Annotated in this window: 49 protein-coding genes (2 of these 49 running past the window's edge); 19 read left to right on the plus strand and 30 right to left on the minus strand. The window is 64.4% G+C overall.

Annotated elements, in window-relative coordinates; genetic code table 11:
- Together AC1Y2B_RS00865 and gltX are read right to left on the minus strand one after the other, a co-directional pair.
- A protein-coding gene (locus AC1Y2B_RS00865) for a citrate synthase (protein WP_482251145.1) crosses the window boundary here: on the minus strand, positions 1-1,240 show its 5' portion. 50 nt of this gene lie to the left of the window's left edge; only the first 1,240 of its 1,290 coding nucleotides appear in the window; it begins with the start codon at positions 1,238-1,240; its stop codon lies beyond the left edge, outside the window.
- A gap of 114 nt (positions 1,241-1,354) precedes the next feature.
- Entirely contained in the window at positions 1,355-2,758 is a 1,404-nt protein-coding gene (gene gltX / locus AC1Y2B_RS00870; protein WP_482251146.1) for a glutamate--tRNA ligase, read from the minus strand.
- A gap of 77 nt (positions 2,759-2,835) precedes the next feature.
- Here gltX and AC1Y2B_RS00875 point away from each other — a divergent pair, with 77 nt between their 5' ends.
- Positions 2,836-4,956, plus strand: coding sequence for a ComEC/Rec2 family competence protein (locus AC1Y2B_RS00875; RefSeq protein WP_482251147.1), 2,121 nt, complete (start codon positions 2,836-2,838; stop codon positions 4,954-4,956).
- Here AC1Y2B_RS00875 and lexA read toward each other — a convergent pair.
- The 7 genes from lexA to AC1Y2B_RS00910 form a co-directional block, all read right to left on the minus strand.
- The gene (gene lexA / locus AC1Y2B_RS00880) at positions 4,950-5,648 is read right to left on the minus strand and encodes a transcriptional repressor LexA (RefSeq protein ID WP_482251148.1); all 699 of its coding nucleotides are present in this window, start codon (positions 5,646-5,648) and stop codon (positions 4,950-4,952) included. The genes AC1Y2B_RS00875 and lexA overlap by 7 nt on opposite strands.
- A 128-nt stretch (positions 5,649-5,776) precedes the next feature.
- A complete protein-coding gene (locus tag AC1Y2B_RS00885) occupies positions 5,777-6,943 on the minus strand; it encodes a molybdopterin molybdotransferase MoeA (protein ID WP_482251149.1) in 1,167 nt (388 codons plus the stop codon).
- An 18-nt stretch (positions 6,944-6,961) separates the two neighbouring features.
- The gene (gene moaC, locus AC1Y2B_RS00890) at positions 6,962-7,441 is read right to left on the minus strand and encodes a cyclic pyranopterin monophosphate synthase MoaC (protein ID WP_482251150.1); all 480 of its coding nucleotides are present in this window, start codon (positions 7,439-7,441) and stop codon (positions 6,962-6,964) included.
- Positions 7,438-8,253, minus strand: coding sequence for an indole-3-glycerol phosphate synthase TrpC (gene trpC / locus AC1Y2B_RS00895; RefSeq protein WP_482251151.1), 816 nt, complete (start codon positions 8,251-8,253; stop codon positions 7,438-7,440). Before trpC ends, moaC begins: the two co-directional genes overlap by 4 nt.
- 37 nt (positions 8,254-8,290) lie before the next feature.
- On the minus strand, positions 8,291-9,850 hold the full coding sequence (locus AC1Y2B_RS00900; RefSeq protein ID WP_482251273.1) for an ABC transporter permease: 1,560 nt from the start codon (positions 9,848-9,850) through the stop codon (positions 8,291-8,293).
- A gap of 58 nt (positions 9,851-9,908) precedes the next feature.
- Complete coding sequence (locus AC1Y2B_RS00905) at positions 9,909-11,111, minus strand: ABC transporter substrate-binding protein (RefSeq protein ID WP_482251152.1); 1,203 nt, start codon at positions 11,109-11,111, stop codon at positions 9,909-9,911.
- Positions 11,112-11,214: 103 nt separating this feature from the next.
- On the minus strand, positions 11,215-11,739 hold the full coding sequence (locus AC1Y2B_RS00910; protein ID WP_482251153.1) for a CAP domain-containing protein: 525 nt from the start codon (positions 11,737-11,739) through the stop codon (positions 11,215-11,217).
- A gap of 89 nt (positions 11,740-11,828) precedes the next feature.
- Between AC1Y2B_RS00910 and AC1Y2B_RS00915 the strand changes: the two genes are divergently transcribed.
- From AC1Y2B_RS00915 to clpX, 3 genes are all read left to right on the plus strand, one after another.
- Positions 11,829-12,437: a CDP-alcohol phosphatidyltransferase family protein gene (locus AC1Y2B_RS00915; RefSeq protein WP_482251154.1), complete on the plus strand. Its 609-nt coding sequence runs from the start codon at positions 11,829-11,831 to the stop codon at positions 12,435-12,437.
- A gap of 203 nt (positions 12,438-12,640) precedes the next feature.
- Complete coding sequence (locus AC1Y2B_RS00920) at positions 12,641-13,273, plus strand: ATP-dependent Clp protease proteolytic subunit (protein WP_482251155.1); 633 nt, start codon at positions 12,641-12,643, stop codon at positions 13,271-13,273.
- 137 nt (positions 13,274-13,410) lie between these two features.
- Positions 13,411-14,676 carry an ATP-dependent Clp protease ATP-binding subunit ClpX gene (gene clpX, locus AC1Y2B_RS00925; RefSeq protein ID WP_482251156.1) on the plus strand — a complete coding sequence of 422 codons (1,266 nt, stop codon included), beginning with the start codon at positions 13,411-13,413 and terminating at the stop codon, positions 14,674-14,676.
- Positions 14,677-14,856: 180 nt separating this feature from the next.
- Here clpX and AC1Y2B_RS00930 read toward each other — a convergent pair whose 3' ends face one another.
- Both AC1Y2B_RS00930 and mazG read right to left on the minus strand, forming a co-directional pair.
- Positions 14,857-15,804, minus strand: a complete 948-nt coding sequence (locus AC1Y2B_RS00930) for a nucleoside hydrolase (protein WP_482251157.1) — start codon at positions 15,802-15,804, stop codon at positions 14,857-14,859.
- 235 nt (positions 15,805-16,039) lie between these two features.
- The gene (gene mazG / locus AC1Y2B_RS00935; protein WP_482251158.1) at positions 16,040-16,885 is read right to left on the minus strand and encodes a nucleoside triphosphate pyrophosphohydrolase; all 846 of its coding nucleotides are present in this window, start codon (positions 16,883-16,885) and stop codon (positions 16,040-16,042) included.
- A 53-nt stretch (positions 16,886-16,938) separates the two neighbouring features.
- Here mazG and AC1Y2B_RS00940 point away from each other — a divergent pair, with 53 nt between their 5' ends.
- Together AC1Y2B_RS00940 and AC1Y2B_RS00945 are read left to right on the plus strand one after the other, a co-directional pair.
- Positions 16,939-18,102: a M20 aminoacylase family protein gene (locus tag AC1Y2B_RS00940; protein ID WP_482251159.1), complete on the plus strand. Its 1,164-nt coding sequence runs from the start codon at positions 16,939-16,941 to the stop codon at positions 18,100-18,102.
- Positions 18,103-18,151: 49 nt separating this feature from the next.
- Positions 18,152-18,976, plus strand: a complete 825-nt coding sequence (locus tag AC1Y2B_RS00945) for a DUF6636 domain-containing protein (protein WP_482251160.1) — start codon at positions 18,152-18,154, stop codon at positions 18,974-18,976.
- Here the strand turns inward: AC1Y2B_RS00945 and AC1Y2B_RS00950 are convergent.
- The 6 genes from AC1Y2B_RS00950 to kynU all read right to left on the minus strand — a co-directional run bounded on the left by AC1Y2B_RS00950 (position 18,973) and on the right by kynU (position 25,386).
- Positions 18,973-20,481 (minus strand): calcium-binding protein, encoded by a 1,509-nt coding sequence (locus AC1Y2B_RS00950; RefSeq protein WP_482251161.1) that lies wholly within the window; start codon positions 20,479-20,481, stop codon positions 18,973-18,975. The genes AC1Y2B_RS00945 and AC1Y2B_RS00950 overlap by 4 nt on opposite strands.
- Before the next feature lie 160 nt (positions 20,482-20,641).
- Entirely contained in the window at positions 20,642-21,409 is a 768-nt protein-coding gene (locus AC1Y2B_RS00955; protein WP_482251162.1) for a L,D-transpeptidase, read from the minus strand.
- A gap of 110 nt (positions 21,410-21,519) precedes the next feature.
- Positions 21,520-22,353, minus strand: a complete 834-nt coding sequence (gene kynA, locus AC1Y2B_RS00960; RefSeq protein WP_482251163.1) for a tryptophan 2,3-dioxygenase — start codon at positions 22,351-22,353, stop codon at positions 21,520-21,522.
- Between the two features lie 125 nt (positions 22,354-22,478).
- Positions 22,479-23,714 carry a glycoside hydrolase family 5 protein gene (locus tag AC1Y2B_RS00965; RefSeq protein WP_482251164.1) on the minus strand — a complete coding sequence of 412 codons (1,236 nt, stop codon included), beginning with the start codon at positions 23,712-23,714 and terminating at the stop codon, positions 22,479-22,481.
- A 2-nt stretch (positions 23,715-23,716) separates the two neighbouring features.
- Entirely contained in the window at positions 23,717-24,193 is a 477-nt protein-coding gene (locus AC1Y2B_RS00970) for a GNAT family N-acetyltransferase (RefSeq protein WP_482251165.1), read from the minus strand.
- Positions 24,190-25,386 carry a kynureninase gene (kynU, locus tag AC1Y2B_RS00975; protein ID WP_482251166.1) on the minus strand — a complete coding sequence of 399 codons (1,197 nt, stop codon included), beginning with the start codon at positions 25,384-25,386 and terminating at the stop codon, positions 24,190-24,192. The genes AC1Y2B_RS00970 and kynU overlap by 4 nt, the downstream gene beginning before the upstream one ends.
- A gap of 245 nt (positions 25,387-25,631) precedes the next feature.
- On the opposite strand from kynU, the gene AC1Y2B_RS00980 reads away from it, so the two are divergent.
- From AC1Y2B_RS00980 to AC1Y2B_RS00990, 3 genes are all read left to right on the plus strand, one after another.
- On the plus strand, positions 25,632-27,206 hold the full coding sequence (locus AC1Y2B_RS00980; protein ID WP_482251167.1) for a Re/Si-specific NAD(P)(+) transhydrogenase subunit alpha: 1,575 nt from the start codon (positions 25,632-25,634) through the stop codon (positions 27,204-27,206).
- 12 nt (positions 27,207-27,218) lie between these two features.
- The gene (locus tag AC1Y2B_RS00985; protein ID WP_482251168.1) at positions 27,219-28,655 is read left to right on the plus strand and encodes an NAD(P)(+) transhydrogenase (Re/Si-specific) subunit beta; all 1,437 of its coding nucleotides are present in this window, start codon (positions 27,219-27,221) and stop codon (positions 28,653-28,655) included.
- Positions 28,656-29,193: 538 nt separating this feature from the next.
- A complete protein-coding gene (locus tag AC1Y2B_RS00990) occupies positions 29,194-30,477 on the plus strand; it encodes a DUF3422 family protein (protein ID WP_482251169.1) in 1,284 nt (427 codons plus the stop codon).
- A gap of 76 nt (positions 30,478-30,553) precedes the next feature.
- On the opposite strand, the gene AC1Y2B_RS00995 is transcribed toward AC1Y2B_RS00990, so the two are convergent.
- The 5 genes from AC1Y2B_RS00995 to AC1Y2B_RS01015 form a co-directional block, all read right to left on the minus strand.
- Positions 30,554-31,495, minus strand: a complete 942-nt coding sequence (locus AC1Y2B_RS00995) for an ABC transporter permease (protein WP_482251170.1) — start codon at positions 31,493-31,495, stop codon at positions 30,554-30,556.
- Complete coding sequence (locus tag AC1Y2B_RS01000; RefSeq protein WP_482251274.1) at positions 31,488-32,495, minus strand: ABC transporter permease; 1,008 nt, start codon at positions 32,493-32,495, stop codon at positions 31,488-31,490. The genes AC1Y2B_RS00995 and AC1Y2B_RS01000 overlap by 8 nt, the downstream gene beginning before the upstream one ends.
- Positions 32,496-32,586: 91 nt before the next feature.
- Positions 32,587-34,287 (minus strand): peptide ABC transporter substrate-binding protein, encoded by a 1,701-nt coding sequence (locus AC1Y2B_RS01005; RefSeq protein ID WP_482251171.1) that lies wholly within the window; start codon positions 34,285-34,287, stop codon positions 32,587-32,589.
- A gap of 4 nt (positions 34,288-34,291) precedes the next feature.
- A complete protein-coding gene (locus tag AC1Y2B_RS01010; protein WP_482251172.1) occupies positions 34,292-35,356 on the minus strand; it encodes an ABC transporter ATP-binding protein in 1,065 nt (354 codons plus the stop codon).
- A gap of 92 nt (positions 35,357-35,448) precedes the next feature.
- Complete coding sequence (locus tag AC1Y2B_RS01015; protein ID WP_482251173.1) at positions 35,449-36,453, minus strand: ABC transporter ATP-binding protein; 1,005 nt, start codon at positions 36,451-36,453, stop codon at positions 35,449-35,451.
- Between the two features lie 292 nt (positions 36,454-36,745).
- Between AC1Y2B_RS01015 and argE the strand changes: the two genes are divergently transcribed.
- The 4 genes from argE to AC1Y2B_RS01035 all read left to right on the plus strand — a co-directional run bounded on the left by argE (position 36,746) and on the right by AC1Y2B_RS01035 (position 41,464).
- Positions 36,746-37,906, plus strand: coding sequence for an acetylornithine deacetylase (gene argE, locus AC1Y2B_RS01020; RefSeq protein ID WP_482251174.1), 1,161 nt, complete (start codon positions 36,746-36,748; stop codon positions 37,904-37,906).
- Positions 37,903-39,246, plus strand: coding sequence for an NAD(P)/FAD-dependent oxidoreductase (locus AC1Y2B_RS01025; RefSeq protein WP_482251175.1), 1,344 nt, complete (start codon positions 37,903-37,905; stop codon positions 39,244-39,246). Before argE ends, AC1Y2B_RS01025 begins: the two co-directional genes overlap by 4 nt.
- A 176-nt stretch (positions 39,247-39,422) precedes the next feature.
- Positions 39,423-40,586 (plus strand): M20 aminoacylase family protein, encoded by a 1,164-nt coding sequence (locus tag AC1Y2B_RS01030; RefSeq protein WP_482251176.1) that lies wholly within the window; start codon positions 39,423-39,425, stop codon positions 40,584-40,586.
- A 302-nt stretch (positions 40,587-40,888) separates the two neighbouring features.
- Positions 40,889-41,464 (plus strand): hypothetical protein, encoded by a 576-nt coding sequence (locus AC1Y2B_RS01035; protein ID WP_482251177.1) that lies wholly within the window; start codon positions 40,889-40,891, stop codon positions 41,462-41,464.
- Between the two features lie 102 nt (positions 41,465-41,566).
- Here the strand turns inward: AC1Y2B_RS01035 and moaA are convergent, their stop codons facing one another.
- Together moaA and rocF are read right to left on the minus strand one after the other, a co-directional pair.
- Positions 41,567-42,568 (minus strand): GTP 3',8-cyclase MoaA, encoded by a 1,002-nt coding sequence (gene moaA / locus AC1Y2B_RS01040; RefSeq protein ID WP_482251178.1) that lies wholly within the window; start codon positions 42,566-42,568, stop codon positions 41,567-41,569.
- Positions 42,569-42,767: 199 nt separating this feature from the next.
- Positions 42,768-43,691: an arginase gene (gene rocF / locus AC1Y2B_RS01045; protein ID WP_482251179.1), complete on the minus strand. Its 924-nt coding sequence runs from the start codon at positions 43,689-43,691 to the stop codon at positions 42,768-42,770.
- 221 nt (positions 43,692-43,912) lie between these two features.
- Between rocF and AC1Y2B_RS01050 the strand changes: the two genes are divergently transcribed.
- Both AC1Y2B_RS01050 and AC1Y2B_RS01055 read left to right on the plus strand, forming a co-directional pair.
- Positions 43,913-45,883, plus strand: a complete 1,971-nt coding sequence (locus tag AC1Y2B_RS01050; RefSeq protein ID WP_482251180.1) for a heme lyase CcmF/NrfE family subunit — start codon at positions 43,913-43,915, stop codon at positions 45,881-45,883.
- Complete coding sequence (locus AC1Y2B_RS01055) at positions 45,880-46,332, plus strand: cytochrome c-type biogenesis protein (protein ID WP_482251181.1); 453 nt, start codon at positions 45,880-45,882, stop codon at positions 46,330-46,332. The genes AC1Y2B_RS01050 and AC1Y2B_RS01055 overlap by 4 nt, the downstream gene beginning before the upstream one ends.
- Positions 46,333-46,460: 128 nt before the next feature.
- Here AC1Y2B_RS01055 and ilvN read toward each other — a convergent pair whose 3' ends face one another.
- Positions 46,461-47,021 carry an acetolactate synthase small subunit gene (gene ilvN / locus AC1Y2B_RS01060; protein ID WP_482251182.1) on the minus strand — a complete coding sequence of 187 codons (561 nt, stop codon included), beginning with the start codon at positions 47,019-47,021 and terminating at the stop codon, positions 46,461-46,463.
- A 72-nt stretch (positions 47,022-47,093) separates the two neighbouring features.
- Positions 47,094-48,845, minus strand: coding sequence for an acetolactate synthase 3 large subunit (locus tag AC1Y2B_RS01065; RefSeq protein ID WP_482251183.1), 1,752 nt, complete (start codon positions 48,843-48,845; stop codon positions 47,094-47,096).
- A 491-nt stretch (positions 48,846-49,336) separates the two neighbouring features.
- Here AC1Y2B_RS01065 and AC1Y2B_RS01070 point away from each other — a divergent pair, with 491 nt between their 5' ends.
- From AC1Y2B_RS01070 to AC1Y2B_RS01085, 4 genes are all read left to right on the plus strand, one after another.
- On the plus strand, positions 49,337-49,798 hold the full coding sequence (locus AC1Y2B_RS01070; protein ID WP_482251275.1) for a DUF2852 domain-containing protein: 462 nt from the start codon (positions 49,337-49,339) through the stop codon (positions 49,796-49,798).
- Between the two features lie 72 nt (positions 49,799-49,870).
- Entirely contained in the window at positions 49,871-50,320 is a 450-nt protein-coding gene (locus AC1Y2B_RS01075; protein WP_482251184.1) for an RDD family protein, read from the plus strand.
- Positions 50,321-50,390: 70 nt separating this feature from the next.
- Complete coding sequence (locus tag AC1Y2B_RS01080) at positions 50,391-51,221, plus strand: arginyltransferase (RefSeq protein ID WP_482251185.1); 831 nt, start codon at positions 50,391-50,393, stop codon at positions 51,219-51,221.
- Positions 51,218-51,598 carry a VOC family protein gene (locus AC1Y2B_RS01085; protein ID WP_482251186.1) on the plus strand — a complete coding sequence of 127 codons (381 nt, stop codon included), beginning with the start codon at positions 51,218-51,220 and terminating at the stop codon, positions 51,596-51,598. Before AC1Y2B_RS01080 ends, AC1Y2B_RS01085 begins: the two co-directional genes overlap by 4 nt.
- Before the next feature lie 69 nt (positions 51,599-51,667).
- On the opposite strand, the gene pdxA is transcribed toward AC1Y2B_RS01085, so the two are convergent.
- The 4 genes in view from pdxA to lptG are tightly spaced (at most 16 nt apart) and all read right to left on the minus strand, a layout consistent with a single transcriptional unit that may run on beyond the window.
- On the minus strand, positions 51,668-52,645 hold the full coding sequence (pdxA, locus tag AC1Y2B_RS01090; RefSeq protein WP_482251187.1) for a 4-hydroxythreonine-4-phosphate dehydrogenase PdxA: 978 nt from the start codon (positions 52,643-52,645) through the stop codon (positions 51,668-51,670).
- Positions 52,642-53,856 carry a peptidylprolyl isomerase gene (locus AC1Y2B_RS01095; RefSeq protein WP_482251188.1) on the minus strand — a complete coding sequence of 405 codons (1,215 nt, stop codon included), beginning with the start codon at positions 53,854-53,856 and terminating at the stop codon, positions 52,642-52,644. The genes pdxA and AC1Y2B_RS01095 overlap by 4 nt, the downstream gene beginning before the upstream one ends.
- Before the next feature lie 16 nt (positions 53,857-53,872).
- Positions 53,873-56,005 (minus strand): LPS-assembly protein LptD, encoded by a 2,133-nt coding sequence (locus tag AC1Y2B_RS01100; RefSeq protein WP_482251189.1) that lies wholly within the window; start codon positions 56,003-56,005, stop codon positions 53,873-53,875.
- Positions 56,005-56,912, minus strand: the 3' portion of a protein-coding gene (lptG, locus tag AC1Y2B_RS01105; protein ID WP_482251190.1) for an LPS export ABC transporter permease LptG. 187 nt of this gene lie beyond the right edge of the window; only the last 908 of its 1,095 coding nucleotides appear in the window; the start codon falls outside the window, past its right edge; its stop codon occupies positions 56,005-56,007. Before lptG ends, AC1Y2B_RS01100 begins: the two co-directional genes overlap by 1 nt.

Here is a 56,912-nt window from a genome sequence, read left to right on the forward strand (position 1 = left end):
GCTGACGCGGGCGGCCGATCTTGCCGTTTTCGGCGATCATTTCCTTCCACTGGCTGATCCAGCCCACGGTGCGCGAGATCGCGAAGATCGGCGTGAACATCGAGGTGGGGAAGCCCATCGCCTCAAGGATGATGCCCGAATAGAAGTCGACATTCGGGTACAGCTTCTTGGAGATGAAGTAGTCGTCCGACAAGGCGATCCGTTCAAGTTCCTTGGCAACTTGCAGGATCGGGTTGTTGTGGATGCCCAGAAGGTCCAGCACCTCGTCCGCCGATTCCTTCATCACCGTCGCGCGCGGGTCGAAGTTCTTATAGACGCGGTGGCCAAAGCCCATCAGGCGGAAGCCGGAATTCTTGTCCTTGGCGCGGGCGATGTATTCCGGGATGCGGTCGACGGTGCCGATCTCGCGCAGCATTTCAAGGCAGGCCTGATTGGCGCCACCATGCGCCGGGCCCCAAAGGCAGGCGATGCCGGCCGCGATGCAGGCAAAGGGGTTGGCGCCCGAAGACCCCGCCAGACGCACGGTCGAGGTCGAAGCGTTCTGCTCATGGTCGGCGTGCAGCATCATGATCCGGTCCAGCGCCTTTTCCAGCACCGGGTTCACCACATACTCCTCTGCCGGAACGGCAAAGCACATGTTGAGGAAGTTGCCGGCATAGGACAGACTGTTCTTGGGGTACACGAAGGGCTGGCCGACCGAGTATTTGTAGGCCATCGCGGCGATCGTCGGCAGCTTGGCGATCATCCGGATCGCCGCAACCTCGCGCTGCCAGGGGTCGTTGATGTCCAAGCTGTCGTGGTAGAAGGCCGACATGGCGCCGACCACGCCCACCATCGTCGCCATCGGGTGGCTGTCACGGCGGAAGCCCCGGAAGAAGTAGTGCATCTGTTCATGCACCATCGTGTGCCGCGTCACCCGGCTTTTGAAGTCGGCCAGCTGGTCCGCAGTCGGCAGTTCGCCGTACAAAAGCAGGAAGCACACTTCCAGATGCGAGCTTTCCTTGGCCAGCTGATCAATCGGATAGCCGCGGTAGAGCAGCTCTCCCTTGTCGCCGTCGATATAGGTGATCGCGCTTTTGCAGGCGGCGGTGGAGGTGAAGCCGGGGTCGTAGGTGAAGACATCTGCCTCGTCATAAAGCTTGCGGATGTCGACCACGTCGGGCCCCAGAACCGGGGACATGACGGGCAGGTCATAGGACTGGCCGTTCAGGCTCAGCTTGGCGGTCTTGTCAGCACACATCTCTCGTCCCCCGTTGGGAGCCTGAACCCGTGGCAGCGGGTTGAGGCGGATCACGTCCTTTGCGGATGCACGGGCCTGAGCATCAAGGCGGGCACATCCAAGGCCAAGTGGGCGTCAGCCAGCCGCCTCGCTCAGCCTTGCAATCGTTTCGTCGCGCCCGATGACCAGCATCATGTCATAGACGCTTGGCGTGGCGGTCCGTCCTGCAAGGGCCGCCCGAAGCGGGGAAGCCAGCTTGCCGAATCCGATACCGGCCTCGGTCGCAGCAGCGGTCAGGATATGCTCCAATTCCGCTTTTTCCCAAGTACCATTTTGCAACTGCAGCGTCAACGATTTCAGTATACCACGGGATACCGTATCAAGGTGCGCTGATGCCGCAGGGTCGGGCACAATGGGACGCGAGGTTAGCGCAAACTCTGCTTTTTCAAGCAGTTCCGGGAAAGTCTTCGCGCGATCTTTGAGGCAGTACATCCCCTTCAGCATCAGCGCATGCTGAGCTTGCGTCAGCGCAGGTTTGCCAGCCACAGCCAGATACGCCTCAAGTTCATGCAGCAGCGCAGCATCGTCCGCCTTGGCGATGTGCTGGCCGCAGGTATGTTCCAGCTTCTTGAAGTCCAGCCGGGCCGGGGCGCGGCCAATGCCTTCAAGGTCAAACATCGCCTTCGCTTCGTCCGAGGTGAAGATTTCCGCGTCACCATGCGCCCAACCCAGACGGGTCAGATAGTTGCGCATGCCGGCCGCAGGGTAGCCCATCACCTGATACTCTTCGACGCCCAAAGCCCCGTGCCGCTTGGACAATTTCTTGCCGTCCGGCCCGTGGATCAGCGGAATATGCGCCCAGACCGGCACCCGCCAGCCCATCGCGTCATAGACCATCGTCTGCCTTGCGGCATTGGCCAGATGATCATCGCCGCGAATGACGTGGGTCACCCCCATGTCGTGGTCATCCACCACCACGGCAAGCATGTAAGTCGGGGTCAGGTCGGAACGCAGGACAATCATGTCGTCCAGTTGATCGTTGCGAAAGGTTACTTTTCCCTGAACCTTGTCATCAATAACCGTCTCGCCTGTCCGGGGTGCTTTCATCCGGATCACGTAAGGCAGGTCGGGGTGCGTCGAATGGTCCGCATCGCGCCACGGCGACAGGAAGATCGGATACCGGCCCGCAGCTTCTTCGGCGGCCCTGAAGGCGTCGATTTCTTCCTTGGTCGAGAAGCACTTATAAGCCGTTCCTCGCGCAAGCATCTCGTGTGCCACTTCGGCATGGCGGTCCTTGCGGTCAAACTGGCTGACGACATCGCCGTCCCAGTCAAGCCCCAGCCACGTCAGGCCTCGCAGAATCGCTGCCGTCGCCTCGGGGGTCGATCGTTCGCGGTCGGTGTCCTCGATCCGCAGCAGGAACTTGCCGCCGCGTCCCCGGGCGTAAAGCCAGTTGAACAGCGCGGTCCTGCCGCCACCGATGTGCAGATATCCGGTGGGCGAGGGGGCGAAGCGGGTAACGATCTGGGGGTCTGACATCGGCGCGTTAACCTTATGGAAACCATGCTGAGCCTAGGCTCGCGGCAGCTTTAGGCAAATGCGGGGGGAAGGACAAGGTGGGCAGGCGCTTGGTCACTTGGGCGATGCAGGCTGTCGCTGCCCTGTCAGAGGCGCCCGTCGATCTGTTCCTGTTCCTGCCGGTCTTCCTGTCGATCGGCATCGGCCTGTGGTTTTCCCTGCCGACCGAGCCGGGGTTGGTGTTCTACATCAGCCTAGCCGGACTGGTGCTGGGGCTGCTGGCGCTGGGGCGCTTTGGTCCCGTCCTGGCCCGGCCCGTCGCGGTGGCTTTGGCTTTTGCCGGTTTGGGCGCGCTGTCGTGCGGGGCCCGGGTGTGGGTGGTCGCGTCGCCGATGCTGGCCGCGCCCTATTACGGTCCCATTCAGGGCCGCATCATCGACATCGACCGGTCCCAATCGGACGCGGTGCGCCTGACCCTGGATCAGGTGGTGTTGAGCGCGGTGGAGCCTGCCGCCACCCCTGCCACCCTGCGCATCGCGCTACACGGTCCGCCGCCACCGCAGCCCTATGAGATGGGGACGACCGTGCAGGTCACCGCCCGCATCGCCGCCCCCGAAAGCGCGTCAGAACCCGGCGGCTTCGATTTCCGCCGGATGGCCTGGTTCGAGCAGCTGGGGGCGGTTGGCTACACCTCCAGCCCGGTGGTGACATGGGCGCTGCCAGGGCCGTGGGATGCCTCGGTCAACCGGCTGCGCAATCATCTGTCGGCTGCGATCATGGCGCGGGTGCCGGGCGATTCCGGGGCCTTCGCCTCTGGTGCGCTGACTGGCGACCGGTCCGAGATCACGGCCGCAGTGGTGACGGACCTGCGGATCTCCTCGTTGGCGCATTTGCTGGCGATTTCGGGGATGAACATGGCCTTTCTGACCGGGTTCGTCTTTGCACTGATCCGTTATGGGCTTGCGCTGATCCCGCCGGTGTCATTGCGGGTCAACACCAAGAAAGTGGCGGCCTGCGTGGCGTTTGGCGTGGCGCTGTTCTATCTGATCCTGTCGGGGGCCAACGTGGCGACGACGCGGGCCTATCTGATGGTCTCGATCATGCTGGTGGCTGTCTTGCTGGATCGCCGGGCGCTGACCCTGCGTTCGGTCGCGGTGGCGGCGCTGATCCTGCTGCTGTGGCAGCCCGAAAGCCTGCTGGCACCGGGGTTCCAATTGTCCTTTGCCGCCACCATCGGCCTGATCGCGGGCTTTGGCCCGGCCGAGCGGCTGATGCTGCGCCATGGCGTGCCGCGCTGGCTGAAGCCGGTGATCCTGCTCACCGTCAGCTCGCTTCTCGCAGGCCTTGCCACCGCGCCCTATTCGGCGGCGACCTTCAACCGGCTGACGGGTTATGGCCTGCTGGCCAATCTGCTGACGGTGCCGGTGATGGATCTGCTGATGGGCGCAGGCGCCGTGGCGGCGCTGCTGGCGCCGATCGGGCTGGCCTCGCCCGCGCTGACGGTCATGGATTGGGCGGCGCGCTGGATCTTGTTCATCGCGCATTGGATTTCCGGGCTGAACGGGGCGATCACACCGGTGCCGCAACCGGGGCCCTGGACCATTCCGCTGATCACGCTGGGGGCGCTGTGGCTGGTGCTGTGGCAGGGCAGGGCGCGGTTGGCGGGGTTCGCAGCCCTTCTGCTGGGCTTTGGTCTTTGGGCGATGGTCGAACGTCCGCCCCTGCTGATCTCGTCCGACGGGGTTCTGGCGGGCGTTCTTGGGCCGCAGGGCCGGGCGCTGTCCGCGCCGCGCGGGGCCGGATTTGCCGCCGAGTCGTGGTTGGCCGATGATGGCGATCTGGCCGATCCCAAGGCCGCCGCGACCCGGGCCGGGTTTGACGGACCCAAGACCGCGCGCCGGTTTCAGGTGGCCGGCGTTCGCGGCGTGGTGCTGTCGGGCAAGGATGCGCTGACCGAGGTGGCGCAGGCCTGCGCAGCGGCCGATCTGGTTCTGGTGCCGGTGCGGCTTGGCCCGGCGGTTGATCCGCCGGCTGGCTGCATCGTGCTGGATGCCACATATCTCGCGCAAAGCGGCGCCCTGGCCGGTGTGGCGCAGGGTGGCGGCGTGCTGTTGATCCCCGTGCGGGCCGAGGCGCGGGTCTGGACCGGCAACGACACCCCGGTCAGCCCGGTTTTCGTTGCGGCCAAGCCCGCGGTTCTGGCGCAGACCGGTCAGTAGCTGCGGATCAATCCCACCAGCTTGCCCTGCACCTTGACCATATGGCCGGGAAAGACGCGGGTTTCATAGGCCGGGTTGGCGGCTTCCAGCGCAATCATGCCGCCACGGCGGCGGAAACGTTTCAGCGTCGCTTCGGCATCTTCGACCAAAGCCACGACGATGTCGCCATTTTCGGCGTCGATCTGTTCGCGGATGATGACGATGTCGCCATCATTGATCCCTGCCTCGATCATCGAATCGCCCTTCACCTCCAGCGCATAATGCGAGCCCTTGCCCGACATCAGCGCATTGGGCACGGTGACATGATGGCTGACATGGGCGATCGCTTCGATCGGCACGCCAGCGGCGATGCGGCCCATCATCGGGATTTCCATGGCATGCAGGTTTTCAACCTCCAGCGCTGCAGCGGGGCGCGGCGGCGGGGCCGGCGGTTTTGACCCCTGCACAAGGCGTGGGGTGAAGCCGACCTTTTCCATCGCCTCTGGCAGCTTCACAATCTCAAGCGCACGCGCGCGGTGGGCGAGGCGGCGGATGAAGCCGCGTTCTTCCAGCGCCGTGATCAGGCGGTGGATACCGGATTTCGATTTCAGGTCCAGCGCGTCCTTCATCTCGTCAAACGAGGGCGGCACGCCGTCGATATCGAGCCGTGTCTTGATGAAATCCAGAAGTTCCAGCTGTTTGCGCGTGAGCATCGTCAGACCCTACCCCTTGAAAGGCGGCCAAGCAGCTGGCCAATCCCCTTACAGTCAACCCCCGTTGCTATAAGTGTTAATTGAATGTTCTGCCCGTGTTCTTGGTTTGTGTCAAGATGTTCCCCGCTTTACAACTGCAAGTAGAGCGCCTCGGACCCCGCCCCTTGTGGCCCATCGCCAGCGGTGCGGATCAGCAGGGCGTTGGCCTCGGTCAGGATGCGGATCAGGGCGCTGTCCTGCCGGTCAAACGGGGTGATGACGCCGTCAGCCAGCCTGGCGCGCATGTAATGGGTGCGGGGGCCGGTGGCCTCGACGGCGGCACCCAGCACTGCCTTGCGGGCCAAGGGCGCCACGTCCGGTCGGCCTTGCAGGGCGCGGACCATGGGCAAAAGGAAGAGATGCGCGCAGACGATCGAAGAGACGGGGTTGCCCGGCAGGCCGAGCATGGGCACGCCTTGCAGGCGTCCGGCCATCAAGGGCTTGCCGGGGCGCATGGCGATCTTCCAGAACGCCCGCTCCAGCCCAAGACTTTCCGCCACAGGGCCGACGAGGTCATGGTCGCCGACCGAGGCGCCACCGATGGTGATGATCAGGTCGGCATCTGCGGCCAGCGCAAAGACGGCGCGCAATTCGGCTTCGGTATCGCGGGCGATGGGCAGGATGCGGGCGATGCCGCCCTCGGCCTCGATCAAGGCCGCGATGGCGAAAGAGTTGGAGCAGATGATCTGGTCGGGGGAGGGCACCTCGCCGGGCATCACCAGTTCGTCGCCGGTGGCGATGATGGCCACGACCGGGCGGCGGTGGACCAGCACTTGGGGCAGGTTCATCGCGGCCAGCAATGCCAGATCATGGGGTGCGATGCGGCGCGTCGGCAGCGCCTCGCCCAATTTGAAGTCCTGACCCTGCGGGCGGATGTGGCGGGAAAGGTCGGCTTTGGGCTTGATGGTGATGGTGGGGCCATCGGCCTCGACGTCTTCTTGGATGACGACGCGGTCAGCCCCGGCGGGCACCGGGGCGCCGGTGAAAATGCGCACGGCCTGACCGGGTGCCACCGTGCCGGCGAAGGCCTTGCCCGCCTGCGCCTCTCCGATCAGGGTGAAGCTGTCACCCGCCGCCGGATCGCCCTGCACGGCGTAGCCGTCCATCGCCGAGGCCGCGAAAGGCGGCTGATCGCGGTTGGCCATGGCCGGTTCGGCCATCATGCGGCCGACCGATTGGCGCAGCGCCACAGGTTCAGCGGGGAGCGGGGAGACAAGGGCGAGGCAGCGCGTCAGGGCCTCTTGGACAGAGATCATGGTGGCCCTTTCCGTGGTTCAGTCCTTGGCCTCGTAAAGCCCGGATTTGCCGCCGTCTTTCAGCAAAAGACGGATGCCTTCGATCCGCATGCCCTTCTCGACCGCTTTCAGCATGTCATAGACCGTCAGGCAGGCGACCGAGACGGCGGTCAGCGCCTCCATCTCGACCCCGGTCACCCCTGCTGTTTTCACGGTGGCAGTCACGCGGACGCCGGGAAGCGCCACATCCGGCACCAGATCGACGGCGACTTTGGTGATGGGCAACGGGTGGCAGAGCGGGATCAGGTCCGAGGTTTTCTTGGCCGCCATGATGCCCGCCAGACGGGCGACGCCCAGCACATCGCCCTTCTTGGCGGTGCCTTGCAGAACCAGCGCCAAGGTCGCGGTCGTCATCAGCACCAGACCTTCGGCGGTGGCGACACGGGCGGTCACGGCCTTGTCGCCCACATCGACCATATGGGCGTGGCCCTGATCGTCGAAATGGGAAAGGCCGCTCATGCGCCGCCCTGTGCTGTCAGGGGCCGCGACAGGATGGCCTTGGTCGCCGCCGTCACATCGGCTTGCCGCATCAGGCTTTCGCCGATCAGGAAGCAGCGCGCGCCATAGCGGGCGAGTTCGGCCAGATCATCCGCCGTGTAAAGCCCGCTTTCCGAGACGATGATGCGCTCTTCCGGGACATAGCGCGCCAGTTGGCGCGTGGTGTCGAGGGTCACTTCAAACGAATGCAGGTTGCGGTTGTTGATGCCGATCAGCGGTGATTTCAGCAAGGTGGCGCGGTCCAGTTCGGCGCGGTCGTGCACCTCGATCAGCACATCCATGCCATGCGCGGTGGCCGCCGCCTCTAGCTCTGCCGCCTGGGCATCAGAGACAGAGGCCATGATGATCAGGATGCAGTCCGCGTGCAGGGCGCGGGCCTCGGCCACCTGATAGGTGTCGTAGAGGAAATCCTTGCGCAGGCAGGGCAGTTTCACGGCCTGATGGGCGGCGGTCAGAAACTCATCCGCGCCTTGGAACGACGGCCCGTCGGTCAGCACCGAAAGGCAGGTGGCGCCACCCGCCTCATAGGCCTTGGCCAGTGCGGGCGGGTCGAAATCGGCGCGGATCAGGCCCTTGGAGGGCGAGGCCTTCTTGATTTCCGCAATCAGGCCATAGCCCGAAGCCGCAGCCTCGGACAAGGCGCGGGCAAAGCCGCGCGGGGCAGGGGCGGAGAGGGCGGCCTCTTCAACCAGCCGCAAGGGACGCGCAACCTTGCGGGCGGCGACCTCTTGCAGCTTGTAGGCCTTGATGGTGTCGAGGATCGTGGTTGTCATGTCCAAGGGCTTAACGCGAGGGCGCGGAAAAGGGAAGTCAGGTCCGCCGGTTTTGCGCCCGGCGCGCCAGCGCGAAGGCAAGGGCGGGCCAGAAGGCCTGGGCGAGCCCGTAGGCCCCCACAATGCGGTGATTGGCACCGGAGGCGAGGGCAACGGCTTCGGTCGTCAGCGTGTCGACGCGGCCACCGCCCAGCAGAAGCGTTGGCAGATATTGCCCGATGGAGACCGCCACGCCGATGGCAGCGGCGGCGGCCAATGGTGCGGCCAGCATCGGCAGCCGCAGCCGCCACAGGATGCGCAATGGCCCCGCGCCCAGGGTCGTGGCGATGGCCGCCATCCGGCCATCCCAGGCGCGAAACGGGCCGGCGAGGGTCAGGAAGACGTAAGGCAGCACGAAGACAAGATGTCCCGCCGCAACCGCCAGCAGGGGCGGCACCGGCAGGTGCAGCAGGGCCTGCGCGAGCCCGGGCAGAAACACCACCTGCGGCACGAACAGCGGCAAATAGACCAACGCCTCCAACCGTCGTCCGCTGCCGTGCAGGGCGGCAAGTGTCAGCAGCAGCGCCAGCAGTGTGGCCCCCACCGCGAGGGCGAGGCTTGTCGCCGAAGAGGCCAGCACCTCGGGTGCGGCGCGTTGCCAGACCGCCGGGCTCAGCGCTTGCGGCAGCGCCAGCGGGAAGGGCCAGGGGCCGGCCAAGGACCACAGCGCCAGCCCCGCCAGCCCGAAGACCGAAGACAGCACCAACAGAACCACCGCGCCGGCGGCCAGCGGCGCCAGCACGGCGTCCAGCCCGGCTCCGCGGACGCCCCCCAAGGCCAGGGCACGCATAAGACGATGGCCCAGACCCTCTGCCATCACCCAGATCGCGATGCCCAGCCCCACCAGACCCAGCTGCACCAAGGCGCCCGCCGCCGCGAGGCCCTGATGCGCAAGGCTCGGCTCGGTCATCCACAGGCTGATCTGCACCGCGAGGGGATGCGGCAGACTTGGCCCAAGGATCAGCGCCATGTCGACATTGGTCATCGCGTAAACCAGCACTGCCAGCACCGGCAGTCGAAGTTGCGGATAAAGCCCCGGCCAGACCGCCAGCGCAAATCCCATTGCCTTGCCGTAACCCAGCGTTGCCGCAACGATCCGCCGCTGCTCCAGTATCCGAGAGGCCAAGCCAAGCGCCACCAGCAGCAGAAAGGGGGTTTCTTTCAGCACCAGCCCAAGGGTCAGCGCCACGCCCAAGGGATCATTCAGCGTCATCAGATCGGGCGGCACCTGCCAACCGGTCGCCCAGGGTGACATTGTGCGGGCGATCCAGCCCGAAGGGGCGATCAGAAAGGCCAGCCCCAGTGCCGCCGCCGCATGCGGCAGTGCCAACATCGGGGCCAGCAGACGTTCCAGAACGGCCAGACCGCGCGGACGCAAACCAAGGATCAGCAGGACCAGCCCCACGCTGCAGGCCGTGGCGACCAGCCCCGGCACCAAGGACAGCATCACCGCACGGGGCAGGCCCTGCCAGACCAGAACCTCTGCCAGGTGCCAGACCCCGGCTTGAAAGCCAAAGCCCAGACCGGCAGCCACCGGCAAGGCCAGCACAAGGCCCATCCCAACGGCGGCGACCTGCGCGCGCAGCGTCACCCGCGCCCTCCGTCGCAGTCCGGGATCATTTGGCGACGCCGTAGCGTTTGGCCCAATCCTCGGCGATCCGGGTCATCCAGCTGGCATGCGGCTCCAGCAAGGTCGGGCCCAATTCGACCGGCGACAGGGTGGCCGGCCCGCGCTTCAGGCTGTCAAACCGGGCGCGGTCGGGGGCGGTCAGCGCCTCAAGGCGCAGCACCGTCTGAAATCCCAGAACGGCCGCATCTTGCGCGCGGGCCTGCACCTCTGGCTCCAACAGCAGGTTGGCCACCACTTGCGCCCCCTCCGGCGCCGCGGCGTCATACGGGATCGCCACGAAAGACGCGTTCCCGATGGTCCCGCCCGTCAGCACGAAGGTCCGCACCGTGTCGGCCAGATTGCCCGCCGCAATCTCGGCACTGGCGCGGCCGGGGTTGAAAGCGAAGGAAATCGTCGTCTCCCCATCGGCCAGAAGTTGCCCCAGGGCGGGCTCGTTGGCCGGAAAGGCCTTGGCCTGCCGCCACAAGTTTGGGTGCAGCGCGTCAAGAAAGGGCCACAGCGCCGCCGCTGCCGCATAGCCCGCATCGGTGGCGGGGGCTTGCAACACGGTTGGATCGGGCAACAGGGCGTAAAGCACCTGCTTGAGGAAGGTCAGACCCAGATAATCGGGCGGCTGCGGATAGGTGAAGCGGCCCGGGTTGGCCTTGGCCCAGTCAGCGAGGGCTGCAATGGTCCGTGGCGGCGTGGCCAGCCTGGCGCTGTCATGTTCGAAGACCAGTTGCGCCATGGCCCAGGGGCTTTCAAACCCTCCGGTCGGAAGGGTGAAGTCGGTGGTCGTGGCGGGCTTGCCTTGGGTGTCGACATAGCGCCAATTCGGCAGACCCTCGGCAAAGGGGCCATAGAGCAGCCCCGCGCCCGTCATCGCGGCAAAATTCTCGCCGTTGATCCAGATCAGGTCCACCGCCCCGAGGGATGTCTTGCCCGCAGCCTTCTCGGCTTGCACGCGGGCCACTGCATCCGACGTGGCGGCAAGTTTCACATGGGTCAGGGTCACGCCAAAGCGGTCGCTGGCCAATTGGCCGACATAGGCGATGAAATCGTTGATCTTGGGGTCCCCACCCCAGGCGTGGAAATAGACCTGCTGGCCGCGCGCCTTGCCCAGCAAAGCCGCCCAATCGCCCGCAAAGGCGCGGCCCGCCCAAAGGGCCGCCCCCGCCAACGCCACGCCGCCGAATTCGCGTCTGTTCACCTGCGTCTCCTCATCCTTCGGCACAGGCTATCGGAGGGAGCGACCCCAGTGCAACCCAGGCCCATCGCAGGCACACCAACGTGACGCCACGCGGCGGGCCGGGTCAGTCCGGGGTGAAAAGGTCAAGCACCCAGGTCGGATAGGGCCCCTCGGCCTGCCCAAGCCCCATCTGGGTCACTTCGGCGTTCAAAATGTTGCGCCGGTGACCGGCCGAGGCCATCCAGGCGGCAAAGGTCTTGTCGACCGTGGTGTAGCCCTCGGCCGAGTTCTCCTCGACATACGAAAAGCTCAGTCCGACCCGCGCCAACCGATCCCCGGCGTTCGAGCCGTCTGACCCGATGTGGCTGATGTCGCGTCGCGCGGCGATTTCGCAGGCATAGGCTTGCGCTGCCGTCGTCGCCGCCGCCGACATCGCGACGGGGGCAATGCCCGCCTGCCGCCTTTGCTGGTTGATCAGATCCCGCATCGCGGCCGCATTGGCCGCAGCGGCCGCAGGCGTCGGGCAATGGGCGCTGGCGGGCCAGGCATGTGGCGCCCCGGTCGTGCCGTTCTGCGTCGTATAAGTCACGCTGACGCAGCCACCCAAGGCGCAAAGACAGATTGCAGCCATCAGGGGCTTGAAGGACATCGGGCGCTCCGTCACTTGAAAGTGGGATCGTCGTTGCCGACGATGGGCTCAAACCGTTAACAACACGTTCCGGGAAGAGAAAGACAAATATGCTCGATGGCCTTCTGCGCAAGATCATGGACCCCGGCCTTGACCGGGTCGGGCGGGTCCTTGCCGAGCGCGGGGTGAGCGCCGACCACGTCACCTTGGCAGGCTTTGGTCTTGGCACACTGGCAGCGGGAGTGATCGCGGCGGGCGCCCCGGCGGCGCTGGCCCTGATTCCCCTGCTGGCCAGCCGCCTCGCCGATGGGCTGGATGGTGCTGTGGCCCGGGCCGGTGCCAAGACCGACTTCGGTGGCTTTCTTGACATCGTGGCCGATTTCGCCTTCTACGGCATGATCCCCTTCGCCTTTGCCTGCGCGGACCCGGCCAACGCCCGTGCTGCCGCCTTTCTGATCCTGTCCTTCTACATCAACGGGGCCAGCTTTCTGGCCTTTGCCATCCTTGCGGAAAAGCACGGGTTGCAGACCTCGGCCCGCGGCGAAAAATCGCTCTATTTCACCGCTGGCATCATGGAGGGCGCTGAAACCATCCTGTTTCTGACCGCCTTCTGCCTGTGGCCCTTGGCGTTCCCGGCGCTTGCAACCTTGTTCGGCGTTCTGTGTCTGATCACCGCCAGCGCCCGAATCCTGCTGGCCCGGCAGGTGTTCTCAAGCTGATCGGGTGCCCTGCCCCTTCATTCAGGCCCAAATATCCCACGGGGGTGCGGGGGTGTGAAACCCCCGCTTTGCACCACCCGGGTCGTCGTTCACTTTTCGTCCCAACTCTTGCTGCCCCCGCCCTTGTAGCCCGCGGCGCGCGACACTAAGACTCTGGCAATGCTCAGGCGATAACACTCCAAGTCACAACAGGCAGGTTTGACATGCGCGATCCGATCGACACTTACATGAATACCCTTGTCCCCATGGTGGTCGAGCAGACCAGCCGGGGCGAGCGGGCCTACGACATCTACTCCAGGCTCTTGAAAGAACGCATCATTTTCCTGGCCGGCCCGGTGCATGACGGCATGTCGTCGCTGATTTGCGCCCAATTGCTGTTCCTTGAGGCCGAGAATCCCTCCAAGGAAATCTCAATGTACATCAACTCGCCCGGCGGTGTCGTGACCTCTGGCCTGTCGATTTACGATACAATGCAATACATTCGCCCCAAAGTTTCGACGATGGTGATGGGGCAGGCGGCCTCGATGGGCAGCTTGCTGCTGCAGGCTGGCGAAAAGGGCATGCGCTTCTCGCTGCCCAATTCGCGCGTCATGGTCCACCAGCCCTCGGGCGGCTATCAGGGTCAGGCGACGGACATCATGATCCACGCGCGCGAAACCGAAAAACTGAAGCGCCGCTTGAACGAGATCTATGTCAAGCACACCGGCAATTCCTATGACACCGTCGAAGCGGCGCTGGAGCGTGACAACTTCATGTCCGCCGAGGATGCCAAGGCCTGGGGCCTGATCGACGAGATCGTCGAGAACCGTGGCAAGATGGACGACACGTCGAAATGATGGCCAAGTGATCGGTCCGGGCGGGGGAGAGCCGCCGCCCGGGGCAGTTTCGGATTGTGGAGGCGCGGGCCTTGGCCTAGACTTCCCTAAACCGCCCCGACCAATCGGATTTGGGGGGCGATGGGCAGAGGACGATAATGGCGAACAATTCGGGCAGCGACAGCAAGAACACCCTCTATTGCTCGTTCTGTGGCAAGAGCCAGCATGAGGTCCGCAAGCTGATCGCAGGGCCGACCGTGTTTATCTGTGATGAATGCGTCGAGCTTTGCATGGATATTATCCGTGAAGAAACCAAAAGCACCGGCCTGAAGGCCACCGATGGCGTGCCGACCCCGCGCGACATCTGCAAGGTGCTGGACGACTATGTCATCGGCCAGGTGCACGCCAAGCGTGTGCTGTCGGTGGCGGTGCACAACCACTACAAGCGCCTGAACCATGGCAGCAAATCGGATGTGGAACTTGCCAAGTCCAACATCCTGCTGATCGGTCCGACCGGTTGCGGCAAGACGCTGCTGGCACAAACACTGGCCCGCATTCTGGAAGTGCCCTTCACGATGGCCGACGCCACCACCCTGACCGAAGCCGGTTACGTGGGCGAAGACGTGGAAAACATCATCCTGAAGCTGTTGCAGGCTTCGGAATACAACGTCGAACGGGCACAGCGCGGCATCGTCTACATTGACGAGGTCGACAAGATCACGAGGAAGTCTGACAACCCCTCGATCACCCGTGACGTCTCGGGCGAGGGCGTGCAGCAGGCGCTGCTGAAGATCATGGAAGGCACCGTGGCGTCCGTGCCGCCGCAAGGGGGGCGCAAGCATCCGCAGCAGGAATTCCTGCAAGTGGACACGACCAACATACTTTTCATCTGCGGCGGCGCCTTTGCCGGACTTGAGAAGATCATTGCACAGCGCAACAAGGGCTCTGCCATGGGCTTTGGCGCCGATGTGAAGGACCCTGACTCGCGCGGCGCCGGGGAACTGTTCATGGAACTGGAGCCGGAAGATCTTCTGAAATTCGGCCTGATCCCTGAATTTGTCGGCCGCTTGCCGGTGATCGCCACCCTGACCGATCTGGATGAACCGGCCTTGGTCACCATCCTGACCGACCCCAAGAACGCGCTCGTCAAGCAATACCAGCGTCTATTCGACATCGAAGGCGTCAAGCTGACCTTTACGACCGACGCGCTCGTGGCCATCGCCAAACGCGCCATCAAACGCAAAACCGGTGCGCGCGGGTTGCGTTCGATCATGGAAGACATCCTGCTGGACACCATGTTCGAACTGCCGGGGATGTCGGACGTCTCCGAAGTCGTGGTCAATGAAGAGGCCGTGGGCTCCAAGGGCAAGCCGCTGCTGGTTCATACCGAAGTGAAGGAAAAGAAGCCGGCGTCTGCCGGCTGATCCTTCGCAAATCACGGAAGAAAAGCCCGTAGTCTGTTGGACTGCGGGCTTTTTCAGTTCTGTGATGTGAGTTGCTCCACCGCCCGGAGTCGGGGGGACCCGTCCCCCCGGCCCCCCAGCCGGAGGGGCTTTCCGCCCCTCACGGACCTCCCCGAGGATATTTCTGCCAAGATGAAAGGGTCAGAGGCGTCCGAGCCGTTCGGTCAGCAAGGCAAAGAACCCGTCGGCATCGACCGAGCCCATGAACATCGCATTGGCCTTTCGGTCCGTAACCCCCCACCAGTCGGCAACTGTCATGCCAAGCGTCAGATCAGACTGCGTCTCGATCTCGACGTTGATGTGGCGGCCCTTGAAGAGGCCGGGTTGCAGCAGATAGGCGATCACGCAGGGGTCGTGCAGCGGCGCGCCTTCCGAGCCGTATTTGGCCATGTCGAAGCGTTCAAAGAAATCCGCCCATTCGGCAGCGACGCGTCCGACATTGGTGCCTAGCGCGCGGAAGCCTTCCACGCGCGCGCGGTTGGTGACAACCTTGTGGGTGACGTCCAGCGGCATGACGACCAGAGGAACTCCGGATTGGAACACGATTTCAGCGGCTTCCGGATCGACATAGATGTTGAATTCGGCTGTGGGCGTGATGTTGCCCACTTCGAAATAGGCCCCGCCCATCAGGACGATCTCCTGCACCCGGCCCACGAGGTCGGGCGCCTTCAGAAACGCCGTCGCGATATTCGTTAACGGCCCCAGCGGGCATAGGGTGACCGTGCCCGACGGTTCATGCCGCAGCGTCTCGATCAGGAAATCCACGGCGTGCTGCGGGTGCAGGCTCATCGTCGGCTCAGCCATCACAGGGCCGTCCAACCCGGTCTTGCCATGCACATGCTCGGCCGTCACCAGCTTGCGCTTCAAGGGCGCATCGCAGCCGGCAAAGACCTTGGTCTGCGCCTTGCCGGCAAGCTCGCAGATGATGCGGGCGTTGCGTTCGGTCCAGGTCAGCGGAACATTCCCGGCGACGGCACAGATGCCAAGGATATCAAGCTCTTCCGGGCTGGCCAGCGCCAGCAATATGGCGAAGGCGTCGTCTTGTCCGGGGTCGGTGTCGATGATGATCTTGCGCGGATGGCGTGTCATGGCGGGCTCCTGTTTGGCGTCATCCAACACGGGCCGTGATCAATTGTCCATCCGGTCTGCCGCCCCGGGTCCCGTTTCATCCGGGTTCAAATATCCCACGGGGGGCCGGGGGTGTGAAACCCCCGGGGGATGGGTCTTGCGGGGCGGCTGACTGCGGGGCACCTCTGGGAACATCCCCTGAACATGATGACGGCAACGACGGGCGCTCCTTGAATTTTCGTAGAAAATTCGGGTCTTACGCCGGCTTCAGCTTGTCTTCGGCCCGGGCGCGGTTCCACAGGGCGTCCATCTCGGCCAGGTCCGACTGGTCCGGGGTCTTGCCCGCCTCGCCCAACCAATCCTCGATCTTGCCAAAGCGCCGGGTGAACTTGGCGTTGGCGCCGCGCAGGGCGGCTTCAGGGTCAACCCCCATGTGGCGGGCAAGGTTGGCCATGACGAACAGCAAGTCGCCCATTTCTTCGACGACTTCGACCTCGGACAATTCATTGCGCGCTTCGACCAGTTCGGCGATTTCCTCGCGCAGCTTGTCCAGCACCTCGTCGGTCGAGGGCCAGTCGAACCCGACGCGGGCTGCGCGTTTCTGCAGTTTGACCGCGCGGGTCAGAGCCGGCAGGCCCAAGGCGACACCGTCCAGTACGCGCGCCCCGCCCTTGGCTGCCCCGCGTTCGGCCGCCTTGATCCGCTCCCAGTCCACGGTCTGCTGGGCCGAGGATTTGTCGCGGCTTTCATCGCCGAAGACGTGCGGGTGGCGGTGCAGCATCTTGTCAGAGATGGCTCTGGCCACATCGTCGAAGCCAAACAGCCCGGCCTCTTCGGCCATTTGCGCGTGGAAGACGACCTGCAACAGCAGGTCGCCCAACTCTCCGGGCAGCTCTGCCCAGGCCTCGCGCGCGATGGCGTCGGCCACTTCATGGGCCTCTTCGATTGTGTAGGGGGCGATGGTGGCAAAGGTCTGTTCGATATCCCACGGACAGCCGGTGGTCTTGTCGCGCAAGCGCCGCATGATTTCACGCAGACGCGCAATTTGACCATTGGGCCCGCCATCCGCGTCACGAACCAGCGCATCAGAGTCAAGAACCATTGCCGATCCCTTCATTTTCAGATTTGATCAAAGGGCAAAATCAGGAGAGTCCCATGCCCGTCCTCAACCGTATCGCCGCTTATGCCGAGGAAATGAAGGGCTGGCGGCGGCATCTGCATCAGCATCCGGAACTTTCCTTCGACTGTGTCAACACGGCAGCCTTCATCGCAGAGCGTTTGCGCGAGATTGGCGTCGATGAAGTTCACCCCGGCATCGCCAAGACAGGCATCGTCGCCATCATCAACGGCACCGGACCGGGGCCCACCATCGGCCTGCGCGCCGACATGGACGCCTTGCCGATTGTCGAGATTACCGGGGCTGATTATGCCTCGACCATCCCGGGCAAGATGCATGCCTGCGGCCACGACGGCCATGTGACCATGCTGCTGGGGGCGGCGAAGTACCTGACCGAGACGCGCCGCTTTGCCGGCCGCGTCGCGCTGATCTTCCAGCCGGCCGAGGAGGATGGGGCGGGCGGGCAGGCGATGGTGCAGGCGGGCATCATGGACAGCTTCGACATCGCCCAAGTTTACGGCATCCACAACGCGCCCAACATGCCCTTTGGCCATTTCTTCACGACACCGGGCGCATTGATGGCCTCGGTCGATACGGCGTTTGTCTACATCACCGGCAAAGGTGGCCATGGCGCCACACCCCATGATTGCGTGGATCCGGTCGTGGCCGTGGTTGGCATGGTGCAGGCGATCCAGACCATCATCCCGCGCAATGTCTATGCGCTGGATGAGGCGGTGATTTCGGTCACCCAGATCCACACCGGCACCGCCTCCAACATCATCCCCGAGGAGGCGATGTTCTGCGCCACGATCCGCTCTTTCAAGCCGGATGTGCGGGCTTTGCTGAAGAAGCGCTTTTTTGAGATCGTCGAAGGTCATGCGGCGGCCTACAATGTCAAGGCGCGCATCGACTACGACTGGGGCTATCCCGCCACGATCAACACCGAAGCCAACGCTGGCTTCGCCACCGAAGTGGCCGCCGAAATCTCGGGCCCCGATGCCGCCCATGGCAATGCCAACCGCGAGATGGGGTCAGAGGATTTCAGCTACATGCTGGAAGCCCGCCCCGGCGCCTATCTGTTCCTCGGCACCGGCCCGGGCGCGGGCCTGCATCACCCGGCCTTTGACTTCAACGACGAGGCCGCCCCGATTGGCGCCTCGTTCTTCGCGCGGCTGGTGGAGCGGGCGCAACCTTTGGCTTGATCGCTGCGGGAATCAGGGCAAGACTGTTGGCATCAGAAAGAGGTTTCTTATGCGCAAATGGCTTGTTCTGGCCGCCCTGATTCCCGGCATGGCCCTCGCGTCTCCGCAAAATGGTGTCATGGTGAACCCGGCAGGCGATGTCTTGATCGTCAGCAAGGCCACCGCCAGCGGCTTTGATTTTTCGTTGGTGACGGGGGGGACGGATGGCGGCAATGCCTGCGCCGAGGGCGACACCGCCTGCCTGCAGATCGACGGGCATGCCGATGCTGCGGCCAAGGGCTTCACCTATATTTACCCTGCCGACGATCACAGCCGGATCTTCTTTGCCGAGGCCAGCGGGGGCGTGAAGATCCTGTCGACCATTGGTGATCTTGGCACCGGAACCGCCAACCGGATGCTGAAAGCGGGGTTGAGCGGGGTCTATACCCTGTTGTCCGACCCGGGGTCCACCTCGGGCAATTCGGCCTCGTTGAATGCCACCGGCACCGACAGCAGCGCCACCACCACCAACGTCGCGACCGAGGAATTTCATTTCTTCAAATCGCCCACCGGCAACATCGTCTGCGCGTTTGACGTCGGCGATCAGGTCAGCGTGCGCTGCGATCTGTTGCAGTTGAACCGCAGCTTCACCAACCAGCCCACCGACTGCGGCGAGGATTGGGGCGACAGTTTCGGGGTTGGCGAAACCTCCAAGCGGGGCGCGTTGCTTTGCCACGGCGATACCGTCGCCGACCCATCGGCCGAGGTGCTGAACTACGGCAGCACGCTCAGCTATTTTGGCATCGCCTGCGTCTCGTCCAAGGCCGGGATGACCTGCCAGAACAATGGTGGCCATGGCTTCAGCATCGCCCGCAAGACGCAGACGGTGTTCTAAAGGATGAAATCGCCGGCGGTCAGGCTGTAAAGTCCCCAGAGCCGGATCACCGCGTCGGCCTGACCGTCGCCGGTGACATCCATCTCGATCAGCGTGGCGCCGCCGGATTGCACCGCGTGCAGCTGGCCCGCCACGCCAGAAAAGCCCGCGCTGCCGATGAAGGTGAAGACATCCGACGCCGCTGCATTGCCCCGGATGGCGTCGATGGCCGACAGGTTGATGCGATCCTCGCCCTGCGCGAAGTCGGTGATCGTGTCGGCCCCGGCCAGCGCGGCGCCGCTGTGGCCAAGGCTTGAGAAGACGAACGTGTCGCTGCCTTGTCCGCCGGTCAGCGTATCGCGACCAAACTCGCCGCGCAGGATGTCGTCGCCGTCATCGCCATAAAGCCGGTCGGCGCCTTGTCCGCCGCGCAAAAGGTCATTGCCGTCGCCGCCTGACAAAGTGTCGTTGCCCGCCCCGCCCAGCAATCGGTTGTCACCCGCATTGCCGGTCAGGCTGTTGTCCAGCGCATTGCCCGATCCGTTCAGGTCGGACGCGCCTTTCAGGACCAGAACCTCCAGCCCGTCTTCCAGATGGAACGAGGACCAGGCCAGCACCGTGTCCACCTCGGCCCCGGTGTCCAGGATCCGGGTCAGGGGGCTGTCGATCAGATAGGTGTCACTGCCGCCTTGGTCGAGGATCTCGCCGCCCACCGCATTGCCGCGCGCGTCGACCGTGTCATTGCCAAGGCCCATGGTCAGATCACCGCTCAGGTGGCCACCGGCGAAGCGGTCATTGCCCGCCCCCAGATCGACGTCGCCCGTAAGGGTGCCGGTGTTGCGGATCACATCATCCGCCCCACCGACAGAGGTGATGTCGCCCAGAATTTGCCCGGCGTTCGTCAACCAGAAGTGGCCTGAGGCCGTGATTTCAATCGCTGTTCCCAGACTGCCGATCGTGCCGGCGTTGCTGACATGTACCGCGTCGCCCTGCACCAGAACGGCGCTTCCCGAAGCCTGCAGCGTGCCAAGATTGGCAAGACGCGTCGCATCGGCGTCGAGGCTGACAGCATGGGTGCTGCCGAGGATCAGGCCGGTGTTGCTCAACTGATCGGCAAGGCTGTCCAGCGCAACGCCGATATCTGCCGCGATCCGGCCCGAGGTCACGATGCTGTTGCCGCCGCCTGCCGTGGCAATCGCCGTGCCCGCGCTGGCGGTGATTTGTCCGGCCGCATCCAGATGCGCACCACCGCCCGGGCCGCCGATCGTCAGCGCCGTACCCGAGGTGTCCGACAGGACTTGGCCGGTGGCGGTAAGAGAAAAGCTGACGTTGTAATCCACCGCCACGCTGTGCAGGTAGACATAACCCGCAAAGCTGATCGCCGTGGCCCCGGCAACACCCAGATCTGACAGCACCACATCCGGCATCACCAGCGAGGCGTTCGGCGTTACGATCAGCCGATCACCGGCATGAAAGCTGGTCAGGCCAAGCCAGGTCGCGTCGTTGGTGATCAGATAGGTCGTCATGGCGGCTCCTTAAAATCCGATGTCGGAAATTAAGGGGATTTTAACGTATTGGCATCATCAAACAAGCAAAGGTTGAGAATGTGCTTAATTGGTTAAAATGCCCTGCGCCCGATCTGGCGCCCGATCTGGCGCCCCGTCTGGCGCCCCGTCTGGCGCCCCATCACACCCGGCCCGCGGCATCAGCCGGCGGTGGCGCGGGCTCTGCCACGGTCAGCGGGGCGGGTTTGGGCCGGCGCTGGTGCGGGGCGGGCTTGGGCACCGACAGTTTGCTGGGGAACAGGCCATCTTCGGTCAAGACCACGACATGGGTGCCATCGGGCACGCGGTTGTATAGGTCCATCACGTCCTGATTGATCATCCGAATGCAGCCCGAAGAGGCGTTGTGCCCGATGCTGTCCCATTCCGGCGTGCCGTGGATGCGGTAGCCGTAGTCGACGCCATTTGTCTTGAGGTACAGCGCCCGCGCGCCCAAGGGGTTGGTCAGGCCTCCGGGCTGGCCATGGGCGTAGCGGGACAGTTCGGGCCGTCGGGCGATCATCTCGGGCGGCGGGGTCCATTGCGGCCAGGTGGTGCGCCCGGTGATGTCGGCCTCGCCTGACCAGCCGAAACCGGCCTTGCCCACGGCGATGCCATAGCGCAGCGCACGGTTGCGTGCCGTAACAAGGTAAAGGTGCTTGGTGGATGGGTCGATGATGATGGTGCCGACCGGTTGCGCGGTGGGATAGGTCACGTCTTGCTGCAACATGTCGGGCGGAACTTCGGCCACCGGAACCGGCGGCACGGTGAAGCCATGGTCGGGCACGGCCGCGTAATGCGCCGCCGAAGCCGCTTGCGCCACAACCGGAGCCGTCATCAGCGCCGGATCATCACAGGCCGCCAACGTCAGAAGGGCAAAGGCCCAGATGCCACCTTGAAACGTCTTAACCATTGTCGTCGCCCCAATTCTTTCTGAACCGAAACCGCAAAAGATCCCGGTTCAGAAACGCTAGTGCAGGCATGGCCCAAGGTCAAAGACCGATCCTTGCCGGTGAAGACCCATCACAGGGTGGTGCGCAAGTGCCATAGCTCGGGGAACAGTTCCACCTCCAGCATCCGCTTGAGGTAGCTGCCCCCCGAGGTGCCGCCCGTGCCGCGTTTCATGCCGATGACGCGGGTGACGGTGGTCAGGTGGTTGAAGCGCCAGCGGCGGAAATAGTCCTCGAAATCGACCAGCTTTTCGGCCATTTCATAGGCTTCCCAATGGGTCTTGGGGTCACGGTATACCGTCTCCCACACGGCCAGCACGCCGGGATGGCTAGTCCAGGTCTGGCGCAGATCGCGGGTCAGCACGTCCTGCGGCACCGGCAGACCCGAGCGCGCCAGATGCCGCAGCGCCTCGTCATACAGCGTCGGGCGGGCAAGTTCGGCCTCAAGCTTGGCCAGAATGTCGGGCCGGTGAGCATGCGGGCGCAGCATGGCGATGTTGCGGTTGCCGACCGAATATTCGATCAGCCGATATTGCCAGGACTGAAAGCCCGAGGATTGGCCCAGACTGTCGCGGAAGGTCGTGTAGTCTGAGGGCGTCATGGTCCGCAGCACGTCCCACGCGTTGTTGAGCTGTTCGAAGATGCGGGCAATGCGGGCCAGCATCTTGAACGCCTCCCGCGCACGGCCCTCGGCAATCATCCGGCGGGCGGCGTCAAGTTCATGGATCGCCAGCTTCATCCACAATTCCGAGGTCTGGTGCTGAATGATGAACAATAATTCGTCATGGGCGGTGGACAGCGGCTCTTGCGAACCAAGGATGCGGTCGATCCGCAGGTAGTCGCCATAGGACATTCGTCCGTCAAAGGACATCTGCGCGCCATCTTGGGCGGGGTCGTAAGTGGTCATGTTGGATCTCCTGAAGGGGGGAAAGGCGGCGGATCAGGCCGCGCTCTGGCCATCCAGCACCGAAAACGCCCCGATCTTGCGCCACTGGGCAACCCAGCCGGACGGGCGGCAGAGGGGCGGCAGGTTCAGCATTTCGTCAACCCCAAGGCCGTGCAGACGCCGGGATCCAGCGTGGACTGCCCGGTCGTGATCCCAAATGATCCCGAGAAGGACCAGACAGCCCAGCCCACACCCGCCGCCTCTGCCGCGCGGCGTTTGTCGGACAGGAAGCGGTCGTGGCTGTCGGGGTCGATCTGCTGGCCTGCCGCATCCAGCCAAAGCGCGCCAAACTCCCCCAGAAACAGGCGCCTGCGCGGGATGGCATGAGCGTCGGCCCAGGTGACAGCCTCGGTGATCGGGCTGACCATGTCATTGCGGCTGTGCGCCGCGTAATCGAGGACAATCCGCTTCAGTGCCTTGGCCGTGGCGGCCTTGGCCACCGGCCCCGTTGCCGCAGCGGCGCGTTTCAGCCCTTGCGCGATGATGTCGGCCGCCTGCGCCTTGGTCAGCCTTTCGGATGGATATGGCAGTCCTTGCAGGAACATCAGGGGGCTGTCCGTCCAGTCTGCGCCCTGGTGGCTGAAGGTGAACGGGTCGTAGGTGTGAAAGCTCCACAGCACGTTGTCGTCGGCCAAGGCGGCGGGGTCCAGCACCGACAGCCCCTTCGATCCGCCCCAGCAGGCACCTGACAGCACAAGCGGCAGCTTGGGCGCGGCCGTTCGGGCCGTATCATGCAGGCGTTTCAGTTTGGCGGGCCAGTCGGACTTCGACGGGTCGGAATAGATCGCGTCGCAATCCTGCGTCGGCTCGTTCATCACCTCAAAGGCGGTGCGGTCGGGGTCAAGGTCGGCAATCCTGGCCGCGACCGTGGCCACTATACGCAGGTAGTCGTTGAAGTGATCCGGGCTGGTCAGGATGCCATCGACGTCCCCCACCTCGCCCGCATGGGGATAGACATGCAGGTCAAGGATCACCTTCAGCCCGGCCGCCTGCGCCTCCAGCACCCGTTGACGCAGGTTGTCCAGCAGTCCCGCCTCACGCGGCGTGCCGGCCAGCGCCAGCACGGGCGAGGGGTCGGCGGCGATGCGCACCGTGTCAAAGCCGTGGTCGTGCAGGGCGGCGAAAGCGCCCGCGGGGATGTGGCGCGGATAGTCGGGGTAGATGTCAAGGAAGCCCGGATTGCCGACGATGTCTGCCGTGCCTTGCCATTCGACCCAGATATCGGTGGAAAAGCCGCGTTTGGGCGCAAACCGGTCCGCCGCCGTCTCTGCCGACGCGGGCAGGGTGCCGAGGGCGGCACAGAGCGGGGCAATCCAGCGCATCCTCACCATTGCAACACCATCGCCCGGTTCAGTGGAGTGTCCTGCGGTCCCTGTCGGGGATCAAGCCCCGGAATGTCGCTGATCTCTGGTGCCAGACGCCAGCCGTGGCGGGCGAAAAAGCTTTGCGCGTGGCGGCTGGCCAGAACGTGCAGGCGGGACAGGCCAAGCGCCTTGGCCTCGGCAAGGATGGCTGCATAAAGCGCATCAGCCACGCCCTTGCCCATCACCTCTGGCCGCACGAAGGCCATGTTGAGGTAGCCGGACGCCTCCAGCATCATGAAACCCTGCAGGGTGCCGACGTCCGCCACGAAGGTAATGTGCTGGTTGAGCCAGTCGCCGTAACCCGCTGGCATGGCAGGGTCTTTCAGCCAAATGCTCCGTTCTTCGGCCGAATACCGTTCCGCCGCACCGACCTGCACTGCCGCGACGAAGACGTCGCGGCAGGCCTGCGCATCGGCAAGGCGGAAGCGGCGGATCATGTCACCTTCGAACGCGCCTTGAACTCGGGCCTGTCCCAGGACCGGGTCGTCATGATCCGCGCCAGGATCGCCACTGCGCCATCAACCTCTGCCGCACCGACATAGAGCGGGGTGAAGCCAAAGCGCAGGATGTCGGGGGCGCGGAAGTCACCGATCACGCCTTCCGCGATCAGCGCCTGCATGATGGCGTATCCTTCCGGATGGCGGAACGAGACCTGGCTGCCGCGCATGGCGTGATCGCGCGGGGTGACCAGTTCCAGCATCGGGCAAGCCGCCTCGACCCCGGCGATGAAGCGATCGGTCAGCGCCAGCGAGGCGGCACGCAGGTCATTGAGGTCCACCTGATCCCAGATGTCCAGCGCCGCCTCCAGGGCTGCAAGTTGCAGGATCGGCGGGGTGCCGACGCGCATCCGCTCGATCCCCGGGGCAGGGCGATAGTTGCGGTCAAAGGCGAAGGGGGATTCGTGGCCAAGCCAGCCCGACAGCGCCGGTTGCACCTGATCGGCATGACGGGGCGCCACATAGATGAACGCCGGACCGCCGGGACCCGAGTTCAGGTACTTGTAGCTGCAGCCCACTGCGAAGTCGGCCCCCCCGGCAGCAACGCCCACCGGGAACGCCCCCGCCGAATGGGCCAGATCCCAGATGATCAGCGCGCCCATCTCGTGCGCCCGCTTGGACAAGGCCGCCATGTCGTGCCGCCGCCCGGTCTTGTAGTCGACCTCGGTGATCATCACCACCGCGACCGTCTCGTCGATGGCCGACAAGACCGCCTCGGGGGCCACTGTCTTCAGCGCATAGTCTCCGCCCAGCGTCCGGCACAGGCCCTGCGCCATGTAAAGGTCGGACGGGAAGTTTCCGGTGTCGGACAGGATCACCCGACGCTGGGGCGCAAGGTCCAGACAGGAGGCCAGCGCCTGATAGACCTTGATCGACAGCGTGTCGCCCATCACGACATGGCCCGGCTCGGCCCCGATCAGCTTGGCAATCCGGTCGCCCACGCGCGAAGGCATCTCCATCCAGCCGGCCTTGTTCCAGCCCCGGATCAGCATCTCGCCCCATTCTGCCCGCATCGTCTCGGCGACCCGCGCCGCGGCCGCGACGGGCAAGGGCCCCAGCGAATTGCCATCCAGATAGATCACGCCCGCGGGCAGGTGGAATTGCCGCTTGGTCGCGGCGAAGTCGGTTGTCATGGTACTCTCCCTTTGGTGCAGGCTACCCCGAAACCCGAGATTGCGAAACCACCTATTCCTTTAAGCTTGAAATGATCCAAGGCCGATTGCAAGCCTGACCTCCATGTCATTGGCGACGCTTCATCGAACATTTGCGAAATTGACGCTGCGGCGCAGGATAAGGTTGCATCCGGTTTCCGCCATGATATGCCAAAAAACGGTAAACAGCCCTTTGGTCCAGGGCTGAACGGATAGGGGGAGAGCGCGTGAAGATCGGTGCTTTGACAGAGATTTTTCCGGGCGAGAATCGCGTAGCGATGACGCCGGATTCAGCGTTGCAGCTGATGAAGCTGGGGCATATTTGCGTTGTTCAGGCGGGGGCAGGGGCGAAGGCCGGCTTCTCGGACGCACTCTATGCCAAGGCGGGGGTAGAGGTTCTGCCCGACGCTGCGGCGGTGGGGGCTGCCGCGGATGTGCTGGTCAAGGTGCGCGGGCCCGAGAAGGCCGAGGCCGAGGCCCTGCGCGACGGGCAGACGCTGATCAGCTTCTTCTGGCCCGCCCAGAACCCCGAGCTGCTGGAGATCGTCAAGGCCCGTGGCGCGACCGTTGTTGCGATGGATATGGTGCCGCGGATTTCGCGCGCCCAGAAGATGGACGCGCTGTCCTCGATGGCCAATATCGCGGGATACCGCGCGGTGATTGAAGCCGGGTCGAACTTCGGGCGCTTTTTCACGGGGCAGGTGACGGCCGCGGGCAAGGTGCCTCCGGCCAAGGTGCTGATCGTTGGCGCCGGCGTGGCGGGTCTGGCGGCGACCGGGACCAGTGTGTCCTTGGGGGCCATCGTCTATGCCTTTGACGTGCGGCCGGAAGTGGCCGAACAGATTGAATCGATGGGTGCCAACTTCGTCTTCCTCGACTTCGCCGAGAAGGCGCAGGACGGCGCGGCGACGGGGGGCTATGCAGCGCCCTCCAGCCCAGAGTTCCGCGAAGCGCAGCTCAAGAAGTTCCGCGAGCTTGCGCCCGACATGGATATCGTCATCACCACCGCCCTGATCCCGGGCCGTCCTGCGCCCAAGCTGTGGACGGCGGACATGGTGGCGCTGATGAAGCCCGGCTCGGTCATCGTCGACCTTGCGGCAGAGCGGGGCGGCAACTGTGACCTGACGGTGCCCGATCAGAAGATCGTCAGCGACAATGGCGTCACGGTGGTCGGCTACACCGACTTCCCCAGCCGGATGGCGGCACAGGCCTCGACACTTTATTCCACCAACATCCGCCATATGCTGACGGACCTGACGCCGAAGAAAGACGGTGTCATTGTCCACAACATGGAGGATGACGTGATCCGGGGCGCCACCGTCGCCAAGGCCGGCGCCATCACTTGGCCGCCACCCCCGCCCAAGATTGCGGCGATTGCTGCGCAAAAGCCGAAGGAAAAGGCCAAGGAACTGACGGTCGAAGAAAAACGTGCCAACGAAGTGGCGGCGTTCAAGGCGCAAACCCGGTCCCAAGTCACGCTTCTGGCCGTCGGCGGCGGGCTGATGCTGCTGGCAGGGATTTATGCGCCGGCGGCCTTCATGGCGCACTTCATTGTCTTCGTGCTGTCGGTCTTCATCGGCTTCCAAGTCATCTGGAACGTCTCGCATTCCCTGCACACGCCCCTGATGGCCGTAACCAACGCGATTTCCTCGATCATCATCCTTGGGGCGCTGATGCAGATCGGGTCCGGTTCTTACCTTGTGATCATTCTGGCGGCGGTGTCGGTCTTCATGGCGGGCATCAATATTTTCGGCGGTTTCATGGTGACACGGCGCATGCTCGCCATGTTCCAGAAGTCGTAAGGGAGAGCAGAAATGGGTTTCACAACATCGGCTTACGTCGTTGCGGCGGTTCTGTTCATCCTGTCTCTTGGCGGCCTTTCGGGGCAGGAAAGCGCCAAGCGCGCCGTCTGGTACGGCATCGCGGGCATGGCGCTGGCGGTGGTCGCCACGCTGATCGGCCAAGCGGCCTCTGGCAGCTTCTTCACTGTGCTGTCGGTGGTCATGCTGGCGGGGGGCGGCGTCCTGGGCGCCTATGCCGCCAAGCGCGTGCAGATGACCGAGATGCCACAACTTGTGGCCGCGATGCACTCGCTGGTCGGCCTCGCCGCCGTGTTCATCGGCTTCAATGGCGCGATCGAGGCGGCCCGGGTGGCGGGTCTGGATGAGACGGCACGCGCCGCATTGACCGGCTTTGCCGCGATCCTGGCCGAGAAATCGCCGGTCGAACTGACGATCCTGCGGGTGGAGACGTTCCTGGGCGTGTTCATCGGGGCCGTGACCTTCACCGGTTCGGTGATTGCCTATGGCAAGCTGGCCGGCAAGGTCGATGGCAAGGCCAAGAAGCTGCCCGGCGGACATGTGCTGAACGCTTCGGCGGCGGCCATCTCCTTGGTGCTGCTGGTGGTCTATATCCAGACCGGTTCGGCCTTCGCCCTGATCGGGATGACTTTGGCCGCGCTGTTCATCGGCTATCATCTGATCATGGGGATCGGCGGCGCGGACATGCCGGTCGTGGTGTCGATGCTCAACAGCTATTCCGGCTGGGCGGCGGCGGCGATCGGCTTCTCGTTGTCCAATGACCTGTTGATCGTGGTGGGCGCGCTGGTCGGCTCTTCGGGGGCCATCCTGAGCTACATCATGTGCAAGGCGATGAACCGGTCGTTCATCTCGGTGATCCTCGGCGGTTTCGGCGGCACCACGGGGCCGGCAATGGAGATCACAGGCGAGCAGGTGGCCATTGACACCGAAGGTGTGGCGGCGACGCTGAACGATGCTGACAGCGTCATCATCATCCCGGGTTACGGCATGGCCGTGGCGCAGGCGCAGCAATCCGTCTCGGAACTGACGCGCAAGCTGCGCGCCAAGGGCAAGAACGTGCGCTTCGCCATCCACCCGGTGGCCGGCCGTCTTCCCGGCCACATGAACGTGCTGCTGGCCGAGGCCAAGGTGCCCTACGACATCGTGCTGGAGATGGACGAGATCAACGACGACTTCCCCAACACGGACGTCGCCATCGTCATCGGTTCGAACGACATCGTGAACCCGGCGGCACAAGAGGACCCCAACTCTCCCATCGCGGGGATGCCCGTGCTGGAATGCTGGAAGGCCAAGACCGTGATCGTGCTGAAGCGCGGGCAGGGCACGGGCTATTCGGGGATCGAGAACCCGTTGTTCTACAAAGACAACACCCGGATGTACTATGGCGACGCCAAGAAAAGCATCGACGCGCTTCTGCCGCTGATCGCCTGACCTGACCAAAGTAGGGTGGGGTTCAACCCCACCCTACGGATCAGCCGCCGCGCCGCTGGTCCAAATCCTGCATTCACCACCATCCGGCCCTGCCGGATCAACGGTCCCAAGGCCGCGCAAACGGTCCGGCACAGCCGAGGCCTATGCCGCGGCATCAGGCTCTTTGCGCGTCGCCGCGACCGCTTGGCGCAACACGCCCTGCACGGCACGCAACGCCGGGCGCATCGTCTTCTCCCGCGCCAGTCAGGCCCGGGGCTGAACCGTTCGGTCACGCAGGTGCCGCCGTTCGCGCCGGTGCGGGTGACTGTGCCCGCTGTGCCCGCACCCGACAGGGCCAGATCGGCCAAGGTCGTTTTCCTCGCATTCCCCCGCAGCCGGGCCACGGTTCCCCCGCAACCCGCGGCTTTGTCCTGCGGTGCCCTGCAACTTTTTTGCCAGTCTACGGAAGTATACGCGCCAGAGCCGAAATTCCTGCGCCTTCCCGCTTTACCAAGGCCCGTCGGCTCCTAAAGTTCTGATGTTGACCGTGAGAGACCCCATGACCCTGACCGACCACCCCCTGCGCTACGCCCTTGTGAACGAGTTGCACGCCCGGCCCTTTCCGGTGCTGACCGTGCCCTGCACGGCCGCCTTCGTGGCGCTGATGGAAGAGGACGGTGCCACACGGGACCGCGCCAAGGACCGCGCCCATCTCTTGGCGCTGCTGGACCGTCACGGGTCCACCCATCCCCAGCCCGACGCCACGCATTTTTCGGGGCCGATCGGGCGGTCTGATCTGAAATGGGAAAGCCATACCGAGTTTGTCACCTACTCCGCCTTCACACCCGGCGTCTCGGCCCGCCCCTTTGATCCCTTTGAGGCCGAGGTCTTCCCCGAAGCCTGGCGCGCCATGGCCCCCGGCCGCTGCGCCACCTCGGTCCTGATCCGCATCGAGATGCAGCCCGAAACCGAGGCCGAGATGCTGTCCCGGCTGGAGGATTGGTTTGTCGCCGAAAGCCTTGCCGTGGCCCGGGTGGTCGACGGCGCCGCCGTGGTGGCGGGTGACTTCCGCATCGACCCGGCCGGCCACATGCGCTTTGCCGTCTTCGTGACACCCGGCACCGGCGCGCGCCGGGTCGGTCGCATCGTCCAGCGCCTGTGCGAGATTGAAACCTACCGCGCCATGTCGATGCTGGGCCTGATCAAGGCGCGGGAGCTGACCGCCAAGCTGAATGTGCTGGACCCGCGCCTGTCTGCCCTTGTCACCGGGCTTGATGCCGATGAACGTCCGGCGGAAGCCCCGCTGCATGAACTTCTGGCCATCGCTTCCGAACTGGAAAGCCTTGCGGTGCAAAGCAGCTTCCGCTTCGGCGCCACCACCGCCTATGAGGCCATCGTCACCCAACGCATCGCGGCCCTGCGTGAGGAGCGGGTCGAGGGCCGGCAAAGCTTTGGCGAGTTCATGATGCGCCGCTACGACCCTGCCATGCGCACGGTGAAATCCACCGAGGGCCGTCTGCGCTCGATGGCCGAACGCGCCCAACGGGCCGCCGAACTGTTGCGCACCCGCGTCGATGTCGAACGTTCTGCCCAGAACCAAGAGCTGCTGGCGTCGATGGACCGCCGCGCCGATCTGGCCCTGCGCCTGCAACACACCGTCGAGGGCCTGTCGGTGGTGGCGATCAGCTACTACGCCGTCAGCCTCGCCGCTTACATTGCAGCCCCGGTGGTCGAACATTTCGGCGTCGAAAAGCCCGTCGCCATGGCCTTGCTGACCCCTGTTGTGATCCTTGGCGTCTGGCTGGCCATTCGCCGCATCAAAGAGGCGATGCACAAGGATTGACCCCCCCGCACCCCCCGTTTCATTTGTTCATAAATATCACACGGGGGTGCAGGGGGTGTGAAACCCCCTGCTTCTGTCAGCGGCCGCGAATGCGCGGGTCCAGGGCATCGCGCAGGCCGTCACCGATGTAGTTGACCGACAGCACCGTCAGCGAAATCGCCAGACCCGGAATGATCACCCGGCTGGGATAAAGCTGCATGTAATCGACGCCGTCGTACAGCAACCGTCCCCAGGTCGGGAAATCGGGCGGGAAGCCCAGGCCCAGAAAGCTCAGCACGCTTTCGGTGATGATCGCATTGGCAATCCCCAAGGTTGCGGCCACCATGACCGGAGAGATCACATTCGGCAGGATATGCCGCACGATCAACCGCAGATTGGGCGTCCCGATGGACCGGGCGGCCAGCACGAACTCGCGTTCCTTCAGGGCCAGCACCTGACCGCGCACGATCCGGGCCGAGGACATCCAGCTGGTGATGCCGATGGCAAAGACGATCAGCAGGAAGGTCCCGGCCTCGGGTCCCACGACCTTGCGCACCGCATCGCCGAACAGCATCATCAGCACCAGCAGCAAGGGCAGCAGCGGCAGGGCCAGAAACAGGTCTGTCAGCCGCATCAGCATGCCGTCTAGCCGCTTGAAATAGCCCGCCAGCACGCCAATCCCGGTGCCGATCACGACCGAGATGGCCATCGCAACCGCCCCCACCGCCAAGGAGATCCGCCCGCCGTACAGCATCCGCGCCAGCACATCGCGTGCCAGTTGGTCGGTGCCCATCGGATGCGCCCATGTTGGCGGCTTGTTCCGGCCCAGCATCATCTTGGCCGCATTCGAATCCACATAGGCCGGGTCCAGAGTCCACAGGAAGGGTCCGATCAGGATCGCCAGGATCAGCAGGCACAGCACCACCAGCCCAGTCATGGCGCCCTTGTGGGTCTTGAACTGGTCCCAGATATCGCGGGCCTGACTGCGCGGCGGCGCCAGTTTCTCGATCTTGATGGTTCCGCGAGCGGCATCAGTCATAGCGGATCCTCGGGTCAAGCACGCCGTACAGGATGTCGGCAATCAGGTTGAAGGCGACGATCAGCACGGCGAAGATGAAGGTCAGCGTCTGCACCATCGGCAGGTCATTGGCATGGATGGCGCCAATCAGGGCCGCCCCGATGCCGTTCACCTTGAAGACGTTCTCGGTGATGATGGCGCCACCGAAGATGCCCGGAATCCCCAGCGCAATCACCGTCACCACCGGGATCAGCGAATTGCGCAGCACGTGTTTCAGCACAACCGTGCCCTCGCCCATGCCCTTGGCGCGGGCGGTGCGGACATAGTCCTGGCCCAGATTCTCCAGCATGGACGACCTTGTGTAGCGGCTGATCTCGGCCGCGTTGAACAGGGCCAGCACGGTCACGGGCAGGGCCATCTGCTTGACCTGCGCCAGAAGACTGGCCCAGTCCTGCACGATCAGCGACGTGTTGTAGATCGAGGGGAACCACTTCAGCCAGATCGAGAAGATCACGATCAACAGCACCCCGGTGAAGAAGGTCGGCACAGAATAGCCCAGCATGGCGATGAAGGTGCCCAGCTGGTCGAACCACGAATATTGCCGGTAAGCCGAATAGATGCCGATCGGCACGGCGATCAGGACGCCTACCAGATAGGCGGTGCCGATCACGGTCAGGGTCTGCGGGATCCGCTCGCCGATCGTGGTGAACACCGGGCTGCGGGTTTGGTACGAGATGATGCGCTGTTCGCCATCGACGACATGGGTGCCGAACAGGATGTCCAGCTGGTGCATCGGCTCGACCCAGAAGAACTGGCGCAGCCACAGAAGGTAGCGCACGAACACCGGCTGATCGGCACCCATCGCTGCAATCATCTTCAGGCGCACCTCGGGCGGCACGGTGATAGGAATTTCCGACAAGGGGCTGCCGGGCGCCAGATCGACCAGAAGGAAGATCACCAGCGAGATCAGCAGCAGCGTGGGAATGGCAAGCAAGAGCCTGCGCAGGGTGTAGGTCAGCATCGGGTGCTTGCCTTGCATGAAGCGGGCCTTGATCGCAGGCCCCGTCAACGGGGAGGGCGGGCCAGAAGCCCGCCCTCCGGTTTGGGTCAGATCACTTGGTGCGGGTCCAGTCCTGCACGTTCCAAAGTTCCGAATCCCAGACGTTCAGCACCACGCCACCCAGCGTGTTGGAGGCGGCCGACAAACGGCCACGGTCCACCAGCGGCACGGTCGCATAGTTGACCTTGGTGATGATGTCGTTCAGCTTTTTGGCAATCTCGCCGCGCTTGGCCGGGTCAGCGGTCTTCGAAAGCTCATCCGCCAGCTTGTCATAGTCCGCATTGCAGAAGCGCGGCACGTTCTCGCCCTGCCATTGCAGCTTCGGAGACGGGATCTTGTCGCACTTGTATTGCGCGAGGAAGGCTTCCGGGTCGGTGCCGTCAAAGTTGTTGGCGAACATTTCGACGTCGGCATAGAACTTCTGGTAGGTGTCGGGCGAACCCGCATCGCCGCCGAAGAACACCGAAGCGTCAATCGACTTCAGTTCGACGTCCACGCCCAGTTCCGTCCACCACGACTTGATCAGGCTCTGGAAGTCCTGACGCACCGGGTTGACGGTGGTCTGGTAAACCAGATGCAGCTTCTTGCCATCCTTTTCCCGGATGCCATCGGCGCCGACCTTCCAGCCCGCGTCATCCAGCAGCTTCTTGGCACCCGCCATGTCCTGCGCCAGATAGGCGGAATCGTCCGAGGCATAGGCCTCGGGGGCCGGAACGATGTTCATCGTCGGCTTGCCGGCGGTGCCATAGCCCACGTCAACCAGCGCCTGACGGTCAATCGCCATCGACAGCGCCTTCCTGACATTCACATCCGACAGGATCGGGTGCGGATGGGCGACGGTAGACCGTTCGCCTTCCTTCAGATCCGGCGACGGGTCGGTCAGGTTCATTTCCAGACGCTCGGTCAGGGTGCCGAAGCCGTTGACGAAATGGCCCTTGCCGCCTGCCGCCATCTGGGTCTGCAGTTCCGGGTTCACTTGCGTGTTCCAAGCATAGTCGAACTCACCGGTTTCCAGAACCGCACGCGCCGCCGCTTCCGCATCGCCGCCGCCCTTCAGGGTCATGGTCGCGAAAGCCGGTTTGGCGGGGTCACGGTAGTTCGGGTTGGCTTCCAGTTCGGTCGTGTCGTTGGTCTTGAACGAGACGACGCGGAACGGGCCGGTGCCGATCGGCATGTTGTTGGCATCGGTGCAGGTGGGGGCCGCTGCGCCGACGCATTTGGCGAATTGCTTGGCCTGCAGAACCGGGGCCGTGGCACCTACGAACGAGACGTAGGGGTTGGGTTTGGGGGCATCAAACGTGATCACGATAGTCGAGGCATCCGGCGTTTCCACCGACTTCACGCCTTCGAACTTCGAGGCCTGTGCGCAGCCGCCATCCGGGGCCTTGCAATAGTCATAGGTGAACTTTACGTCGGCCGAGGTCACCGGCGTGCCATCAGACCACAGAAGGCCCGGCTTCAGCTTCCAGGTGATCGAGGTCAGGTCCTTGGCGACGCCGCCATTTTCGACGGTCGGCACTTCGACGGCCAGACGCGGGAAGACCACGCCCTTTTCGTCAAAGCCCGCCAGCGGTTCCAGGATCAGCGAGGAGGCCTCAAGATCCTTGGTGCCGCCCGACAGATAGGGGTTCAGGATCGAGGGGGCCTGCCAATACAGCACATTGACGTGGCCGTCCGACCCGCGGTCGGCAAAGGCCGCGCCCGCCATCGACAGGATGGCTGCGGCGCTTAGAAGATACGTCTTCAAACGCATGGGGTTACACTCCTTGTTGTTGCAGTTGGTCTTGTCCGCCCCGCGTTGATGTCGCAGGTGCGGTGGTCTTGTTGTGGTGGCTTTGCGGATAAAGGTGGCAGGCGACCTGTCGGCCCGGCTCAACCTCGATCAGGGCCGGGCGGTCGGTGCGGCAGATCTCCATCACCTTGGGGCAGCGCGTGCAGAAGGCGCAGCCCTTCGGCGGATTGGCCGGCGAGGGGACGTCGCCCTTCAAGATGATGCGCTGGCGGCTTCCTTCGCGGTCAGGGTCCGGTTCGGGCACCGCCGACAAAAGCGCTTCGGCATAGGGGTGCAGCGGGCGCGCATAAAGCGCGTCGCGGGGCGAAAGCTCGGCAATGCGGCCCAGATACATGACCGCGACCCGGTCGGCGATGTGGCGCACCATCGACAGGTCGTGGCTGATGAACAGATAAGTCAGGCCCAGCCGGTCCTGCAGGTCCTCCAGCAAATTGACGACCTGCGCCTGGATCGAGACGTCCAGCGCTGCAATCGGCTCGTCGCAGACAATGAACCGGGGGTTCAGCGCCAAGGCGCGGGCGATCCCGATCCGCTGACGCTGCCCGCCCGAGAATTCATGCGGATAGCGGTTGGCAAAGCGGCGGTTGAGGCCGACCTGATCCATCAACTCGTAAATCCGCGCCAGCCGATCGTCGGCGTTCATGCCGGAATGCTCGATCAGCGGTTCGCCGATGATCTGCGCCAGCGTCATGCGCGGGTTGAGGCTGGCCTGCGGGTCCTGAAACACCATCTGCATCTGCGGCCGCTTCTTGCGCAGCGCCTCGGGTGCCAGCGCCAGAATGTCATCGCCTGCGATTTCCACCGAACCGGCGGTGGGTTCGTAAAGCCGGATCAGCGCCCGTCCCACGGTGGACTTGCCGCAGCCGCTTTCGCCGACAAGGCCAAGAGTTTCGCCCGCCATGATGTCAAAGCTGACCCCATCCACCGCCTTCACGTCGCCGGTATGACGGCGCAGCACCCCGGTGTGGATGGGGAAATACATCTTGAGGTCGCGCACCCTGACCAGAGGGGTGGGGGAGGCGTCAAGCATGGGGCCCCTCCGCAAGATGGGCAGCATTGCCCATCCTACCCAAAGCCGGGGACAAGGTCGGATGGGCCATATGGCCCATCTTTGGCATCCGTTCAGCCATTCTCGGCCTCCCAATGGCAGGCAACGTCATGGCCCTTCAGAAGCGGGTTGTCATCCACCGCGCGGCGCAGCGGGTTTTCTTCGTCACAGCGCAGGAACGCATGGGCGCAGCGCGGCGCGAAGGGGCAGGAGGTCGGGTCCTCCATCATGATCGGCGGCTGCCCCTCGATCACCTGCAACCGCGCCTCGCGCGCGCCGGTCAGCGAGGGCACCGTCTTCAGAAGGGCGCGGGTATAGGGATGCTGGGGCCGGGCGAAAAGGTCCTTGACCGGGCCATGTTCAACCACCTGTCCGCCATACATCACCATCACCCGGTCAGCGATGCCGGCAATCACGCCCAGATCATGGGTGATCCAGATGATCGCCATGCCCAGCTTCTGGCGCAACTCTTTCACCAGCTCCAGGATCTGCGCCTGAATGGTCACATCCAGCGCCGTCGTCGGTTCATCGGCAATCAGCACGTCGGGGTCGCAGGCCAAGGCGATGGCAATCATCACCCGCTGGCGCATGCCACCGGAAAACTGGTGCGGATAACTGTCGAGCCGGCTGGCCGCATCCGGAATGCCCACCAGCTCCAGCAACTCCACCGCGCGGGTCTTGGCTTGATCCTTGGAAAGGCCCATGTGGCGGATCAAAGGCTCCATGATCTGAAAGCCCACCTGAAACACCGGGTTCAGACTGGTCATCGGGTCCTGAAACACGAAGCCCACCTTGGCCCCGCGCACCTCGCGCAAGTCCGCCGGGCTGATCTTCAGAATGTCGCGCCCGCCCAGCCAGACCTCTCCGGCCCGCACCTCGGCCGGCGGCATCGGCAACAGGCCGATCAACGACATCATCGTCACCGACTTGCCAGAGCCACTTTCCCCCACAACGCCCAGAAGTTCACCCCGCTTGAGATGAAAGCTGACCCGGTTGACGGCATGAACCTCACCCCCTCGGGTGCGGAACACAGTCTTCAGGCCCCGAACGTCCAGGACGGCGTCGCCCCCATCGGGCATGTAGATCTCCCCAGGTCTTTGTTATTCTTGTTGTTCTACGTTCTGGTCGGGCCAACTCTGTCCGGTGGCCTCGCCTGAGGTGCAGCTTTGTCGATTTCGTCCGACCGATCAATCCTGAATCTTTTCCGGTCATGGCCCGCCTGACGTGGCGTCATGCGCGCGCCGCCATCGCTTGCCGCCCAAGGCGCGGATTTCAGAATGCCATGCTGCACCGCCCGAACCGGGCCCGAGGTCGTGTTGACACCGCCCTTTCGGCAAGGGAGGTTCAGCCGCGCAACCCAAGGGGACAGACATGGCAGAGGCTTTGACCGCGCTCGAGATTCTCGCCCGGCTGGTGGCTTTTCCCACCGTCAGCCGCGACAGCAATCTGGCGCTGATCGACTGGCTGGAGGGCTATCTGGCCTCACATGCCATCCCCACCACCCGGCAATGGACCGCCGATCGCACCAAAGCCGCCCTTCTGGCCCATGCCGGCCCCCTGGTGCCGGGCGGTATCGTCTTGTCAGGCCATTCCGACGTGGTGCCGGTTGATGGCCAGACCTGGACCTCGGATCCCTGGACGCTGACCCAGCGCGATGACCGCCTTTATGGGCGCGGCAGCACCGACATGAAGGGGTTCGTCGCGCTGTCGGTCTGGGCGCTGGTCGAGGCGCAGCGGCGCGGGGTGCGTCGTCCGTTGCAACTGGCGCTGTCTTACGACGAGGAACTGGGCTGCACCGGGGCGGCGCCCATGCTGGACACGCTGGTCACAGCCTTTCCCAAGGCCGATCTGGCGATCATCGGCGAACCCTCGCGCCTCAAGCCCATTCATGGCCACAAGGGCGGCACCGGCTTCAAGGTGCACGTGAAAGGCTTCGAGGTGCATTCCTCGCTGCTGCCGCAGGGCGTCTCGGCGATCATGGAGGCAGCGCGGCTGGTAAGCTGGATCAACGACCGCAATGCGGCGCTGCAGGGGCCGCAGCCCACGGCCCTGGCCGCCCGCTTCGATCCGCCCTTTACCACGCTGCATGTTGGCATGATCAGCGGCGGCACCGCGCATAACATCACCGCCGCGGATTGCCGCTTTGTCACCGAATTCCGCGTGGTGCCCGGCGAAGAGATCGAAGACCTTGCCACCGATTTCGAGGCCGCAGCCCTTGCGTTGCACCGCGCCATCACAGCCGTCCGGCCCGAGGCCGGCGTGCATCTGGACCGCTTCTTCCGCGTGCCCCCGCTGGTTCCCGAAGCCCAGGGTGCTGCCGAGGCTTTGGTGCGCAAGCTGACCGGCGCCAATGCCGGTGGTGTGGTGTCTTACGGCACCGAGGCGGGGTTCTTCCAGGCCGCCGGATATTCCGCCGTGGTCTGTGGTCCGGGCGATATTGCGCAGGCGCATCAACCGGATGAATATCTGGAGGTGAGCGAATTTCAGGCCGGACAACGCTTCATGTCCCGCCTTCTGGAGGACTTGGCATGAACGGCCCGATCACCATCCAAACCCCGATCCACTTTCCCGGTCCGCCTCCGGCCGAGGCCGATGTCGTGGTGATCGGCGGCGGCATCATCGGGGTGATGACGGCGTGGTATCTGGCCGAAAAGGGCATCCGCGTGGTCTTGTGCGAAAAGGGCCGGGTGGCGGGCGAACAGTCCAGCCGGAACTGGGGTTGGATCCGCCAGCAAGGCCGCGATTTCGCCGAACTGCCGATCATGATGGAAAGCATGAAGATCTGGCAGGGCCTGTCCGAACAGTTTGGCCGCAAGCTGGGCTTCAAACAAGACGGCGTCATGTACCTTGCCCGCACCCAGGAAGAGATGCGCGGGTTTGAGGACTGGATGACGCAGGCGCGCGGCATGGGGCTGGACGTCCGCCTGCAATCCTCGATGCAGGTCTACGAGCGGATGACCGGGGCCACGGTGCAATGGGTTGGCGGGCTTTGGACCGCCTCGGACGCCCGGGCCGAACCTTGGGTGGCAGTGCCGCTGCTGGCGCAGGGCGCACAGGACCGGGGTGCGGTGATCGTGGAAGACTGCGCGGTGCGCCGGGTGGATGTGCAGGGCGGCCGGATTGCAGGCGTTTTCACGGAAAAGGGTCGGATTGCCTGCGATCAGGTGGTGGTGGCGGGCGGGTCCTGGTCCGCGCTGCTGCTGCGCACGCTGGGCGTCAGCATCCCGCAACTGTCGGTGCTGGCCTCGGTCGGCCAGACCGAACCCTTGCCCGAGGTCTTTGCCGGCAATGCTGCCGATGACCGCTTTGCCTTCCGCCGGCGGGCCGATGGCGGCTATACCGTGGCCCCCGGCGCGCGGCATGATTTCTTCCTTGGCCCCGACGCTTTCCGCCATTTCGCGGCGTTCCTGCCGGTGCTGAAGAAGGATTACAAGTCGACCAAGATGCACCTGCGTGGCCCCAAGGACTATCCCGACGCCTGGAGCACGCCGCGCCAATGGAGCGAGGACGAGATCTCGCCCTTCGAGCGGATGCGCGTCTTGAACCCGCAGCCCAACCTGAAGGCGCTGGCCAAGGTGCAGGACGATTTCGCCACCGCGTTTCCCGAACTTGGCCGCCCGGTGCTGCGGCGGACCTGGGCCGGCATGATCGACACGATCCCCGATGTGGTGCCGGTGGTGGACCGCGTGGCTTCTGTGCCGGGACTGGTGATCGCGACCGGCATGTGCGGCCACGGCTTCGGGATAGGGCCTGGCATGGGGCGGGTGGTGGCAGATCTGGTGGCCGGCCATGCGGTGGGCCACGATCTGCAGCGTTTCCGGCTGTCGCGGTTCAGCGACGGGTCAAGGCGCGTGCCGGGGCCGTCGCTGTAGGGCTTGCAGCCGGCGGGGCCAGGCGGGGGGCTGCCGCCCCCCGCACCCCCTGCTTCGGGAGGGTTTTCCACCCTCCCGAACCCCTCCCGAGGATATTTGCACCAAGGTGAAAGGGGCAGGCTGGGGCTTGTTCTGCAAGGGGGTTTGGCGGATGCTTTGGGCAAAGGAGAGCCATCATGCCCGTCAAGAACCGCTTTGCCGAAATGCTGCCCGAGATCACCGAATGGCGCAGGGATTTCCACATGCATCCGGAGTTGTTGTTCGACGTGCACCGGACCGCCGCACGGGTGGCGGACCTGTGCCGGTCGTTCGGCTGTGACGAGGTGGTCGAGGGCATCGGGCGCACCGGCGTGGTGGCGGTGATCAAGGGGCGCCACAGTGGCTCGGGCCGGGTGATTGGCCTGCGCGCAGATATGGATGCCTTGCCGATCAAGGAGTTGACTGGGGTGGACTATGCCTCCACCGTGCCGGGCAAGATGCATGCCTGCGGGCATGACGGGCATACGGCGATGCTGCTGGGGGCTGCGAAATATCTGGCGGAGACGCGGAATTTTGATGGTGTGGCCGTCTGCATCTTCCAGCCCGCCGAGGAGGGTGGCGGCGGCGGGCGGGAGATGGTGGCCGAGGGGATGATGGAGCGGTTTGGCATTCAGGAAGTCTACGGCATGCATAATATGCCAGGGATTCCAGTGGGTTCCTTTGCGATCCGTGAGGGCGCCATGATGGCCGCGGCGGATCAGTTTGACATTCTGATCACCGGGAAAGGCGGTCATGCTGCCAAGCCGCATGACTGTATTGATCCGGTTGTCGTGGCCTCGCACATGATCCTGGCGCTCCAGACCATTGCCAGCCGCACGGTGGACCCTTTGAAGCAGGTCGTGGTGTCGGTCTGCGTGGTGGAAACCGACAGCCCGGCGCATAATGTCATCCCGCAGACGGTCAAGCTGAAGGGCACCGTGCGGACGATGGACCACGACGTGCAGGATCTGGTCGAGAAGCGCCTGTGCGAGATAGCCTCGGGCACGGCACTAGCCCTTGGGGCGCGGGCTGATGTGGACTACCGCCGGGGGTATCCGGTGACGGTGAATGCGGTGGAGAATACCGGGTATGCGGCGGCGGTGGCCAAGGCGATTTCGCCTTCCGTCGACACCGATACCGCGCCGCTGATGGGGGCGGAGGATTTCAGCTTCATGCTGAATGAGCGCCCCGGCGCCTATATCTTCGTGGGCAATGGCGACACGGCGATGGTGCACCACCCGGCCTATAACTTCGACGACAATGTCATTCCGTTCGGGTCAAGCTGGTATGCCGGGATGGTGGAGACGCGGATGCCGGTTTAGGGGGAGTCGGGGTGCACCCTGACCTACAAGTGCTTGCGGGCGCTCGGTTAATCTGGGGTGAGGTGGGGGAAGGGCGCGTCTTTTTGGCGTCTTGCTTCTGTCTTCCTTTCGTCTCTACGCGCGGGGGGAAGAGGGGGCGTTAACCATGATTTGGCGAATCGGGGCGGGGGAGAGGGGCGGTTTGGGTGAAGAACGGCGGGTAATAATTTGACTTATTTATATATTCTGTGGAGGAAAGTGATTGCGCACGGCAAGATTGCCGGTTTTCATGGTTCAAAGGGAACGGCAACCAAATGAACAGAATGACCACCCGAAGATTTCTTATTGCTTTGTTCTCCAACGTGTTTGCGATGCTGTGTTTGCCCTTCTTGATCGCTATCGTTGTATTCGTCGTCCCGGTTTCTGACGCTCGCTTGAGTGAAGGCGCGTTGCGCATTTCAAGATTGGTGCCGGGATTGGGTGAAACATTCTACAATCTGCAGCAGTTTCAATCCAGATCAGATGCGTCTAAGTTCGTCTTGGCCCAATTCTATGGCTTTTCCGTGCAATCGATCTTGGCAATACTTAGTGCAATAGGTTGGAGTCTGGCGGTTCGCGTGTTTAACGGAGGAAATCTGAAAGAAGCGAGAACAGGCAAGGATGATGGTTCTGACTCAGATAGAAATAGGCGGCGTTTGAGGGCAGAAGCGCTTGTGTTCGTCGTGCTGCTGTCCATGTTCCTGATATTCTACTTTCTTCCAGTCGCCTACGTCCCAGCCGCTGGAACAGCGCCGGGGAAAGCCTACTGGGGTTCCTTAGGCATGGCCGCGCTCCTCAATTCACTGTGGGGAATATTTCTGTTTATGTGGTTGTGTTCAATTCTTGGAGGGCGTCGATAGGATGCTCTATTGGAAAACTAAGATTTGCTTAAGCTAGCAACGGGCTGCGATGAAGGTAGCGTGCCAATGGTGCATGTGCCAATGCCTTGTGGAAGAATACCCTCATCCCCCCGTATGGCTCATGTGCCGCGACACCTGCCCGGCCACCTTCGCCCGCGAGTAATCGAAGTCATGCCCCTTGGGCTTCCTTGAAATTGCCGCCCGGATTGCCGCCTCCAGCGGGGCATCCGACGCACTCGCCCGCAACGGCGCGCGCAAATCCGCCATGTCCTCTTGGCCGAGGCACATGTACAACTCCCCCGTGCAGGTGATCCGCACGCGGTTGCAGCTTTCGCAGAAGTTGTGGGTCAGGGGGGTGATCAGGCCGATCTTCTGGCCGGTCTCTTCCAGCCGCAGATAGCGGGCGGGGCCGCCGGTTTTCTCGGCGAGGTCGGTGATGGTGAACCGCTCGGCCAGACGGGCGCGCAGGTCGGAGAGCGCCCAGTACTGGTCTGCGCGTTCGACGGTGCCCATGTCGCCCATCGGCATGACCTCGATGAAGGTCAGGTCGTGGCCATCGCGGGCGCACCAGTCGGTGAGGGTGAAAAGTTCATCCTCGTTGAAGCCCTTCAGCGCCACGGCGTTGATCTTGACGCGCAGGCCCGCTTCCCTGGCCGCCGCAATCCCGTCCAGCACCTGAGAGAGCCGCCCCCACCGGGTGATCTCGGCAAACTTCGCATCGTCCAAAGTGTCGACCGAGACGTTGATGCGCTTGACGCCGCAGGCCGCCAGATCCGCCGCATATTTGCGCAGCTGCGAGCCGTTGGTGGTGACGGTCAGTTCCTTCAAGCCATGGCCCAGCTTCTGCCCCATCGCTTCGAAGAAGGACATGATCCCCTTCCTCACCAAAGGCTCCCCCCCCGTGATCCGCAACTTTTCCACGCCCATGCGGATGAAGGTGGAACACAGCCGCTCCAGTTCTTCCAGCGACAGCAGTTCCGCCTTGGGCAGGAAGGTCATGTGTTCCGTCATGCAATAGGCGCAGCGGAAATCGCAGCGGTCCGTGACGGAGACGCGCAGGTACGAGATGGCGCGGGCGAAGGGGTCGATCAGCGGTGCGGTCATGCAATGACTGTAGTGCGGAACCTGCCCGGGGAAAACCCTCAGTCTTTCTTCGCCATTCACCTTGGCCCAAATATCCTCGGGAGGGGTTCGGGAGGGTGGAAAACCCTCCCGAAGCTGGGGGTGCGGGGGACGGCAGTCCCCCGCCGTCTCGGGTCCGCCGAGCGGCGGGGCCGGGCTTCGGCCCGGACCCGCTTGGGCTTCAGAAGCTGCGGGTCGGGCGGTCAAAGACCTTGCGGCCCATCAGGCTGCCCACCAGGTCGACCATCAGCTTGGCCGTCTTGCCGCGTTCGTCCAGGAAAGGGTTCAGTTCCACCAGATCCAGCGACGTCACCAGGCCAGATTCGTGCAAAAGCTCCATCACCAGATGCGCCTCGCGAAAGGTTGTCCCGCCGGGAACGGTCGTCCCCACTGCCGGGGCGATGGCGGGGTCGAGGAAATCGACATCGAGCGAGACATGCAGCATGCCGCCCGCGGCCTGAACCGCCGCAAGGAATTCGCGCAAGGGGGCCACGATGCCGCGTTCATCCAGCACGCGCATGTCGTTGATGGCGATGTCATGGGTCAGAAGCGCGGCATGTTCGGCAGGGTCGACCGAGCGGATGCCGTAAAGGCAGATCCGCTCGGCCGGGATCACGCCGGGGAAGGGCGGGAAGGCGTCGAACCCCGAGCGGCCGGCGATATAGGCCACGGGGGTGCCGTGCAGGTTGCCCGAGGTAGTGGTCAGGGGCGTGTGAAAATCGGAATGGGCGTCAAGCCACAGCAGGAACAGCGGGCGGTCCACCGCTTTGGCATGGGCCGCAGCCCCCGCGACCGATCCCAGCGCCAGCGCGTGATCGCCGCCCAGCACCATGGGCAAAGCGCCTAGCGCCAACGCTTTGGCGACGGCTTCGGCCAGAACCGCGGTCCAGCCGAGGATTTCAGGCAGGGAATGCACCACGGGGTTGGCGCAGGTGGCCGGGCGCAGGTCGGGCAGGGTCAGGTCGCCCCAATCCTCTACCGTGTGGCCCAGTTCGGCAATCGCCGCCCCCAGACCCGCGACGCGGTAGGCCATCGGCCCCATCACGCAGCCGGCCCGTCTTTGTCCGGCATCAATCGGCGCGCCGATCAGGGTGGTTCTGGCCATGTCATCCTCCATCTGTCGCGGCATATATCCGGGCTCTGGCCACGCCCGTCCATGGGCAAAGTGCTGCAAACCGGGGCGCGGACCAGGCGATTTGCCAACCCGGTTCATCACTTCACGCGGCGCGGCGCCGCATCCGGTCTTCCCCCCATTGGATCGGGCGCTAAAACTCACTATGGTCGCGTCAAACGGACCGATGCGCCGATGCCCGAAAGGACCCGCCCATGATCGTCGAGCTTGGACATTTCGCCCTGATCCTTGCCTTTGTTGTTGCCTGCCTGCAGATGGTCTTGCCGCTGGTGGGGGCGCAGCGCAACGATGCCGTGCTGATGGCGGTGGCGGGCCCGGCGGCCACGGCGCAGTTCCTGCTGGTCGCCGTCAGCTTCGGCGCCCTGACCTATGCCTTTGTCACCGACGATTTCAGCCTGCGCCTGGTGGTGGAGAATTCGCATACGTTAAAGCCGATGCTCTACAAGGTGGCCGGGGTCTGGGGCAACCATGAGGGGTCCTTGCTGCTTTGGGTACTGGCGCTGAGCTTCTATGGGGCGACTGCGCATTGGTTTGGCGGGCAGTTGCCGGTGCGGCTGAAAGCGCGGGTGCTGGCGGTGCAGGGCGCGGTGGCGGTGGCCTTTCTGGCCTTCATGCTGTGGACCTCGAACCCGTTCCTGCGACTGGCCTATCCGCCGATGAACGGCCATGACATGAACCCCTTGCTGCAGGACCCGGGGTTGGCCTTCCACCCGCCGTTCCTGTATTTCGGCTATGTCGGCCTTAGCATGGCCTTCGCCTTCGCCGTCGCCGCCCTGATCGAGGGCCGGGTCGATGCCGCCTGGGGCCGCTGGGTGCGGCCCTGGACGCTGGTGGCCTGGCTGTTCCTGACCATCGGCATCACGATGGGCAGTCTTTGGGCCTATTATGAGCTGGGCTGGGGCGGCTTCTGGTTCTGGGACCCGGTGGAGAATGCCAGCTTCATGCCGTGGCTGATCGCCACCGCCCTGCTGCACTCCGCCATCGTGGTGGAAAAGCGCGAAAGCCTGAAGGCCTGGACGATCCTGTTGGCCATTCTGGCCTTTGGTTTTTCGCTGATCGGCACCTTCATCGTGCGGTCGGGGGTGATCACCTCGGTCCATGCCTTTGCCAGCGACCCGACGCGGGGGATGTTTGTGCTGGGCATCCTTGCGGTGTTTGTCGGGGGCGCGCTGACCCTGTTCGCCGCCCGGGCGGGCAGCCTTGACTCCAAGGGCGTCTTTGCCATGGTCAGCCGGGAAACCGGGCTGGTGCTGAACAACCTTCTGCTGACGGTGTCGTGCTTTGTGGTCTTCATCGGCACGATCTGGCCGCTGATCGCCGAGATCCTGTGGGGCAGGGCGGTTTCGGTTGGCGCGCCCTTCTTCAATGCGGCTTTCATGCCGTTCATGATCGGTCTTGCCCTGATCCTGCCGATTGGTGCGGTTCTGCCGTGGAAGCGGGCCGAGTTGGGCCGGGCGATGCGTCCCTTTGCCGGCGCGCTGGCGCTGGCGGTGGCGGCGGCGCTGCTGGCCTATGCGCTGACTTCGGGGCGCTCGCCCCTTGGACCGATGGGCGTGGCACTGGCGGTCTGGCTGGTTGCGGGGGCGGCGGTCGACCTTTGGCAGCGCTGCGGGCGGGGTGATTTCGCCAGCCGTCTGGGTCGCCTGACCCGTCTGCCGCGGGCCGACTGGGGCAAGGCCGTGGCCCATGGCGGCATGGGGGTGACGATCTTCGGGATTGTCGCACTGACCTCTTGGGCGGTCGAGGATATCCGGGTGCTGAAGGCCGGCGAAAGCTATGCGCTTGGCCCGTATCAGGTGCAGCTGACCGGCGTGCATGACGAGCCGGGCCCGAACTACACCGCGCGCGTCGCCGACATGGTGGTGACCAAGGGCGGGGTGGAGGTGGCCGTGATGCATCCGGCCAAGCGCACCTATCCGGTGCAGGCCATGGCCACGACCGAGGCGGCGATCCGCCCCGGCGTGTTTGGCGACATCTATCTGGTGGTGGGCGATCCGCAGGACGGCGGCGGCTATGCGGTGCGGTCCTATCTGAAGCCCTTTGCCGACTGGTTGTGGCTGGGCGGCCTGATGATGGCCCTGGGCGGCGTCTTGTCGCTGACCGACCGCCGCTACCGCGTGGCCGCCGGCGCCAGACGGCAGGCGCTGGGGGTGCCTGCGGAATGAAACGTCTCCTTCTGCCCCTGGCCTTTGTCCTGCTGGCCTCGCCCGCTTTCGCGGTGCGCCCGGATGAAATGCTGCCCGATCCCGCACTTGAGGCGCGGGCGCGCGAATTGTCCCAAGGCCTGCGCTGTCTGGTCTGCCGCAACGAAAGCATCGACGATTCCGATGCCGATCTGGCCCATGACCTGCGGGTTCTGCTGCGGCAGCGCCTGACGGCAGGCGACACCGATGCCCAGGCGGTGGATTACATCGTCGCCCGCTATGGCGAGTTCGTGCTGCTGAACCCCACGACCAAGGGCGCCAACCTGATCCTGTGGCTGGCAGGGCCCGCCGCCTTGCTGGCAGGGGCGGTGCTGGCCTTCATCGTCACCCGTCGCAGGGCGGCAGCCCCCGAGGCGGCCGGGCTGACGGATCAGGACAAGGCCCGGCTGGCGGACCTGCTGCAGGAGTAGGCGGGTGGCTTCCGCCCCCCGCACCCCCTGATCCAAGGGGCCTTTGGCCCCCTTGGAGAACCCCAAACAGACGCAGGGGAGCCACGGCCCCCCTGCACCCCCGTGGATATTTCTACCGTGTGAAAGGGTTACGCGCCGCGGGACAGGGCGGCCACGCCGGTCCGGGCCATTTCGCGCAAGCCCAGGGGGCGCATCAGGTCGGCGAAGGCGTCGATCTTTTCCGGTGTGCCGGTCATTTCGAAGACAAAGCTTTCCAGCGTGCTGTCCACCACATTGGCACGGAAGATTTCCGCCAGACGCAGCGCCTCGATCCGCGCCTCGCCCTTGCCCGCCACCTTGATCAAGGCCAGCTCGCGCTGAACCGAGGGGCCTTCGGCCGTCAGGTCATGCACTTCATGCACGGGAACCAGCCGTTCCAGCTGCGCCTTGATCTGCGCGATCACCGGCGGCGTGCCGCTGGTCACCACGGTGATCCGGCTCAGATGGCCTTCATGGTCAACTTCCGCCACGGTCAGGCTGTCGATGTTATAGCCGCGCCCCGAAAACAACCCGATCACCCGCGCCAGAACCCCGGCCTCGTTGGCGACCACGGCGGTCAGGGTATGGCTTTCGATCAGATCGCCGTTCGGGTCGCGCAACTCGTAAGCCGAATGGCTGTTGGAGCCCTTCTTGATATTGAGAGCGTTCATCTCTTCGCCCCTTTCATTTGTTCATAAATATCCCACGGGGGTGCGGGGGGACGAGCCCCCCGCTCCGCCAGTTCAAACCAGCACCGCGCCCTTGGAGCCGATCACCCCTTGCGTGTCGGCATCGCCCAGCAGCATCTCGTTGTGCGGCTTGCCTGACGGGATCATCGGGAAGCAGTTTTCGTGCTTTTCCACCCGGCAGTCGAAGATCACCGGGCCCGGATAGGCCAGCATCTCGCGGATCGCCTCGTCCAGATCGGCGGGGTCGTCGATGCTGATGCCTTTGCAGCCAAACGCCTCAGCCAGTTTCACGAAATCGGGCAGGGATTCGGACCAGCTGCTGGAATACCGCTCGCCGTGCAGCAATTCCTGCCACTGGCGGACCATGCCAAGGCGTTCGTTGTTCAGGATGAATTGCTTGACGGGCGCGCGGAACTGCATCGCCGTGCCCATTTCCTGCATGTTCATCAGCCAGCTTGCCTCACCGGCCACGTTGATCACCAACGAGTCCGGGTGCGCGATCTGCACGCCGATCGAGGCGGGCAGGCCATAGCCCATGGTGCCAAGGCCACCCGAGGTCATCCAGCGGTGCGGATCCTCAAAGCCAAGGAACTGCGCGGCCCACATCTGGTGCTGGCCGACTTCGGTGGTGATGTAGCGGTCCATGCCCTTGGTCAGCGCTTCCAGACGCTCCAGCGCGTATTGCGGCTTGATCGTCTTGGTCGAGCCCTTGTAGGTCAGGCACTTGACCGCCCGCCATTCATTGATCTGTGCCCACCACTTCGGCAGCGCGGTGCGGTTGGTCTTCGAGCCACGGGCGCGCCATTGGCGCAGGACCTCTTCCAAGACCAGCGTCACATCGCCGACGATGCCCACGTCAACCCGCACGACCTTGTTGATCGAAGAGGGGTCGATGTCGATATGGACCTTCTTGGAATGCGGGCTGAAGTCCTTGATCCGCCCGGTGATGCGGTCGTCAAACCGCGCGCCGATGTTGATCATCAGATCGCAGCCGTGCATCGCGAGGTTGGCTTCATAAAGCCCGTGCATCCCCAACATGCCCAGCCAGTTCTTGCCCGACGCCGGATAGGATCCAAGCCCCATCAGGGTCGAGGTGATCGGGAAATCCGTCTCGGCCACCAGATCGCGCAGCAAGGTTGATGCGGTGCGGCCCGAGTTGATCACGCCGCCGCCGGTATAGAAGACCGGGCGTTCGGCGGTTTCCATCAGGTCGACCAGCTTGGCGATCTGATCCTCATCCCCACGCACGCGCGGTTGATAGTGCGAGACCTTGGACTCTTCGCGCGGCGTGTATTGCGCTGTGGCGAACTGCACGTCCTTCGGAATGTCGATCAGCACCGGGCCGGGGCGGCCGTGGGTGGCGACGTGGAAGGCCTGATGGATGGTCTCGGCCAGCTTGGCGGTGTCTTTGACCAGCCAGTTCATCTTGGTGCAGGGCCGGGTGATGCCCACCGTATCGGCCTCTTGGAAGCCATCGGTGCCGATCATGAACGTGGGCACCTGACCCGACAGCACGATGATCGGGATGGAATCCATCAGCGCATCCGTAAGCCCGGTGACCGCGTTGGTCGCGCCCGGACCCGAGGTCACCAGCGCCACGCCCGGCTTGCCGGTGGACCGCGCATAGCCTTCGGCCATGTGGACGGCACCCTGTTCGTGGCGCACCAGAATGTGCTTGATGTCGTTCTGCTGGAAAATCTCGTCATAGATCGGCAGCACGGCGCCACCGGGGTAGCCAAAGACCACCTCGACGCCCTGATCCTTGAGCGCCTGCACCACCATTCTAGCCCCGGTCATCTGCCGCATCGTCATATCCTTCGCTCAACAAAAAGCCCCCGGGAGGTCCTGGGGGCGCATGGTCACCTGTCAGGGTTGCCGTCACCGGCCCATGCGCCACCTTACCCATACAAGAGAGAGAACCATGTCCCGCCTCGTTATCCCGATTTTCACGTCGAACGGGACACTATGTTTGGCAGCCGGGGGCGTCAACCGCAAATCGACACGAAAAATGTCGCAGGGGCGGGATTTTTTGAACTATTCTTGCGATACGTCGTACTCTGACGCAAGTTTCGGTAAATTCATCGGGCAGGGCAGGGCGCTTGCGGCCAGATCGGCGGAATTTGGCTTAATGTAAATATCCGTTACATCACATCTTGAACGGCACAAGCGGCAGGGCCATCTTGGGTCCATGTGAAAAGCCTTCACATTCAACCGCAACCCCAAAGGGAGAGAGACGCCTCATGTACAGCCAGCCCCAAACCCAACCTGCCTTTCGCGGACCGGGCGGCATCTTCACCATGGCGCGCAACGTCGAGGCCTGGCTGGACGCCCGTGGTCGCCCGGCCTGGATCGCCGCGATGGTCCTTGGTTTCGTCTTTGTCTGGCCCGTGGGCCTCGCCCTTCTGGCCTATATGATCTGGAGCAAACGCATGTTCAACCGTTCCTGCGGCGAAGGCCGCGACCAAGCCCGTCACAACTGCGGCCACCGCTTTGGCAGCCAGTGGGGCGACAAGATGGGCGCCTGGGGCGACCGCGCCGGCCGCTGGGGCGACCGTGGGGGCAGCTTCCGCTCCTCGGGCAACTCGGCCTTCGACGCCTACAAGGAAGAAACCCTGCGCCGCCTGAGCGAAGAGCAGGACGCTTTCCAGGCCTTCCTGCAGCGCCTGCGTGACGCCAAGGACAAGACCGAGTTCGACGCCTTCATGGAAGACCGCGCCAAGGCGGCGCAGGCTCCGAAGTCTGACGTCACCGAAGTCTGACCCAAACGACCTTCTGCGGCCCCGGGTCCGGGGCCGCATATCGCAACACCGGATTCCCAAAGGGACCCCAAGATGTACGCTGCCCGCCCCTATACGCTTCATGTGATCCCCGAGGATCTGCTTTATGCCGAGGTGGCCCCGCGCCGCCTGATCGCCTGGGGCATCGACACCGTGATCATCGCCATGATCACCGCGCTGATGATCCCGCTGACCGGGTTTCTGGCGCTGTTCTTTCTGGGCGGCCTCTATCTGGCGGTCAGCTTCCTGTACCGCTGGCTGGGGCTGGCCCGCGCCTCGGGCACCTTGGGCATGCGGATCATGGGCCTGACCTTGCGGGACGCGCAGGGCCAGCGGCTGGATGGCCTGACGGCATTCCTGCACACGCTGTTTTACACGCTCTCGGTTGCCTTCGTCTTCCCGCAGATGATCTCGGTCGCGCTGATGGCCTTCACGCGGGCGCATCAGGGGCTGTCCGATATCGTGCTGGGCTCGCGGCTGGTCAACCTCAGCGCCTTTGGCTGATGTAACAAGGCCCTTGGCGTCCGCCTCGGGCCTTGCTAACCTCACGGTCTGTTCTCAGTCAAAGGCCGCCATGCGCCATACGCTTCCCATCGCGCCGCAGTTCTATGTGACGGCGCCGCAACCCTGCCCCTATCTCGACGGGCGGTTCGAGCGGAAGCTGTTCACCGCCCTGCAGGGCGAACATGCGCAGCGCCTGAATGACTCGCTGTCCAAGCAGGGCTTCCGCCGGTCGCAGAACGTGCTTTACCGGCCCTCCTGTGCGGAATGTTCTGCCTGCCTGTCCGCCCGAATTCGCGTGGCGGATTTTGTCCCCTCGCGCACGCAACGCCGGGTGATGAAGGCCACGGCCCACCTGCGCCGCAACGCCACCTCGCCTTGGGCGACCGAAGACCAGTTCACCCTGTTCCGCCGCTATCTGGACGAACGCCACGCCGATGGCGGCATGGCTGACATGGACGTCTTCGAATTCGCCGCGATGATCGAGGAGACGCCGATCAAGTCCCGCGTCATCGAATACACAAGGCCCGCCGGCCCCGGAGAGCGTGGCCGCCCCTTGGCCTGCGTCAGTCTGACCGATGTCTTCGACGATGGTCTGTCGATGGTCTATTCCTTCTACGACCCCGATCTGCAGCACCTGTCCTTGGGCACCTTTGCCATCCTTGACCATATCGAGATCGCCCGAGAGGCGGGTCTGCCCTTCGTCTACCTTGGCTACTGGGTGCCGGGATCGCGCAAGATGGGCTACAAGGCGAAATTCTCGGGACTGGAGATTTACAAGGGCGGGCAATGGGTTGCCATCGGTGACCCGGCCAACCACCGGGCCGAACTGCATCCCTTGTCGGTAGAGCCCATCGCCGAACAGGTCGCCCGCATCGCCTTGCCCGAAGCGCGCACCCCGTGAAACTGGCCGCCTTCACCGTCCTTGTCCCCGACTATGACCCCGCCATCGCCTTCTTCTGCGATGGCTTGGGCTTCACCTTGACCGAGGATATCCCGCAGGGCCGCAAACGCTGGGTCACGGTGGCGCCACCGGGTGACAACATCCGCCTCGTCCTTGCCCGTGCCGAGGGCGAGGCGCAATGTGCCGCCCTCGCCCATCCGGCCGGCGGTCGGGTGTGGCTGTTCCTGCAATCTGCCGATTTCGCCGCCGATGCCGCCAGGATCACCGCCGCCGGTGGCATCTTCGAGGAGGTCCCGCGCCATGAGCCCTACGGCACCGTCGCCGTCTGGCGCGACCCGTTCGGCAACCGTTGGGATCTGATCCAGCCCGCAAGCTGACCCCCCGCGCCCCCCTTCATTTGTTCCCAAATATCCCACGGGGGTGCGGGGGTGTGAAACCCCCGCTCTTTAGGCCGATGCCCGACGCGCCGCAGCCATTCTTGCCGCCATCCGCAGCGCCGCCACCGTGCTGTCAGGTCGCGCCAAATCCTGCCCCGCAATGTCAAACCCGGTGCCGTGGTCGGGCGAGGTGCGGATGAAGGGCAGGCCGAGGGTCACATTGACCCCGCCGTCAAAATCCAGCGTCTTGATCGGGATCAGCGCCTGATCGTGGTACATGCAGACCGCCGCGTCATAGCCTGCCCGGGCGCGGGCGTGGAACATCGTGTCGGCGGACATCGGCCCGCGCAGATCAAACCCCTCGGCCCGCAGACGGTCAAGCAGGGGGGCGATCATGGTGATCTCTTCGCGCCCCATCGCCCCGCCTTCCCCGGCATGAGGGTTGAGGCCGGCGATGGCCAGTCGCGGTCGTGCGATGCCGAAGTCGCGCTGCAAGCCAGCGGCGGTCAGGCGGATCACCTGTTCCAGCAGGGCCGGGGTCAGGGCCTGCGGCACCTCTGACAGGGCGATGTGGATCGTCGCGGGCACCACGCGCAGGGTTTCCGAGGCCAGCATCATCACCACCGGCACGTCGCCGGCCAGATGGGCCAGATATTCGGTATGGCCGGGAAAGGCGAAGCCCGCGCCATCCTTCAGCGCCTTCTTGTGAATGGGCAGCGTACAGATGGCCGAGGCCTGCCCGCCCTGCACCAAGGCCACGGCGCGGGCGATGACGTCGATCACGCCCTGCGCGTTGGCAGGGTCCGGCACGCCAGGGATGGCCCGGCCTGCAAACGCATGGCGCAGCACCGGCAGCCGATCCGGCGGCACCCGGGCCGCTTCTGCCGGGGACGCGATTTCGGCAAAGGCTGCGCCTTTGGGCAAATGCCTTGGATCGCCCAGCCAGAAGAAGTCCAACCCGGGCAGCGCGGCGCGGGCGGCCACCGCAATCTCGGCACCAATGCCCGCAGGCTCACCACAGGTCAGTGCGATCGGCGCGAGGGTCATTGGGTGACGATGATCGCCTGGCTGCGCAGCTCTTCCAGATAGGCCTGCGCCAGAAGTCCCAGCTTGTGGTTCAAAAGGTCGGTCGTCACGTCATCGCGCGACGGCGTCACCTGCGACTGCGGGGTGCGGGCGCACAGCATCACCAGCGCGGGTTGGCCATTGTCCGCGGTCACCACCGTGGATTCGCCGGCATCCAGCCCCGCCATCGCCGCCCGCAGGCCGGCGGGCAGGGCCGCCTCGGCCACCGTCTGGCGCTGCAGGGCGGCAACGGGCAGGCCGCGCGCCGCGACGTTCAACTGGTCGCAACCGGTCAGGCTGGCCTTGGCCTTGGCCAGATCCGCTCCGGCTCCCGGCTGAAACAGCGCGTAGTCGACCTGCGGCGCACCCTTGGCCGGCCCGGGCCCCTGACTTTCGTCGCGCAGGAAATACAGTGTCAACGAGCCCTTTTGCGGGATCGGCGGCGTCATCTCGCCGGGTTTCAGCTTGGTCACGGCCCCGGCCACCTCGGGCGGCAGCGCCGAGACGTCGATCCAGCCCAAAGCCCCACCGCCCGCCGCCGTGGCGACTTTGGAGTAGAGTTTGGCCTCCATCCCGAAATCGGCTTCGGACTTGACCTTTTCCTTGATGCGCGCGGCCGAGGTGGCAAGGTCGGTCTTGCCGTCATCCAGCATCACGATTTCAGACAACAGCACCCGCAGCGTTCCGCCCGAGGCCGCCCCCAGCGCAATGGCGCGGTCCACCTCGGCGTCCGACACCCGGATGCGCCCGGCGTATTTGGCCCGCAGCGCCGCCCGCCACAACGCGCCAGCCTTGACGAAATCGCGGAAGGTCTGCGGCTGCACGCCGTTGTCGGCCAGCACCTTCAGGAAGGCATCGGTCGTCAGATTGCCCCTTGCGGCGAATTCGTCCATCCCGGCACTGACATCGGCTTCGGTGACCGCAGCCCCCAGCGCCTTGGCGGCATCCGCTTCCAGACGATCGGCGATCAGCCCGTCCACCGCCGCCTTTTCGACGTCGCCGCCCTGGTTCACCACCTTGAGGAAGGCCGCGCGCTGCTGCACCTCGAACCGGGTGATCACCAGCCCGTTGACCATCACGGCCGGTGTGAAAAGATCGGCCTGCGCCCAGGCCCCCGTTGTCAGACCCGCCCCGCCAAGGCCAAGACCCACGGCCAGCACCAGACCCGTAACCCGCTTTGCAATCCGCATCATCCGCTTTCCCGTTCCGTCACCCGCGGCAGACCTGCTGCGTCCCCGTCCGGGAACTGCCGCCGAAGCCCAGCAGCTCGACCGACAGGCCGAAATCCGTGCTCGGTTTCACACTAGCCGACGACGTGTATCTGCGCGAGACGGAAAGATCGAAGGACAGGCATTCATTCTGGAAGTTCAGCTTAAGCCCGGCCTGTGCCATGGCATGGGCCGCCAGATCATAGCGGTTGGTCAGTTGCCCGCGCCAGTTGCGCGTCAGGTCATAGCTGGCGTCCATCACGATCTCGCGCACCGGGTCCAGACGGTTCTCGGTCGGCGCAGCCTTGAGGTATTCATAGCCGCCTGAAAGGGCGTAGGTCGGCCGGGTCAGGTCAAAGCGCATCTCGCCCTTGGTCAGCGACAGGTTGTCGCCCGCCACCACGCGGCTGGTCACGCTGAGCCCCTTGCCATCGGCCAGCGAGCCCGAGACCATCCAGTCTGAACTGCGCCCCGCAAGACCCGAGGCGGCGTCGAACTGCCCCAGATCGGCAAAGCGCATCACCCGTCCGGCGGTCATGCCCAGCGTCCAGCCCTGCGCCGCCGTGCGCAGATAGTTGACGCCCAGATTGACCCGCGTGCCGCCCTCGAAGGCGTCAGAGCCGGGGTAGCGGTCCAGCGCGAACAGGTTGCTTTCATCGAACTCGACCAGCGTGGAATCCTCGTTCGGGATCCGGCTGTCGGGTTTGGGGGCGGCCACCACCTGCACCACCGGTTCGATCAGCTGGCTGGTGCCGTTGGCCCCGGCCTTGACCCAGGGCCAGCGCAGTTCGACCCCTGTCACGGCGGTACCGCGATAGGGATAGCCGTTGTACAGGCCATCCTGCCGGATCGCGTAGAAATCCGCCTCGGCATCGGCGCCGGTGGAAATCTCGATCCCGTTGGTCAGGGTCCAGTTCCGCCGCCAAGTGCCCTTGAAGGTCACCCGGCTCATGTCGCGGCCATCGGGAATGCCATCGCCATTGCTGTCCAGCAGCGAGGTCGAGGGGCGGAAATGGCTGTTGGTCTGCGCCACGAATTCGCCCTCGCCGCCCAGAAGGGCGGGCAGGAAGCGGCGGTGAAAGGTAAAATCGGTCAGAAAACTGGGCTGGATCGCGCTGTTGTCCCCCGCCCGCAGCGAGCGCAGGCCAATCGCCTCGGCCGAGAAGTACAGGTTGCGCTGCACCCGTGTCACCGCCACCGTGCTGTCCAGCCGGTCGGCGTCCGAGATGCCGTAGTCCAGAAGATAGGATTTGTCGCTGACCGCGATGCCATGCAGCGACAGGGTATAGCCTTGGCCAAGATCAAAGGCGCCGGTCGCCTCCAGATAGCCGCGGGCGCGGTCGGATTTGATGTGGTCTTGCGTCACCGCCCCCGACACCACCAGCGTCCCGGTCTGAAACGCCTGACGGTAGCGCAGGTCCAGCGTGTGATCGCCGCCGGTGCTGACATAGGGCGTCAACAGCAGGTCACGGCTGGGGCCCATCACGATGAAATAGGGCAGTTTCAGTCCGGTGCCCAAGGCCGTCGTGGTGCGCATCTTGGGCATCAAGAACCCGGTGGCGCGGTTCAACGTCGGATCGGGCACGCGCAGCACGGGCAAAAACAGCACCGGCACCCCGGCAAACCGCAGCGTGGCGTCGGAAAACCAGATTTGCTGGGCCAGCGCGTCATGCACAACCTCGCGCGCCCGGATCTCCCACAGGGGCGTGGTGTTGCCCTGACAGATCGTGCAGGACGACGCCACGACCTGCCGCATCGCCGTAAGCCTGCCGCCATCGGTGCGCAGCACTTGCCCCGCCGCCAGTTGCAGCTTCTGGTCCAGTACGATCCGGGCCGAGGTCAGCAACCCCTCGGTCAGATCCGCCGACAGTTCTGCCTGATCGGCCAGAAACACCCCGCCCTTGCCATCGTCGATATGGATCGGCCCGGTGATCGACAGGTGATTGGCCGACTGGTCATAGGTGATGGCGCTGGCGGTCAGGTGCTGGCCCTTGAAAAAGACCTCGACATGGCCCTTGGCCTCCAGCACCGATTGCGATTGCAGCGTGACGCTGTCGGCCACCAGCGTGGCGCGATCCTGCGCTGCCGCCGCAAAGGGCAGCACCATCAGAAGTGCCAGCAGCAGCCCGCGCATCAACCATCCTCCAGATGCAGCAAGAATCCCAGTGCCAGCATGGCCGCTGCAAGGGGCGGAGTCCATGCGGCCATAAGGACCGGGATCTGGCCATTCTCGCCCAACACCTGCCCGAAGTTGCGCAGAAAGAAGACGGCAAAGCCCGACAGCAGGGCGAACAGGACCAAAGTGCCGGTCTTGGCCATCCGCGCATGGCGCATGGTGAAGCCTGCCGCAATCAGGACCATGGCGGCCAACAGCAGCGGCAGGGCCAGCTCCATCTGGAACCAGACCTGATGGCTTCTGGCTGAAAATCCTGCCTTTTCAAGGCTTTGTATATAGTTTGGCAGGTTCCAGAAGCTGATCGCACTGGGTGTGCCGAAGCTGTCATGGATGCGGTCGCGGGTCAGGTCGGTGGCAATCGTCGCCCCCTCGGCCAGGGGCTGCATGGCCCGCTCGGGGTTGTCCGCCGTCAGCGGCCAGGCCTTCGCGTTGGACAGCTGCCAGAACCCCGGGATCAGCGTGGCCTTTTCCGCTTCGATCCGCTGCTGAGGCGAGCCGTCGGGGGCGAAGGTCAGGAAACTTGCGGTGAACAGCACAGTGCCGTCCAGATTGGCCCGTGCCGCTTCGATCACGGTCTGGCCCTGATCATTGCCCTGCCGCAGCCAAAGCCCGCTGTCCGACACCGACAGAACCGACCCGCCCCGGGCATGGCCCGCCGACAGGATGTCATACCGGCGCGAGGTGGCGGCCACCAAAGGGTCCAGCACCGCGACCGAGAACAGGCCGACGACAAAGGCCGTCACGACCGGCGCCATCAGGAACGACAGGCCCGACCGGCCCGAAGAGCGGACAACCACCAGTTCGGATGACCGCGCCAGTCCCAGAAACAGCCCGATCGCCGACAGAATCAGGATCAGCGGCAAGA

The sequence above is a fragment of the Stagnihabitans sp. genome (assembly GCF_964946895.1).

Bases quoted from the DNA above. Each gene is read 5' to 3' on its own strand.
- gltX (WP_482251146.1), bottom strand. From the start codon at position 2,758: ATGTCAGACCCCCAGATCGTTACCCGCTTCGCCCCCTCGCCCACCGGA.
- lexA (WP_482251148.1), bottom strand. From the start codon at position 5,648: ATGCTCACGCGCAAACAGCTGGAACTTCTGGATTTCATCAAGACACGG.
- AC1Y2B_RS00885 (WP_482251149.1), bottom strand. From the start codon at position 6,943: ATGATCTCTGTCCAAGAGGCCCTGACGCGCTGCCTCGCCCTTGTCTCC.
- moaC (WP_482251150.1), bottom strand. From the start codon at position 7,441: ATGAGCGGCCTTTCCCATTTCGACGATCAGGGCCACGCCCATATGGTC.
- trpC (WP_482251151.1), bottom strand. From the start codon at position 8,253: ATGACAACCACGATCCTCGACACCATCAAGGCCTACAAGCTGCAAGAG.
- AC1Y2B_RS00900 (WP_482251273.1), bottom strand. From the start codon at position 9,850: ATGGGCCTTGTGCTGGCCTTGCCGGTGGCTGCCGGTCTGGGCTTTGGC.
- AC1Y2B_RS00910 (WP_482251153.1), bottom strand. From the start codon at position 11,739: ATGTCCTTCAAGCCCCTGATGGCTGCAATCTGTCTTTGCGCCTTGGGT.
- AC1Y2B_RS00915 (WP_482251154.1), top strand. From the start codon at position 11,829: ATGCTCGATGGCCTTCTGCGCAAGATCATGGACCCCGGCCTTGACCGG.
- AC1Y2B_RS00920 (WP_482251155.1), top strand. From the start codon at position 12,641: ATGCGCGATCCGATCGACACTTACATGAATACCCTTGTCCCCATGGTG.
- clpX (WP_482251156.1), top strand. From the start codon at position 13,411: ATGGCGAACAATTCGGGCAGCGACAGCAAGAACACCCTCTATTGCTCG.
- AC1Y2B_RS00930 (WP_482251157.1), bottom strand. From the start codon at position 15,804: ATGACACGCCATCCGCGCAAGATCATCATCGACACCGACCCCGGACAA.
- mazG (WP_482251158.1), bottom strand. From the start codon at position 16,885: ATGGTTCTTGACTCTGATGCGCTGGTTCGTGACGCGGATGGCGGGCCC.
- AC1Y2B_RS00940 (WP_482251159.1), top strand. From the start codon at position 16,939: ATGCCCGTCCTCAACCGTATCGCCGCTTATGCCGAGGAAATGAAGGGC.
- AC1Y2B_RS00945 (WP_482251160.1), top strand. From the start codon at position 18,152: ATGCGCAAATGGCTTGTTCTGGCCGCCCTGATTCCCGGCATGGCCCTC.
- AC1Y2B_RS00950 (WP_482251161.1), bottom strand. From the start codon at position 20,481: ATGACGACCTATCTGATCACCAACGACGCGACCTGGCTTGGCCTGACC.
- AC1Y2B_RS00955 (WP_482251162.1), bottom strand. From the start codon at position 21,409: ATGGTTAAGACGTTTCAAGGTGGCATCTGGGCCTTTGCCCTTCTGACG.
- kynA (WP_482251163.1), bottom strand. From the start codon at position 22,353: ATGACCACTTACGACCCCGCCCAAGATGGCGCGCAGATGTCCTTTGAC.
- AC1Y2B_RS00965 (WP_482251164.1), bottom strand. From the start codon at position 23,714: ATGCGCTGGATTGCCCCGCTCTGTGCCGCCCTCGGCACCCTGCCCGCG.
- AC1Y2B_RS00970 (WP_482251165.1), bottom strand. From the start codon at position 24,193: ATGATCCGCCGCTTCCGCCTTGCCGATGCGCAGGCCTGCCGCGACGTC.
- kynU (WP_482251166.1), bottom strand. From the start codon at position 25,386: ATGACAACCGACTTCGCCGCGACCAAGCGGCAATTCCACCTGCCCGCG.
- AC1Y2B_RS00985 (WP_482251168.1), top strand. From the start codon at position 27,219: ATGGGTTTCACAACATCGGCTTACGTCGTTGCGGCGGTTCTGTTCATC.
- AC1Y2B_RS00990 (WP_482251169.1), top strand. From the start codon at position 29,194: ATGACCCTGACCGACCACCCCCTGCGCTACGCCCTTGTGAACGAGTTG.
- AC1Y2B_RS00995 (WP_482251170.1), bottom strand. From the start codon at position 31,495: ATGACTGATGCCGCTCGCGGAACCATCAAGATCGAGAAACTGGCGCCG.
- AC1Y2B_RS01000 (WP_482251274.1), bottom strand. From the start codon at position 32,495: ATGCTGACCTACACCCTGCGCAGGCTCTTGCTTGCCATTCCCACGCTG.
- AC1Y2B_RS01005 (WP_482251171.1), bottom strand. From the start codon at position 34,287: ATGCGTTTGAAGACGTATCTTCTAAGCGCCGCAGCCATCCTGTCGATG.
- AC1Y2B_RS01010 (WP_482251172.1), bottom strand. From the start codon at position 35,356: ATGCTTGACGCCTCCCCCACCCCTCTGGTCAGGGTGCGCGACCTCAAG.
- AC1Y2B_RS01015 (WP_482251173.1), bottom strand. From the start codon at position 36,453: ATGCCCGATGGGGGCGACGCCGTCCTGGACGTTCGGGGCCTGAAGACT.
- argE (WP_482251174.1), top strand. From the start codon at position 36,746: ATGGCAGAGGCTTTGACCGCGCTCGAGATTCTCGCCCGGCTGGTGGCT.
- AC1Y2B_RS01025 (WP_482251175.1), top strand. From the start codon at position 37,903: ATGAACGGCCCGATCACCATCCAAACCCCGATCCACTTTCCCGGTCCG.
- AC1Y2B_RS01030 (WP_482251176.1), top strand. From the start codon at position 39,423: ATGCCCGTCAAGAACCGCTTTGCCGAAATGCTGCCCGAGATCACCGAA.
- AC1Y2B_RS01035 (WP_482251177.1), top strand. From the start codon at position 40,889: ATGACCACCCGAAGATTTCTTATTGCTTTGTTCTCCAACGTGTTTGCG.
- moaA (WP_482251178.1), bottom strand. From the start codon at position 42,568: ATGACCGCACCGCTGATCGACCCCTTCGCCCGCGCCATCTCGTACCTG.
- rocF (WP_482251179.1), bottom strand. From the start codon at position 43,691: ATGGCCAGAACCACCCTGATCGGCGCGCCGATTGATGCCGGACAAAGA.
- AC1Y2B_RS01050 (WP_482251180.1), top strand. From the start codon at position 43,913: ATGATCGTCGAGCTTGGACATTTCGCCCTGATCCTTGCCTTTGTTGTT.
- AC1Y2B_RS01055 (WP_482251181.1), top strand. From the start codon at position 45,880: ATGAAACGTCTCCTTCTGCCCCTGGCCTTTGTCCTGCTGGCCTCGCCC.
- ilvN (WP_482251182.1), bottom strand. From the start codon at position 47,021: ATGAACGCTCTCAATATCAAGAAGGGCTCCAACAGCCATTCGGCTTAC.
- AC1Y2B_RS01065 (WP_482251183.1), bottom strand. From the start codon at position 48,845: ATGCGGCAGATGACCGGGGCTAGAATGGTGGTGCAGGCGCTCAAGGAT.
- AC1Y2B_RS01070 (WP_482251275.1), top strand. From the start codon at position 49,337: ATGGCGCGCAACGTCGAGGCCTGGCTGGACGCCCGTGGTCGCCCGGCC.
- AC1Y2B_RS01075 (WP_482251184.1), top strand. From the start codon at position 49,871: ATGTACGCTGCCCGCCCCTATACGCTTCATGTGATCCCCGAGGATCTG.
- AC1Y2B_RS01080 (WP_482251185.1), top strand. From the start codon at position 50,391: ATGCGCCATACGCTTCCCATCGCGCCGCAGTTCTATGTGACGGCGCCG.
- pdxA (WP_482251187.1), bottom strand. From the start codon at position 52,645: ATGACCCTCGCGCCGATCGCACTGACCTGTGGTGAGCCTGCGGGCATT.
- AC1Y2B_RS01095 (WP_482251188.1), bottom strand. From the start codon at position 53,856: ATGATGCGGATTGCAAAGCGGGTTACGGGTCTGGTGCTGGCCGTGGGT.
- AC1Y2B_RS01100 (WP_482251189.1), bottom strand. From the start codon at position 56,005: ATGCGCGGGCTGCTGCTGGCACTTCTGATGGTGCTGCCCTTTGCGGCG.